Below are 53,761 nucleotides of genomic sequence, written 5' to 3'. Positions count from 1 at the left end.
TTGGGACCCTTGCGGGTGCGGGCGTTGGTGTGAGTGCGCTGGCCGTGCACCGGCAGGCCACGGCGGTGCCGGATCCCCTGATAGGAACCGATCTCCATCTTGCGCTTGATGTCCTGAGAGACGTCCCGGCGCAGATCACCTTCGACCTTCAGGTTGGCGTCGATCCAGTTCCGCAGTCGGGCGACCTCTTCGTCTGTGAGGTCCCTCACGCGGGTCTCGGAGTCGATGCCAGTCGCCTCGCAGACCTTCGAGGCGGCCGTGGAGCCGACCCCGTAGATGTAGGTGAGCGAGGTACCGAGCTTCTTTTCCCGTGGGATGTCAACACCGGCGATGCGTGCCACTAGCTGCTACTCCCCTCTCAGCCCTGGCGCTGCTTGTGGCGCGGGTTGGTGCATATGACCATCACCCGGCCGTGACGGCGGATGACCTTGCAGTGCTCGCAGATCGGTTTGACACTGGGGCGAACTTTCACGACGACGCTTTCCTTGTGGTCTGGTGGGACCGGAGACCTCGACCGGCCCTGCCAGGAGCCGCGGTAAAGCGCTCGGGGGCCGGCCGACCATGCTACTACGCGCGGCCCGATAGCGTCCACCGGCGCCTCACTCCAGCGTCAGCACCTCGGGGCCGTCCTCGGTGATCGCGATCGTGTGCTCGAAATGCGCCGAGAGGCTCCCATCTGCAGTCACCACGCTCCAACCATCGTCGAGCAGCTTCGTCTCCGGTCCGCCCGCGTTGACCATCGGCTCGACGGCGAAGACCATTCCCGACCGCATCACCGGTCCCGGCCGCCCGGGCCAGTAGTTGGGTACCTGCGGCTCCTCGTGCATGGCGGTCCCGATGGCATGGCCCACGTACTCGCGCACCACCGAGAAACCGCCCTTCTCGGCGACGGCCTGGACGGCGCAGCCGATCTCGTGGAGACGGTTGCCGTCTTTCATCTGGGAGATCCCCGCCCACAGGCTCTCCTCTGTGACCTTCAGCAGGCGCTCGGCCTGCAGGCTGATCCTGCCTACCCCAGCGGTGTAGGCGGCGTCGCCGTGGTAGCCCTCGATGATCGCTCCGCAGTCGATCGAGATGATGTCGCCCTCTTCGAGGCGGTGGGAGCCGGGGATGCCGTGGACGATCATGTCGTTGGGAGACGTACAGATCACCGCGGGGAAACCGTGGTAGTTCAGAAAGTTCGACCGGGCGCCGCGCCGCTCGAGGACGTCCCGGGCTATGCGGTCGAGCTCGCCGGTCGTCACACCGGGCTTGATCGCGGCGCGCGTCGCCTCGTGCATCTCGGCGACCACCCCGCCGGCCCGGCGCATCTTGGCGATCTCCTCACTGCTCCGGCGCATCGGATCCGACCGCCGCCAGTCAGCCGGCTGCGCCGGCGGGCGGCTTCCGCTTGTCGATCATCGCAACCACCCGGGCGGTCACCTGGTCGGGGTTGCCAGTCCCGTCGACGATCGCGAGGAGACCCCGCTTCGAGTACCAGTCGATCAGGGGTGCCGTCTCGCGCTCGTACAGCTCGAGCCGCCGGCGGATGGCCGCCTCGGTGTCGTCGTCGCGCTGGACCACCTCGCCTCCGCACACGTCGCACATCCCCGGGATCCGGGGTGGATTCTCCCCGACGCTGTAGTTGGCGCCACAGTCCGAGCACACCCTCCGGCTTGCGAGCCTGGAGAGGACCTGGTCGGTGTGCACTTCGAGGTCGATGACAAGGTCCAGCCCCTTGGGTTGAAGCATCTCCGCGAGCGCCTCGGCCTGGTGAACGGTCCGCGGGAACCCGTCGAGAACGAAGCCGCGGTGCGTGGTGTCGCCACGGGTGAGTCGTTCGCGGACCATGCCGATGACGATCTCGTCGGGAACCAGTTCGCCCGAGTCGAGATAGCGCCGGGCTTTCGCGCCGAACTCGGAGCCGGACCGCACCGCGGCGCGGAAAGTGTCGCCGGTCGACACGTGCGGGACGACGTAGTGCCGCGACAAGCGCACCGCCTGTGTGCCCTTCCCGGCCCCTTGCTTGCCAAGGACGACCAGGCGGGCTCCCACGCTCACTTTCCCGCCCTCCGCGGAGATGCGGGCACTACTTCAGGAAGCCCTCGTAGTTGCGCAGCATCAACTGGCTGTCGACCTGCTTCATGGTCTCGAGGGCGACGCCGACCGCGATGAGCAGCGTCGTGCCGGCGAAGGGGTAGTTCTGGATGTTCCAGATCGCCAGCATGATGGATGGAAGCAGTGCGATGGCGGCGAGCCACAGCGCACCGGGAAGGGTGATCCGGTTGAGGATGTTCTGCAAGTGCCGCTCGGTCGGCGGCCCGGGCCGGATCCCCGGGATGTACCCGCCCTGCTTGCGAATCACGTCCGCCTGCTGGTGCGGGTCGAAGGTGATCGCCGCGTAGAAGTAGGCGAAGCCCATGATCATCAGGCCGTACAGGCCGATGTACCAGAGGTCGTTCGGCTGGGCGAGGTGGACGCTGATCCAGGTCTGCGCTGACTTCCAGAACCCGTGGCTGGGCAGCACGTTGGAGATCAGGATCGGGAAGTAGAGAACCGAGCTCGCGAAGATGATCGGCACGACACCGCCCGTGTTCACCTTCATCGGTATGTAGGTGCTCTGCCCGCCGTACATGCGTCGGCCGACCACCCGTTTCGCGAAGGTCACCGGTATGCGCCGCTGACCCTGCTCGATGAAGACGATCGCCACGAGCAGAGCTATGGAGATCGCCAGGATGGCGATGAACTTGGCTACGCCCGCCTCGACCTTCACGGACGCGCCGCCGGCGGGCATGGTCGCCACGACGTTGACGAAGATCAGCACCGACATCCCCTGACCCACGCCACGCTGGGTGATGAGCTCGCCGAGCCACATGACCACGACCGTGCCTGCGGTCATGGTCAGGACTATCAGGAGCACCCGCGGGATGGTGAACTTCGGGATCAGGTCGATGTTGAGGCCGAGGCCACCTCCGAGGAGTCCGCCGCCGCCATTGTGGAAGACGTACGCGAGGCCGGTCGACTGCATCACCGCGAGGGCGATGGTGAGGTAGCGGGTGACCTGGGTCAGCTTCTTCTGACCGACCGCGCCCTCGTCGCGCCACTGCTCGAACTTCGGGATCACCACGATCAGCAGCTGGATGATGATCGAGCTGGTGATGTAGGGCATGATCCCGAGGCCGAACACGGCGAAGCGGGTCAAGGCGCCGCCCGAGAAGAGATTCAGGAAGCTGACGACGCCGGCGTGCTGGGAGGACGCGACGAGCGACTGGACCTGGTTGAAGTCGATGCCGGGGCAGGGGATGTTCGCCCCGAGCCGGTAGACCACGATGATCATCAAGGTGAACAGGACCTTGTTGCGCAGGTCCGGCACCCTGAACATGTTCGCCAAGTTCGTGAAGGTGCTGCGCATCAGTCCTGTCTCCTGCCGGTCCACTGGCCGATCACGTCAGGGCAGGCTATATCCCGCCCGTCCTTGGGCACAGTCGTAGCCACGAATAATTGACGGTTACCGGACCAGCCGGACTACCGGTTGGTGAGAGCGTTCCCCTTGGCAGGCGGGCGCCCGTGGCCGAAGGGCGGCGGGAGCACCGACGTCGTCCCGCCCGCCGACTCGATCGCCGACACGGCGCTCTTGGAGAAGGCGTGCGCCGACACCGTCAGCTTCCGGGTCAGCTCGCCGCGGCCGAGAACCTTGACCAGCCCGTGCTTGTGCACCAGCCCGGCGGCGCGCAACGTCTCGGGGCTCACCGTGTCGCCCTGGAAGCCTTCGAGCGTATCGAGGTTGATCACGTTGTACTCCACGCGGAAGGGGTTCTTGAAGCCCTTCAGCTTGGGGATCCGCTGGGTGAGGGGGAGCTGACCGCCTTCGAAACCAGGCTTGACGGTGTCGCGGGCGCCCTGGCCCTTGGTGCCGCGGCCGGCGGTCTTGCCGCCTTTGCCGGCGATGCCGCGGCCGACCCGCCGGCGCCGGCGGGTGGACCCTGGTGCGGGTGCGAGGTCGTGAACCTTCATTGCTTCTCCTTCCCGCCCGAATCCCCGCCGGCGGCCGTCTCCTCGACGCTGATCAGGTGCGGGACCCGGGCGATCATGCCACGGATCTCCGGCCGGTCCGGGAGCGTGTTGGTGGTGCCGATCCCGTGAAGGCCGAGCGCCCGGAGGGTGCCGCGGTGCTTCGGCTTGCTGCCGATCGACGACTTCACCTGCGTGACAGTCAGGCCCGCGGCGGTGGCACCGCTAGTGGCCGTCTTCGAAGCGGGTGCCATCACGCCACCTCGTCAGGGACGTGAGGGCCGCGCTGGGTCTCTTTGTAGGCACGCCACAACCCAGCCGGCGTGATCTCCTCGGGGGACTTGCCGCGCAGCTTCGCGACCTCGTCGGGGCGCTTGAGGGCGCGCAGACCTGCGACGGTGGCCTGTGCGACGTTGATGCTGTTCGACGAACCCAACGATTTCGCCAGGATGTCGTGGATCCCCGCCATCTCGAGGATCGCCCGGGCCGCTCCGCCGGCGATGACCCCGGTGCCGGGAGCGGCGGGCTTCAACAGCACCCGCCCCGCGCCGGCCGCTCCGAGCACGGGATGCGTGATGGTGCCGCCTGCGAGGGGGACGGTGAAGAGGTTCTTCTTGGCCTCCTCGATGCCTTTCTGCACCGCGAGGCCGGCCTCCTTGGCCTTGCCGTAGCCGAGGCCGACGGTGCCGTTGCCGTCACCGATGACCATGAGCGCGGCGAACGAGAAACGACGGCCGCCTTTGACGACCTTCGCCACCCGGTTCACTTTGATCGTGCGGTCTTCGTACTGCTGGTCAGCGGGCATATCTGATCTAGAACTCCAGTCCGGCCTCGCGGGCCGCGTCTGCGACGGCGGCCACCCGGCCGTGGTATAGGAAACCGCCTCGGTCGAACACGACGGCCGTGACTCCCGCGGCCTTCGCACGCTCGGCGACGAGGCGGCCGACGGTGGTCGCTGCGGCCTTGTTGCCGGTGCCGGATGCGGACCCGCGCAGGTCCTTCTCGACGGTCGACGCAGCCGCGAGCGTGCGGCCGGACCGGTCGTCGATGACCTGGGCGGTGATGTGCTTGTTGGAACGGAACACAGCGAGGCGAGGGCGCTCGGCGGTGCCGGCCACCTTCTTGCGGACCCGGTAGTGCCGCCGTGCCCGTGCGGTCTGCTTGTCGTTGGTAGAAGTGCTCATTTGGCGGCCTTTCCGGCCTTGCGGATGACCCGCTCGCCGGCGTAACGGACACCCTTGCCCTTGTAGGGCTCGGGTTTGCGGATCTTGCGGATGTTCGCGGCCACCTGCCCGACGAGCTCCTTGTCGATTCCGCGCACCGTGATGCGGGTCGGCTGGGGCACCTCGAACGTGATGCCGTCAGGCGCGTCCACTACGACCGGGTGGCTGAATCCCAACGCCAGCTCGATCTGGTTCGCTCCGCGCGCGATGGCGCGGTAGCCGACGCCGACGATCTCGAGGTCCTTGTTGAACCCGTCGGTGACCCCGACGACCATGTTGTTGACCAAGCTGCGTGTCAGCCCGTGAAGGGCGCGGTTCTGGCGCTCGTCGTTGGGGCGCTCGACCAGGATCGTCGAGTCCTCCCGGCGGACGGTGATGTCGCCGGGGATCGACCTGGCGAGGCTGCCCTTGGGTCCCTTCACCGTCAGGTTCCGCTCCGCGATGGTGATCTCGACATCCGAAGGGACGGTTATCGGTGCACGTCCGATACGTGACATTCCTCGCTCCTCGCCCTTACCACACGTAGCAGAGGATCTCGCCGCCGACGCGGCGCTGGCGCGCCTCGCGGTCGGACATGAGCCCCTGGCTGGTCGAAAGGACTGCCACCCCCAGGCCGCCCAGGACGCGCGGCAGCTTGTCGGCCGCGGTGTAGACCCGAAGCCCAGGCTTGGAGATGCGCCGCACGCCCGAGATGGTCCGGGCACGGTCCTTGGTGTATTTCATCTGGATCTCGAGGATGCGGCCTGGCCGCTCCCCCGCCTCGGTCACGGAGAAGTCCTCGATGTAGCCCTCCTTGACGAGGACAGCGGCGAGGGCCTCCTTGAGCTTCGACGAGGGCATGCGCACCGTGTCGTGCATCGCCACGTTGGCGTTGCGGATGCGTGTGAGCATGTCGGCGATCGGGTCAGTCATGGTCATCGCGCCACCACCCCCTACCAGCTCGCCTTGGTCACGCCCGGAACCTCGCCGGCATGTACCAGCTCGCGAAGGCAGATGCGGCACAGGCCAAACTTGCGGAAGACCGAGTGCGGCCGTCCGCAACGCCCGCAGCGTGTGTACGCGCGGACCTTGAACTTCGGCTTGCGCTGCGCCTTGATGATGAGAGCCTTCTTGGCCATATGTGTCTGCTTGCCTTCTCTGCTAGTTGCCGTCTCGGCGGAACGGGAAGCCGAACGCGTCGAGCAATGCCTTGCCCTCCGCGTTGTCACGAGCGGTCGTGACGATCGTGATGTCCATGCCCCTGGGAATGTCGACCTTGTCGTAGTCGATCTCCGGGAAGATGAGCTGCTCGGTGACGCCGAACGTGTAGTTCCCGCGCCCGTCGAATCCCTTGGGAGAAAGACCACGGAAGTCGCGGATACGGGGGATCGCCAGGCTTACGAGCCTGTCGAAGAACTCCCACATGCGGTCGCCGCGCAGGGTGACCTTGCAACCGATGGCGTTGCCCTCCCGCAGCTTGAAGCCGGCGATGGACCTCTTCGCACGGGTGATCAGGGGCTTCTGCCCACTGATGATCGTGAGATCGCGAACCGCGCCTTCGAGGAGCGACGCCTGCTGTGTTGCCCGGCCGACGCCTATGTTGATCACGATCTTCTCCATGCGCGGCACGAGCATCACGTTCGGCAGCCCCAGATCGCGCTGAAGCTGGGCACGGATCTCGGTGTCGTAGCGGACCTTGAGCCGCGGCCGCTCGGCGGTGGCTGTCGCCATCAGAGCTCCCTCCCGCAGCGCTTGCAGACCCGCACCTTGGTGCCGTCGTCCTTGATCTGAGAGCCGGTGCGCACCGCCCCGTCCTTCGGGCACACGAGTGCCACGGCCGAGGTGTGGATCGGCATGTCCTTGTCGATGATGCCGCCCTTCACCCGCACCTGCGTCTGCCGCTGGTGCTTCTTGGCGACGTTGACACCCTCGACGATGACCTTGTCCTCCTTGGCGAGGACGCGCATGACCACACCGCGCTTGGTGCGGTCCTTGCCGGTCAACACCTCGACTTGGTCGCCTTTGCGGATGCGCATCACAGAACCTCCGGAGCGAGCGAGATGATCCTCATGAAGCGCTTGTCCCGGAGCTCGCGCCCGACGGGCCCGAAGATGCGGGTGCCGCGGGGCTGCTGCTGGTCGTTGATGAGCACGGCCGCGTTCTCGTCGAAGCGGATGTAGCTGCCGTCCGGGCGGCGCTTCTCCTTCTTGGTGCGCACGACGACGCACTTCACGACGTCGCCCTTCTTCACGTTGGCACCGGGGATGGCATCCTTGACCGCTGCGACGAACACGTCGCCGATGGAGGCGTAGCGCCGCCTCGAGCCTCCGAGGACCTTGATGCAGAGGACCTCTTTGGCGCCAGAGTTGTCCGCGACGCGGAGCCTGCTCTCTTGCTGGATCACTTGGCCCTCTCCAGGACTTCGATCACGCGCCAGCGCTTCAGCTTCGACAAAGGCCGCGTCTCCACGACTCGGACGCGGTCGCCGACGCGCAGATCGTTGGCCTCGTCGTGCGCGTACAGGCGCTTGGTGCGCTGAACCGTCTTCGCGTAACGGGGGTGGCGCACCCGCTCGATGACGCCGATCACGGCGGTCTTGTCCATGTTCACCGACTGGACGAGGCCCTCGCGAACCTTGCGGCGGTTGGCCCGGCCTTCGCCGGCTCCGGTGGTGTTTTCGGTTGCCATCAGTCCCTCACCTCGCCTGCGGCCTCGGCGGCCTCGGCCTCTTCGATCTCGCGCTCCCTGAGAATGGTGGCGATGCGGGCAAGTTCACGGCGAACCTGGCCGAGCCGCGCCGAGTTGTCCTGCTTCCCGGTCGCGAGCTGGAAACGCAGGTTGAAGAGCTCGTGCTTCGACTCGACGAGCTTCTGCTCGAGGTCACCCATGTTGAGCTCACGCAGTTCCTTGGCCTTGGTCATCCGACCTCAACCTCCTCCTGCTGGGCCCGCACGACGAAGCGTGCCTTGATCGGCAGCTTCTGTATCGCCCGCTCCATAGCGGCCCGGCCGAGCGCCTCGTTGACGCCGCCGAGCTCGAAGAGGATCCTGCCCGGCTTCACAACCGCTACCCAGAACTCTGGGTTGCCCTTGCCGGAACCCATGCGGGTCTCGGCAGGCTTGGCGGTCACCGGCTTGTCCGGGAAGACCCGGATCCAGACCTTCCCACCACGCTTGACGTGGCGGGTCATCGCGATACGGGCGGCCTCGATCTGGCGAGCGGTGATCCAACCCGGCTCGAGGGCCTGGATGCCGTAGTCGCCGAAGGTGACGACGGTGCCTCCCTTGGCCTGGCCGGTCATGCGACCACGCTGGACCTTGCGGTGCTTGACTTTGCGCGGCATCAGCATGGGCTCAAGCGTCCTTCGGGAAATGCGGTGTCTCGTGGTGCTCGCCCCGGGTGCGGCGCTCGATGTCCTCCTCCTCAGCGAGAAGGCGCTCGAGCTCGGGGTCGACCTCCACGATCGGTCGGTTCTCGTCGATCTCCTGCTCCGCTTGGGCGGTCTCGGCCACGCCGGGCACTCCACCCGAACCCGGCTCGCCCAGATCAGGACGGCGCCGGCCTCCGCCGGCGCTGATCACCCGGCGGGGACGGCTCTGGCCGGAGGTCTCGCCGACGGCCATGGCCGCCTCGCGCGAGATCTTCTCCTCGGCCGAGGTCTTGTAGGGGAGGATGTCGCCCTTGTAGATCCAGACCTTCACGCCGATGCGGCCGTATGTGGTGCGGGCCTCGCGGAACCCGTAGTCGATGTCCGCCCTCAACGTGTGCAGCGGGACGCGGCCCTCGCGGTAGAACTCGCGGCGCGACATCTCCGAGCCGCCGAGGCGGCCGGCGCACTGCACCCGGATCCCGAGCGCTCCCGCCTTCTGTACCGTCTGCACGGTGCGCTTCATCGCCCGGCGGAAGCTCACCCGCCCGGTCAGCTGGTCCGCGATCCCCTGCGCCATGAGAGCGGCGTCGAGCTCGGGCTGCTTGATCTCCTGGATGTTGAGTTGCACCTTGGGGTTCTTGGTGATCTCGGCGAGCTTGGTACGAAGCCGGTCGGCCTCGGCACCACGGCGCCCGATGACGATGCCCGGCCTCGCGGTGTGGACGTCGATCCGAAGCCGGTCCCGGGTGCGCTCGATCTCGATCCTGCTGACGGCAGCCCTTTCGAGCTGGCCCATCAGGTAATCGCGGATCTTCCAGTCTTCGAGGAGGTACTCCTTGTACTCACGGTCGTTGAACCAACGTGACTTCCAGTCGGTGGTGACGCCGAGACGGAAACCGTACGGATTTACTTTCTGGCCCATCTACTTCTTATCCTCATCATCAGCCTCAGCTTCATCCGTCGTGTCGGTCTCATCAGTCGTCGCGTCGGCGGCTTCTTCCGCCTCTTCCACCATCGCCTCAGTCGGTTCACCGACTTCCGCCTCACCTTCGACGTCCACAGCCGAGGGGCTGGAGTCCTCGGAGTCGGAGCCGGAGACCGCTTCGGCTGATCGTTGTCCGCCCTCGGCGGGACGATCGGTCGTGGCATCTGCGGATTCGACTTCGGAAATCGCTGCGGTGTCTGCGGATTCGACTTCCGATTCGGCTTCAAGCTCTTCCACCGACACCCCGGCACGCCGTTGCGCGCGGCTACGGGTGTCGCCCTCCGCCCGCCGTGCGCCGGCAACCCGTCGGGCGCGCTGCGCGAGCTGCTCCGCACGCCGGCGTGCCTGCAGCCTCTGCAACTCCCTTTCGGGGAGCCGGCTGACGATGACCGTGATGTGGCTGGTGCGCTTGCGGATGCGGGTGGCCCGGCCGCGGGCACGCGGGCGCCACCTCTTGATGGTCGTCCCCTCATCCGCGTAGCAGGCCGAGACGAAGAGCTCTTCTGGATCGAGCTCGTCGTTGTTCTCGGCGTTCGAGACCGCCGAGCGGAGAACCTTGCCCACGACGATGGCGGCGTCGCGGTCCGAGAAGCGGAGGATGTCCTCGGCCTCGTGCACCGGCTTGCCGCGCACGAGATCCAGGACCTCGCGAACCTTGTACGGAGATAGGCGGGCGTGGCGCAGAACCGCGCGGGTGCCTTCGCGCTCGTTGGTCTTGAGACCAGGCATCAGCGCCTCCCCTGCCTCTCTTGCCCCGCGTGGTAGCGGAACGTGCGGGTGGGGGCGAACTCGCCGAGCTTGTGGCCGACCATGGACTCGGTGATGTAGACGGGCACGTGCTTGCGGCCGTCGTGGACGGCGACGGTGTGGCCGACCATGTCCGGGATGATCGTCGAACGACGGGACCAGGTCTTGATCACCCGCTTCTCGTTGCGGGAGTTGAGGTCGTCCACCTTCTTCAGCAGGTGGTCGTCCACGAACGGACCCTTCTTCAGGCTACGCGGCATCTACGTCTACCTCCGGGCGCCGCGCGTGCGCCGGCGGCGGACGATGAGCTTCTCGGACGGCTTGGTGCGGTCGCGGGTACGACCTTCGGGCTTGCCCCACGGCGAAACGGGATGGCGGCCGCCGGAGCTCTTGCCCTCGCCACCACCGAGGGGGTGGTCGACAGGGTTCATGGCGACGCCGCGAGTCTGCGGCCGCACGCCCTTCCAGCGGTTGCGTCCAGCCTTGCCGATGCTCACCAGCTCGGCTTCTGCGTTGCCGACCTCGCCGAGCGTCGCCCTACAGTCGATCGGCACGCGGCGCATTTCGGTGGATGGGAGCCTGAGGGTCGCGTAGGCGCCCTCTTTTGCCACGAGCTGAACGCTCATGCCGGCGCCACGGGCGATCTTGCCGCCGCCGCCCGGCTTCAGTTCGACGTTGTGCACGACCGAACCCACGGGGATGTAACGCATCGGCAGGGCGTTGCCCGGGCGGATGTCAGCACCCTGCCCGCTCTGCAGGACGTCGCCGACGGTCACCTTCGACGGGGCGAGGATGTAGCGCTTCTCGCCGTCGTGGTAGTGGAGCAGCGCGATCCGTGCGTTGCGGTTGGGGTCGTATTCGATGGCCGCAACCGTCGCCGGCACACCGTCCTTGGTGCGCTTGAAGTCGATGATCCGGTACTGCTGCTTGTGACCGCCGCCGCGGTGGCGCGCCGTCTTGCGGCCGTAGGCATTGCGCCCTCCGGTGCCCGGCTTGGGGGCGAGGAGGCTCCTCTCCGGCTTTGTCTTGGTGATCTCCTGGAAGTCCGAAACCGTCTGGAAACGACGGCCCGCACTCGTCGGCTTGCGCTTGCGAAGAGGCATCAGCTGTTCCCCTCGAAGATCGGGATCGACTGCCCGGACGCCAGGGTCACGATTGCGCGCTTGGTGTCCGCGCGCCTGCCGAAGGTCTGCATCCGGCGGTTGCGCTTGCGCTTGCCGGGGCGGTTCAACGTGTTGACCTTGACCACGTTGACGCCGAAGATGCTCTCGACGGCGTGGCGAATCTCGATCTTGTTGGCATCCGGGCGGACGACGAACGTGTACACACCCTGGTCCAGCAGGGCGTACGACTTCTCCGAGACCACCGGTCTGATGATCACGTCGCGTGGGTCGCCGCTCATTCGCCGGCCTCCTCGCCGTCCTCGAGTTCGGCTTTGTCAGCCGCGGTGCTGGAAGGTGCGGGCGCGGGGGCGCTGGCGGAATCGGCCGGTCGTTGATCCGCTTCAGCGGATCCGCCGGTCAAGCCGGCGGCCGCACCGTCGGGCGAACCACCGGGCAGGGTCTCGCTGGTGAAAACGATCCAGTCGTTGCAGAGGATGTCGTACGCGTTGAGCTCCTCGTCGAGCATCAGCTGGATCCCCGGCAGGTTGCGGAACGACTTGTACGCCTCTTCGTCGCTGCGGGAGAGCACCAGGAGCACCCTGCCATCCAGACCGAGAGCGGCCAGCGCCGACTTGGCCTCCTTGGTGCTGGGTACGTCCCACGGCCACGACCCGACGACGACGACCTTCCCCTCCGACGCCCGGTCCGACAACGCAGACCGCAGCGCCAGCTGGACCATCTTCCTCGGCGTCCGCTGGCGGTAGCTGCGGGGCTTGGGCCCGAGGGCGACGCCACCGCCGGCGAAATGCGGGGCGCGCTCGGAACCCTGGCGGGCGCGACCGGTTCCCTTCTGCCTGAAGGGCTTCCGGCCGCCGCCGGAGACCTCGGCACGGGTCTTGGTGCTCTGCGTGCCGGACCGAGCTGCGGCGAGCTGCGCCGTCACGACCTGGTGCATGACGGGCACGTTCGGCTGGATGCCGAACAGCGTCTCGTCGAGGTTCACCGACCCGGTCGTCGAACCCGTGACGTCGCGCACATCGACAGTCAGCGCCATCAGTTGCCTCCCTTCACGGCGTCGCGGATGAGGACCATCCCGCCGCGGGGACCGGGGACGGAACCCTTGAGCAGCAGCAGGTTGCGGTCACCATCGGCCTGCACGACCTCCAGGTTCAGCGTCGTGACCTTCGCCGAGCCGTATTGGCCCGCCATCCGGGTGCCCTTGAACACTCTGGCGGGCGTGGCGCACGCGCCGATCGAGCCAGGCGCCCGGTGGTGCTTGTGGTTACCGTGGCTGGCGCCCTGTCCTTTGAAGTTGTGCCGCTTCATGCCGCCGGCGAAGCCCTTGCCCTTGCTGATCGCGGTGACGTCAACCTTGTCGCCGGCGGCCAACAGATCGACGGTCAGCTCCTGGCCGACGCTGTAATCGCTCGTGTCGGCGACGCGCAGCTCTACCAGGGACCTGCCCGGGTCGATGCCGTCGCCGGCCGCTGCGAAGTGCCCGGCTTCAGGCTTGTTGAGCGTGCGGGCCTTGCGGGTTCCGTAGGTCACCTGCACGGCCGAGTACCCGTCGCGGTCCGGTGTCTTTAGCTGCACGACACGAACCGGGGTCACGCGCACGACGGTCACCGCGACAGCGCGGTTCTGGTCGTCCCAGACCTGGGTCATGCCGACTTTCTCGCCGACGATCGCTTTCGATGGCACAGCTGGCTCTTTCCTGTGGGTCGTGGCGGAGGGGACCGTCGCTCCCGAAGAAGGGCGGCCGCCTCACACGCGGACGCTCCGCCCGGTCAAAACCGAGCGGAGCGCTCGTTAGTTTTCGCCGCGGGGTCTCCGGGAGGACGATCCGTCAAGGAAGGCCCTGCGGACACCCGCGGACATCGGTTCTGCGGACGGCTGGTCAGTATAGCCACTCGCCCGGCACGCTGCGCCAGCAGGGAACCAACCCGCGAGTAGCCAGCGGATCGGCCAGACTTGCGGCGTGCCCCAGGTTCTGTCGCCCAACCCCGTCATCGTCGACGGGCGCAGGGTGGTCGCGCCCGACGTCGAGCGGGTCGACGCGATGATCCGCTTCGACGTGGTGGAGCAGGTGGCGACCGTCGAGGCCTCGGTGGAGTTCCTGGCCGGCGAGGTGGCCGGGCACCCGGCGCTGGACCTACGCCAGGACGTGGAGTGGGTCCGTCTGGATGGGAAAGACCTCCCGTCGACGGCACTACCGGCCATGGATCTCGGAGGCGGCCCGGGTGCGGAGATGCGCGTCCTCGACGCGAGCCTCGAGGCGGGCAGCAAGCACAGGCTCGACCTGGGCTACCGGCTGAACACCCCTGCCGCCACGGGGGCGGAGCCGATCGGCTGGGCCGAAGGCGGTGTGCGGTTCGATTTTTGGATGTCGGACCTCGAGCCGGGACGGTACCTCGAGATGTGGCTGCCCGCCCCGCTGGTTCACGACCAGTTCACCCTCAATCTGACCATCGAGCTGTTGCGCAACGACCGCCCCCACTCGCTCGTCGCCAACACCGGCGGCGTGGACGCCAGCGGAGGCTCACGCTGGGAGCTTTCCTACCCGGCGCATTTCACCGCCCTATCCCCCATGCTCGTCCTGGCCCCGGCGGACGAGGTCGAGTTGCGACGAAGCGCCATCACCATCCCTGGCCGCACCCGGTCTTTGGGAATTGTCTGCGGCCGGTTCCGGGACGTCGACGCTGATATAGCGGCGTGCGAGGCGGACGTGAAGGCATGGTTGGCGTATATGGCTGCTCGTTATGGCCCGTGGGTGCATGGCGACACTTTTTGGGCGTTCTTGTGGGAGCCTGAGCGCGGGATGGAGTACGACGGCGCTACCACCGCGTCGGTCGGCGCTCTCGAGCACGAGGTGTTCCACAGCTGGTTCGGGCGGGGCGTCAAACCCGCCCGGGCGGCTGACGGCTGGATCGACGAGGCGTGGGCGACGTGGGCGACGTCCTCGAAACCCGACCGGCCCCGCTTCGGTGTCGAGGAGTTCGGGCTCGAGGAGGAGCCGGTCGAGCTGTATCCCTCGAGCCCCTGGGCTCGCTACACCCCCCGTGAGGCGTACACGGCTGGATACCGGCTCTTCGCCGGGCTGGCCCACTTGTTCGGCGGGCCCGAACGGCTCCGGTTGGCGATGGCCGAGTGGTACCGGGTGAACGCGGGCCGACCCGCCACCACCGACGGCCTGGGAGCGCACCTCACCGCCTGGTCGGGGATCGACATCAGCCCCTGGTGGGCCCGATACGTCCACGGCCGGGGGTGACCACCGGGGTCAGCCGGCTCCGTACATCCCGTCGATGAGCCCCGCGTAGCGCGAGTAGACGACGAACCGCTTGACCTTCATGGTCGGCGTCAGTTCTCCCGACGCCGCGGTGAGGTCCCGGGGCAGTATCCGGAACTTCCGCACCGACTCTGCCTGCGAGCGGCGAGCGTTGACACTGTCCACGACCTGCTGGACGTGGCCGATCAGATCCGGGTCCTCGGTCAGCGCCTCCAGGTCGTCGAGCTTGTTGCGACCCTGAGCCCAACGAGAGAGCTCCTCGCCGTCCAAGGTGACGAGGGCCGTCAGGTACTTCCTGCCCTCCCCGACCACGACGGCCTCTGAGATGAGAGCGTCGTTGCAGAGATCGCTCTCGATCTCCTGCGGTGCGACGTTCTTGCCCGAAGCCGTGATGATGAGGTCCTTCTTACGGCCCGTGATCCGCAGATCCCCGTCGTCGTCGAACTCGCCGACGTCTCCGGAGTGCATCCAACCGTCCTCGTCTATGAGTTCCGCCGTCGCCTTGGGGTCGTCCAGGTAGCCCAGGCAAACGTTGCCACCCTTGAGAAGGACCTCGCCGTCGGCTCCGACTCTCACTGTCATGCCCGGCAGGGCCGAACCGACGGTGCCGATGCGGTTGTGGTCGATCCGGTTGGCGGTGGTCGGACCGCAGCTCTCCGTCTGGCCGTAGATCTGAAGCATCGGCAACCCGACGGCGTGGAACCACTCGATCAGGTCGGAATGTATCGGCGCCGCAGCACTGACGACGATCCGGGCGTGATCGAGGCCCACGGTTCGGCGAATCTGTGCTCCCACAACTCCATCCAGTGCCCGGTAGGCGGCCATCACTGCGCCCGGAAGTCGATCACCCCGCTGGCGGGCCTTCACGACTCGCCGGCCCAGAGCGAGGTAGGCGGAGAACACGGTCCTGACCGGCGGCGGCTGCTTGCTGACTTGCTCCTCGATAGCGGAGCGCAGCTTCTGCCACACCCTCGGAACCGCGAGGAACACCGTCGGCCTGCAGGAGGGAAGGTCCTCGGCGAGCGTGGCGAGGCTGCGCGCGAACCACGTCTCTCCGACCACCGCGATCGGGGTGAAGTCGCTCATCATGCGCTCCGCGATGTGGCTGAGGGGAAGGAACGAGATGAAGCGCTCGCCTTCGGTCAGGCCGTATACCGGGGTGACCTGGCGGAGCGTCCACATGATGTTCTCGTGGGTGATCATGGCCCCCTTGGGCGGCCCGGTGGTCCCGCTCGTGTAGACGATCGTGGCGAGGTCCTCAGGCACGACGCCCTGCATCCGTCCGGTCACCTCGGAATGATTCTCCCCCAAGTGGTCGGCACCGATGGCCGTCAGCTCGGAGAAGCTCGTAACGAACGTGTCGGACTCGCGGCGGGCGTGGTCGGTGAGAACCAGGTATCTCAGGCTGGGGACTTCGTCCCGTACGAGGAGCACCTTCCCCACTTGGTCGTGCGTGTCGACGAAGCAGATCGACGCCCCCGAATGACGGAGTATGTAGCTGATCTGCGCTGGGGAGCTAGTCGGATAGATCGGCACCGTGACACAACGGTTGGCGAGGATTCCCAGGTCCGCGAAGTGCCACTCGGGGCAGTTCGACGCGAGGATCGCGACCCGGGCGCCCGGCTCGAGACCGAGTGCCGCGAGGCCGGCCGCCACTTGGCTGACCGTGGTCTCGTACTCCTTCCAGGTGATGGTGCTCCACGACCCGCCGGCGTCGCGGTAGCGCATCGCCGGACGGTCGGGTCTCAGCGTGGCGTTGGCCACTAGCGCTGAGACGATGGTTGGCGCCTTTCGGCTCGTCCCACCGGCGCGGTCCGCGCCGCCAGCGGGCGCTTCGATGGTTTGCATGGTCATGCCGCCTTCCTTGTCTGGGTCTTCGCCTCGACCGTCGCCTCGGCGGGCGTCGTGCGGGGCCGCGGCCGCCACGCGGCCGCGAGGATGAGTACCGCCAGCGCCAGCGCTCCGACCAAGGCGGGAAGCTGCCACTCAATCAGTGACATCAGCGCAGCTTGATGGTCAGCGATGCGATCGGCAGCCCGGATGGAGGCCGCGTCCTCGCTGTAGGACATCTGGAGCACGACCTGCGGTCGGCCCATGGCTGCGGCCGCCTTGGCCAAGGCTTGGACCTGCGGTAGCGAGGCATAGGGTGCCAGCACGGCTTCGGCAGGAGCGAGCGAGCTCAGGTCGGGGGTCGCGGCCACGCCTTCGCTGCTGCTACCCCCCTTGATGACCGCGCCGGTCGATGGCTGAACGGATACATATCCGTGCTGGAAGTACGAGTACGAGAGAGGGATCGACTTGGTGAAGGCGGCCTGCAAAGTCGCCATCTGAGATGCCGACAGGTGCGGAGCGACAGCTTGGAGAACCTGCTGGACGCTCACGCCTGACGCCTGGAGTTCCGCGGCCACGGTCGCGGCCGGGATCGAGGCCGGCATTCCTGTGCTCTTCAGGTACGCCAGGTAGTACGGAGCCACGGGGTGGTCGAGGTTCGTCGAGAAGGTGAGAAGCCGGTCACCCGAGACTGGCTCGCGCTGAGCCCCGCCTGCCGCCTTCACCTGGATCGTCGTGCCGGTCTCAGGAGCCCAGGCCTCGTAGGTCTTGCCTGCTGTCGTGCCGGTCGGGAAGTTGATCCGGTAGCTCCCACCGGTTGCCATGGACTGGGCCGGATCACCGAACGCATACGACTGCGGTCCGTCCACGAGCCGCATGTTCCGCCGGTTCATGTAGTACTGGTAGGTCTGCGTGCTGGAGTTGCCGGCGAAAGTCGCTGTGGTCTTCTCGCTGATCACGGCGTGCGAGAAGGTGCCGCTGACGACCTTGACCTGGCGGTCGATTGTGAGTGGAACGCGCAGCGGCTGCGCGAGCGGTAGCCCGGTTGCGGGATTCACGTAGACCGTGGCGGTCCCGTGGTAGTGCAGCGTCTGGTTGATGTTGAGGGGATACCTGACCAGAACAGGACCGCCCACGAACCGTAGCCCTACTGCGACTACGGCAAGGACTACCCCTAGCCCGATCAAACCTTTGGTCCTCGTGAGCATGGAGATTCTCCTTTCACGCGCGGTACAAGGCCGCGCCGGCATTGACACCTGCGGCCGCGCACAACAGCAGGGCGTTGGTCCCGCTGCGCAACCGACCGGCCCGCTGGACGCGGGCGAGAGCTGCGAACAACCCGACGGTGTGCCAGGGGCCGGGGTCTGTCACTACGGCCTCCTCTGGCTTCGCCAACTCCGAAGCGACCCTCTTGGCGAAGGAGGGCAGCGCCGGGCTTGCCACGATGAGATCGATGTCCTCGGGGGCAAGGTGGTTGTCTTCGAGCAGCTCGACAGCCGCAGCCACGGCGGCTTCCGCCGCCCGCTCCGCGAAGTCCGCTTCCTCCACGATGTGCAAGACGTTGCGGCCTCCCTCGAAGCCGACGGTTGCCCGGAAGGTGCTGCCCTCGTCGAAAGCGTTGTGCCACTTGAACGGGCCGATCCCCACTTCGTCCGCCGTCCACTGGCAGACGGCGGCAGCGCCCCCCGGTAGGTACGGGAACTCTGGCGCCAAGCGGCGTGAGGGAGACGCGTCGCTCGCCACCAGGAGAACCGTCTGAACCGTCCTGCTCCTCAAGAACCCGTCCGCGATCTCGAGGGCGTTCAGGAGGCCGCACGCACCGTTGGCGACGTCGAACGAGAAGGTGCCCGCAGTGCCCGGGTGCGGGTCCTCGGGGTTCGCCCCGATGTCGTCTTGGATCAGTGGGGCGAGAGCGGGTTCTCCGAGATTGCCGTCCCGGTAGAGGCCGGCGTTTATGAGAAGCCCGACGTCCTGTGGCGTCAGTTCGCACCGACCGAGAGCAGCGCGACACGCGTCGACCGAGAGCCTCAGCGCGCTGTGGCGCGACCTCCAGCCTCCTGTCACAAGGCTGAGCCCGTCAATCCGTGTCGCCATGGCTCCTCACCAGTCCTTCGCTCGCGCGGAACAGCACCACGCCGATCACCAGACCCGACGCGATAGCGACGAACGCCACTTGGTCCCCCGGTGCAATGCGCCCTCCCGACAGCTCGTCGATCAGCGCGACGGTGTGGGTGGTCGACGCTGTGTTCCCGTAGTGGTCGACGGTCACGACGGCGTCGTTGCGCGGTCCGGCGCCCAGGACTTCGCTGACGTGGGCCATCCCCTTCCGGATCGCCCGCGCCGATGTCTGGTGCGGGATCACGTGGTCCACCTGCGATATGTCAATCCCGGCGACGTCGAGGGCTTCCTGCAGCAGGACCGGGGTGTCCTTGATTGCGGCTCTCTGCAGGGCTTGAGAGCGGGTGAACATCCGTGCACCGGGCTCATGGACGGCTGGGTACGCGAGGCACAGCCGGGAGTGCTCGGCGACGGTGGTGAAACCGGCGACGCTGATGCCCGGGGAGCCATCCCGGCTGCGCTCGACGACCACCGCGGCTCCTGCGTCGCCCAGCGTCAGCGACGCGAGCTCCTTGCTCATGATGTTGCGGACGTGGTGAGCGGCATTGCGCCCGAGGCCCGAGATGGACTCCCCGCTCACCACCAGGCCTCTCCGGATCGCGCCACGGCGGATCCAGTTGTTCAGGACGAACACCCCGGTCAGCATCCCCGCACAGGCATTGGCGATGTCGAACGTGACGGCCCTCGTGGCTCCGATTCGATGGGCGACGGCGGAACTCATCGCCGGTTCGAGCCACTGGGTTGTACCGTCGCGGTACTTGGTGATGCTGCAGCTGACCAAAGCGTCCAGCTCGGGGGCCTCCACACCGCCGCGCTCCAGGCAATCGGCTGCCGCGGCGACGGCCAAGGTCAACGAGTCGTCGTCGGGGCTCACGACCCGCCGCTCCCGGATGCCGGTCAGTCGCTCCAGGTCGATTCCCGTGTGGTGTCGGGTGGAGGCAATCAAATCCTCGGATGACAGGTGCCGCACCGGCAATGAGCGACCCGCCGAGGTGATGTCTGCCACGTAGGGGGCGGACGCATCACCGGGGCTTCGCTCCGTCAACAGCCATGTGGGGGACGCCGGATACATCAAGGCCATGATGAGCGCGTCTCCCGGGCAAGCGAGAGAGGCGAACGGCTCTTATTCGGTTTGCGCGGTCACCTCGTCGAAGCCGTCTCGAAGGCAGGCCATGAGGAGATCCGGGTCTGGCACGGATGCTTCGTCCATGTTGACCCCGATGCAGGCGGTGCCAGCGTGCGATACGAGCGAGAAGTTGACGGCGGCTCCCGCCAACGGGGCGAACGCGAACTGGCGAAGGACCTCGGCGCCGGCGATGTAGCAGCGCTGGTCTATTCCCGGCACGTTGGTCGCGACGAAGTCCACGCCGTACATCATCGATCCGAGCAGGGCGGTCGTCGCCGGGCCGGGCAGCCGGCTCAACACGTCGGCGATCGCCTCGGTCATCGGCAGGGCGGGTTCTGCGCGCCACTGCCGGCAGAGGGTCCCGAGCTGCCGAACCCTCTCGCGGGGGTCCGGTTCGTCGACGGGCACGACGAACCTGACAGGCGTGAAGCGGTTGCCGCCCACCGGGTCTCCCGACTTGCGGAAGCTGACGGGGAGGTTGACGCGGAGGTACGTAATCTCGTGCCCCAGCTTGCTGTGGTAGCGGTAGAGACCTCCGGCGACCGAAGCCATGAAGACGTCGTTTACGGTCCCTCCTGCCGCCGCGGCCGCCCGCCGCAGCTCGGCCATGGGCAGCTCATAGGTGTCGAACAGCCACCTGTCGCTGTGGGCCTTGAAGACGGGCGAGAGACGTTTCGTACCCGGCGTGAGCAGCTTCACCAGCGATTCGCCGGTTGCCCACGTGGTCGCCAGAGAATCCAGTGGGCGCGCGGCCGATCGCAGAGCCGCCGCGGGCAGTCCGCTAACAGCGCGAGTCCCTGCTGACATCCGCCCGAGGAGCTGGCCGAGGAGCGAGCCTCTCGCCGGGGCCACGGGCGGCGGCTCGGACCGGATGTGGCCGCCGGGGTCGCGTGACCAGTCGAGAAGGGACAGCATGAGCTCCATCCCACCCACGCCGTCGGTCAGGGAGTGATGAAACTTCAGGATCACCGCGGCCGTGCCGCCTTCCATCTCGTCGACGACCATGATCTGCCAGAGCGGCGCCGTCCGCTCGATCGCATTGCGGGCGCTCTGCGCGGCGAGCGCGAGCACGCCTCTGGTGTCCGTCCCGCCGCCGTTGACCAGGTGGACGTGCGCGTCCAGGTCGAAATCAGTGGCGTCCACCCAACGCGGCAGGCCGAAGCCGAGGCTCGGTTCAGCGACCCGTTGGCGCAGGCGGGGGAAGGACTCGGTGCATTCCCTTACCCGCTGCCGCAGGTCGTCGAAGAGTGGTGGCCGGTCGAGCAGCACCACCACCGTCACCGTCGATCGCAGGTTTGGGTCCGCTTCTATGGCCCACAGGACCGCGTCTGATCCGTTCATGGTCGGGCTCGGTTGCTGGTTCGGTTGGTTCATGGCTTGACGGCTCCTTTGGCGGGCGCGCGGCCTCGAGGTCGTCGAAGCCCTGCCTTATCCCTTGGGCGAGCACATGCAGATCTGGGAAGCGGCGACGGTCTGTCCACAGGCCAATCGTCAGCTGATCGAGGTAGGAGAGGATCCCGATACTCAGCGTGAGGTTTCCCGCGAGCGGGACGATTGGAAACGCTTCTAGCATCTGGCTGCCCATCAGATAGAGCGGGCTGCTGGGCCCAGGGACATTCGTCACCACAAGATTGACTATGGGTTGGTGGTGAACGAGCTGGCTGATTCCCGCGATGAACGGCTCGGGGACGTGTTCGCAGAACTGCAGAAGAGTGCTGGTGAGCTCTCCCTCACCCGCACTTCTGGTCCAGCGAACCGAATCGTGGGTCGTCCGGAAGCGCTCGAGCGGCTCCATCGGTGCCACTGGGAGAGGCACGACCATGCCGGTGACCTTGTTGCCGAGGAGGTCGTGCTCGTCGTCTCCCCGCTGCGATATCGGCACGAGAACCCTCATCTTGTCGGCACCTTCCCCACGGGCAGCCAGAAGCGATCCGAGGCCGGCGGCGACGGCGGACAAGACCACGTCGGTGACGGTTCCGCCCAGGGCGTGGGCCAGTTCTTTGGTCCCTCCCAGCGGCCGCCGCACGACCTGGTAGGAACGTTCGTCGCCCACCCGTCCGTTTATGGATACGCGCGGGGCTCGGATGTCCCCGCCGCCGAGAGGGCGGGACACGGCTGAGAAGGCACTGACCATGCTCCGGGCGGATCGTGCCGCTCTCAGCGGATGCGTCAGGCTGCCGACGGTGCGCAACGCGAGCTCGGGTGACTCTCGCAGGGCCTCTGCTGCGGTGGCGGACAGGAGTCCGATGCGACTCGGAACGCGGGCGGCCACGACGGCGCCGTCGTTCGCAGGTCTCGCGGGGGACGGCTCGGAGTCCATCAGCATCACCGCGAGGTCCACGCCGCCAATGCCGTCCACAAGGGCGTGGTGAATCTTCTCGACCACAGCGACCCGGCCGTTCTCCAGCCCTTCGACGAACCACAGCTCCCACAACGGGTAGCGGCGGTCGAGGAGCGGCATGAGCATGTCCTCGGCGGCCGAGAGCAGCTGCTCCTCAGTGCCCGGAGCCGCCAGGCAGATTGACCGGACATGGCGGGAGATGTGGAAGTCGGGGTCGTCCACCCACCTCGGCCTGCCCGCCCGGCCAGCCGGCCATACCGGCCGTTGGCGGAGCCTCGGTATGCCGGTCAGGCGGTCCCGCGCGTACCGGCGCAGACGGGCCAGGTCCAGTTCGCCACGGCTGTCCCGCCACGGTTGCCCGTCGAAGATCGCAATGCTCCCCACGTGCATGGGGGTGGTCGGGCGTTCCATATAGAGGAAAGCCGCTTCCAGGGCTGACAAACGCATGGCGTTCAACCTCTCGCTAGGGCCCTGACCGCACTGTGTCCGAGCGGTCGGCCCAACTACCAGAGGCTTACGGCTCTTTGTGATCTACGAGGGCGCGGCAGCGGCAGCCCAAGGAGTCAGTTGGTCTGGATCTTGATCCCTGGAAGGGATTTACAACCGTAGTTGCACGCACCTCGTCCGCAACCTCGTTCGCCGTGGCGACGAGAGGGGACCGAGAACGTAGAGTCGCTATCTCCAAGACACGCGTGAGATCGCAAGGATCGAGCGCCAGAACGCTGCGAAGTTGCGGGATCTCGACAAGAGATTCGAGCACTCGAGACCAAGGGATGGCGACCCACCGCAGGGCCAGTCGCGAGCCGCGGTGTCCCTGAGTCTCGCCAAGGCCGGGGCAGCCTATCTGAGCTAGGCAGCTCGAGATGATCTGAAGCAGACAGCGGTGGGCTCATCGACGATCTCGACCAGGGGCACCACGACGAGGGCAGTACCCCCGTTAAGTGAGCCCGCTATCCTCACCGAAAGTTGCGGGGGAGTTGCCGGATCGGAGGGTCGAGATGCTTTTCCTTCACGAGGTGCACAAGGTCGTGGGACGCAAGGAGGAGGAGTTTGAAGCGGCGTACCGGGATTACTGGATGCCAACGATGGCCAAGAGCGACTACGCCCGGTTGCTGTGGTACACCAACCATGCCCTCGGAAGTGGCGTGTCCTACAACGTCGTAACGGTGACCGCCATCAAGGATGGTCAGGCCTGGGAGGACCTCGCCCGCCGGGTGCAGAAGGGCGATCTCCAGTCGTGGATGCGAGAGGTCGACACGTTCCGCCACGACGTGGTCGGCAAGGTCCTGGTCCCGCTGGAGTGGTCGCCCGTGCAGGAATTCGATCTCGATGCCATCCCCAGTGACGGGCGCCGCCACGACCTGACTCTGTACATGGAAGACACCATGTGGCCGTACGCGGGCAAGCTGCAGGAGTACATCGAGATGTCGGGTTCGATCTACTCCAAGAACCTCGGCTTCGCGCGGTCCGTACCGTTTCTCTCCATCGAGATCGCCCTGCAGCCGGCGTTCGGAACCCACGTTCGCGGCGAGGTCGTGCTGATGCAGAAGATCCACGACCTCGATCGCCTGGAGCGTCTCCTCGCCCGGGAAGCTTCACCGAAGAGCCGGGAACCCGGGACGTGGATGCACGACGCCCTGGCGGTGCGCGATCAGTGGGAGAGCAGGATCCTGCGGACTTCGTCCTGGTCGCCGCTGTACTGATCGAGAGGAGATTGACGATGCTCTTTTTGCACGAGGTTCACAGGGTGCAAGGCGCCAAAGAGGGCGAATTCGAAGCCGCCTACCGTGATTACTGGATGCCGACGATGGCCAAGAGCGATTACGCCCGGTTGCTGTGGTACACGAATCATGCCCTCGGAAGCGGCGTGTCCTACAACGTGGTGACGATCACCGCGGTCGAAGATGGCCGGGCCTGGGAGGACCTGATCCAGCGCGTGCAGAAGGGCGACCTCAAGTCGTGGATGCTGGAGGTCGACAACCTCCGCCACGACGTGGTCGGGAAGGTGCTCGTCCCCGTCCACTGGTCGCCGCTGCAAGAAGTCGACTTGGGGTCCGTGCCAGTGGACGGGAGGCTGCACGAACCGAGTCTCTTCATGGAGGACACGGGATGGCCCTATGCACCGCTGGACGTCTACATCCAGGGCTGGTACGACATCTACTACGCGCCGATGGAAAAGACGTCCCCCGGGCAGCAGCTGCTCGACATTCAGGCGTGCTTCCAGCCGGCGCATGGCACCCATCAGCGCCGCGAGGCGATGCTGTGGCAGAAGATTCTCAGACCGGCGGCGCTCACGAAATTGTTGAGCAGGGAGGCCCGGCCGGAACAGCGGGCCCCGGGTACGTATATGCACGAGGCCCTAGCTCTTCGGGACCAGTGGGAGAGCAAGCTGCTCCGGACGAGCAGCTGGTCGCCCCTCTTCTGAGCCTGTCCGCCGGCTGATCTACAATCGTTGCACTCTCTTCCGCAATCGGAAGGAGTTGCAGATGGCTGAGAAGTTCGAAGGATAGGGCGGGCAAGTCGTTTCCGGCTCAAGGCGGCCAACGGCGAAATCGTCGCTTGAGGCGAAGAACCCCACGTGCCCGAACAGCGCCGTCAACCCCGCCCGGTACTGGTAGGACGTCTTCGGGTTGGTGTAGCGGCTGGCGAACCAGGCGGGCAGCTCCCAGAGAGTCAACCACTCACCGCGGTCACCCGCTACATGTAGCGTTAATTGGTCTGTATCTTGATCCCCTGAAAAGGGGATATACAACCGTAGTTGCACGAGCTTCGTCCTCGACCCCATGGCCGGCGCTCATGCGACCTGGACCTTGGTAGAGGCAACGGCCGTCGGAGCGGGCACCGGTTCGCCCTGCTCCCGCATGGACTCGATGTGCAACGGGATCGCATCGGCGATCAGACGCTCCACCTCATCACGGCTCTTCCCAACAGCGACGCAGCCAGGGAGGTCCGGCACGTAGGCACCCCAGGCGCCGTCCTCATGCTCGATGACCACGACATATTCAGCCACGGCGCTTCCCTTCCGACAGACCGGCTTGCCGCCAGATCGAGTTCAGCGTACCCCGACGCACCTCGTCACTGAGCTTCCCTGCGACCGTGACGGTCCCCAAACGATCGGGGTGATGGAACTGGCGATGTGAGCCGGTCTGGCGGACCAGTCGCCAACCGCCCCGTTCCAGGATCTGGATCACCTCTCGTACCTTCACGAACTGAGGCTACGAACGCCATGTGACGGCCTCCGGAGCCATCGACGCTGTTCAAACTCGTCCCGAGTCAAGCGGCCGCCTCCAGGCGGCCGTGCGAAGCGCCGCCGAAGGCGGCGGAACTACCGGGCGTGCCGCCGATCAGCCCAAAGAAATCAGAGACTTGTCTGGTTTTCTTATTAGCACATTAGCTAAATTGCGTTTATGGCTGATGACACCGGCGTCTTTCGAGCACTTGCCGACCCAACCCGACGCCAGATCCTCCAGGACCTCCGAGACGGGGAGTTGAGCGCCGGCGACATTGCGAGCCGCTTCACCATCAGCGCCCCGTCAATCTCCCGTCACCTCACGGTCCTGAAGTCGGCCGGGCTGGTCAACGAACGGAGAGAAGCCAACCGAATCTTCTACTCCCTGGTCGAGGAGCGCCTTGCCGTTTGCGTGGGCCAGTTCCTCTCCACAGTCTGCCCAGAACAGGTGGTGCTTCGTCACAGACGCAAGCGTCGAGCCACATCCGAATCAGCCGAGAACGAGGAGGTTCGAGCATGACTAGCCAGACGATCAACTGCACGATCGAACGACGTCTGTTGGTCAACTACCGCATCGATCCTGAACTGGTGTCCAAGCAGCTGCCGTCGCCCTTGCGCCCTCAACTGGTACGCGGCTGGGCGGTCGGGGGTGTCTGCTTCATCCGATTGGCCAACACCCGCCCTGCCTACCTGCCCAGGATCCTTGGCATCCGGAGCGAAAACGTGGCCCACCGCTACGCAGTTGAATGGGACGACCACGATGAGACCAGGACAGGCGTGTACGTCCCACGACGGGACACGGACTCTCTACTCACATCTATCGCAGGAGGCCGGCTCTTCCCAGGCCGGTATCATCTCGCGCAGTTCTCGGTCGCTGAGGAACACTCCGGCCTCGACATCTCAGTCGACAGCCGCGATGGACAGACTCAACTCCACGTCAGAGCCAATTCGAGTGAAGAACTCGGGGGGCGACTGTTCGACTGGGTACAGGACGCGACAACGTTCTTCTGCTTGGGCAGTCTCGGTTACTCACCATCGACACGCTCCGATCATCTCGATGCCGTCGCTCTGTCGAGTGACAGCTGGGCTGCCCGACCCGTCCAAGTCGCAGAGATGTGCTCAAGCGTCTTCGATGACCGACAGCTCTTTCCAGCCGGCTCGTGCACACTCGACTCAGCTCTACTGATGGAGAACCTCCAAGTGGACTGGACCACCCAGCAACCGCTGACCACGACTTGTCCATCGGTTCCAGTCGGAGCGGATCGGGCTGCACTGTGATCTCCGACCGACCTGATCGACCCGAAGGCCGTCACTGATGCCAGACTCCGCTACCCCGAAACCGAGGTCGCCCGGGATGGGATCCGGCGAGCGGATGGCATACGCGATGGACCGGATCTACAACCGGATGCGACATCCGGCCGCATTCAACGTGCGCCGAGATGATGCCGCAACCGGGTCCTTCGACCAGCTGCGACGACACAAGTACGGCCTTCTCGTCACCTTCAGAGGTAACGGCGACCCAGTCCCATCACCAGTGTGGATGGCCTTGGACTCGGAGGGCCGGGCGTACGTGCAAACAGGCGCGAAGAGCTGGAAGGTCAAGCGCCTCCGGAACGATCCGACAGTGCTGATCTCAGCGTCCACCGTGCGAGGGAAGCCGACGGGTCCAGTTCTGCTCGGTAGCGCGCGGATTCTGCCGGCTGACGAGATGGCTCACGCTGAAACCACGTTGGCTGCCGCGTTCGGTCTTGGCCGCAAGCTGTACATGAAGATCTTCCCGATGAACGAGGACGTCGTCGCCTACATCGAGGTCACTCCTCCAGAGGTGGGTCCTTGTAGTTCTGCGAGACGGTCGACCGTTAGTCAGCGCTGGTAACCGTTCGTCAGTCAGGGGGTGTGACTCGACAAGCAGGTGCTCCCCCTGGAAGTCGATATCGATATCTGACGATCAGCGGATAGACGGCAGCGGCGACCCACGAAAGGGGCGGATTGCTAATCATGATGCCGACGGCTTTCTTCGGCCCTCTGCAGGCCCTCAAGCTCTTGGCGACGGCTCGATGCCCTCTGAACAGATGCCCCATGCCATCGACCCACCAGGCCGCTTGCTGCGCCTGGGCCGGGCTCAGCCCCACCGCCGCTAGGCCATCGGCTCCCAGATGCTGCCAGGCAACCGCTCGCGGCCCAGGGGGCCAGCTCCGGGCAACCCACTCGGCAGAGAAGGTACAGAATCCGCAGTCGCCGTCGAAGACCAACAGCTCGGAGCGGACGACTCCCACAAGACCAGGTTACGACCTGACGTACAGGTTTCCGTGCTAGCAATTCGACATGTTCCACCTTCGTCGACCTTCGGACGAAGAATGCGATCGACTCTTGACCGGCGCGTCAAGTGCGGCCTTCTCATATTCCGAGGTGGGCGCGACGCGTTCGGGGCAGCTTCCCAGCGGGTACCGCCACGATCGTCGCTCGCTTACCATCGGCCCGGCGTCGCTCTTCGACGCCAAAGCCGAATCGCTCCTCCGATGGCAAGCCCACCTCGGAGCGGGAGTCAACGTCTTACCTGGCGATTCGATCACCACGAGCGGCTCCAACCACCTCGTAGTGATCAAGCTCGCGGTCGTATGGATCGTCGCCCCGGTTCGAATCCGGCGGGGTGTCAACGTGCGCACCGTCTTCTACGCCAAAGACGACGGCGTGGCCACTGGCATGCGACCTTCTGCGATCGCCGCCTACATGGCCGGCGAAGCTGCCAAGGCAGGCCAGAAGGTCCCACCGGATGGCTTCGGCACCGTCGGTCGATATTTCGGGACGTTCGGCTACCGGGCCGGGTTCAAACCAACCATCGAGCTGCTCGAGGTCGAACAGGACGTCTGGCACCAGCTGAACCAACGCCTCACGCTTCTCGACGCTATGCGTAAGCGGGCAAGAGGGAGGCCGGTGAGCAACGACGCCAAGAAGAGCAAACACTGGCAGGGCCTCACCGTGGGCGGTGTCGGCCCCGACGAGTACGGGAAGCTCTACGCCCGCTCGTACGAAGCTGCGATCCGCAAGCGGGCACGAGCGGCAGCAACGAGGGCCGTCGCATCTGGAGCGATCTACGGTGACCACGACCGGATGCTGGCGGCCGGCCGCCCGCAGGGCGGTGAGGCCGCCCCGTCAGTTAGTCCAGGACCTGGGCCGCCCGGCGGATCACCCCGTTATCGAGAGGATCGATGTAGCTGCGCATGGTCGTCGCCGGGTTGGCGTGCCCAAGCACCTTCTGTATGTCGAGCAGATCGAAGTAGTGGGCTCCGTCCTCGGAGACCGCCCGGTGCAGGATCCCGGCTGCTGTCCGGCGCAGATCGTGGGGGCTCATGTGGCCGAGCCCCGCTTCCTCGGCGCGCAGACGCACCAGTTTGGCGACGCTCGCCGGAGTCTTGAACGGGCGACCCCAAGAGATCAGTCCGACTCCCCCGCCGGTCTTCTGCCGGCATACCACGGGACAGTGGTCGGCCAACCGCAGCGGAGTAGCGCTCCAGGTAGTCGGAGAGCAGATCGGCCATGGTCGGACCGACGGCCACCTTGCGAGGACGCTTCCTCTTCCCGATCCACTTAATGGTCGGCTCCGGGCCTAGGTGCAGGTCACCGATTGTCAGGCGGATGATCTCCGCAACCCGCATGCCGGCCGCAGGAACGTGCACACCCGGACGAGGCGGTTGCGCCTCGTGTTGTTGGCCCGGGACTTGGCCACCCAGTGGTTGACCATGGCGTCGGTCAGGGCCCGCGGATGCGATGCTCCGCAATGGGCGAACAGGGCGCTCAGCTCAGCCCGGTATTGACGGGCGGTGTCCGGATTCGTGTAGCGGGAGCAGAAACGCTGGATCAGCCACTGAGCGCGGTTACCCGACGCTGGGAGCGTTAATTCTGTTGTATCTTGATCTCGATGTCCACGCCGGCGGGCAGCTCGATCCGTTGCAGCGAGTCGACCGTCTTGGGCGTGTGCTCGACGATGTCCAGAAGCCGCTTGTGAACCCGCATCTCGAAGTGCTCGCGGCTGTCCTTGTACTTGTGCGGTGAGCGGATGACCGTGAACCGGTTGCGCTCGGTGGGCAGCGGGACCGGTCCACGCACCTTGGCCTGGGTGCGCAGCACGGTCTCGACGATCTTCTTCGTCGACTGGTCGAGGATCTCGTGGTCGTAGGCCTTGAGGCGGATGCGAATGCGCTGCTTGTTGCCGTCAGCCACGGCTATCACCTCTCGAGTTGCGGGTTGTCAAGATGCGTTAACGGGACAAGAAGAGGGACCGCCTTGCGACGGTCCCTCTTTTCACTACTTCAGGATCTTCGTGACGCTACCGGCGCCGACGGTTCGGCCGCCCTCACGGATGGCGAAGCGCAGACCCTCGTCCATCGCGATCGGCTTCTGCAGCTCCACGGTCATCGTGGTGTTGTCGCCGGGCATGACCATCTCGGTCCCCTCTGCGAGGGTGATCGAACCGGTCACGTCGGTGGTGCGGAAGTAGAACTGAGGCCGGTAGTTGTTGAAGAACGGCTTGTGGCGGCCGCCTTCCTCCTTGGTCAGGACGTACACCTGCGCCTCGAACTGGGTGTGCGGGGTGATCGAGCCGGGCTTGCAGAGAACCTGGCCGCGCTCGACCTCTTCCTTCTTGATCCCGCGCAGGAGGGCACCGATGTTGTCGCCGGCCCGGCCCTCGTCGAGGAGCTTGTTGAACATCTCGACGCCGGTGCAGACCGTCTTCTGGGTCGGTCGCAGACCGACGATCTCGATTTCCTCGCCCACCTTCACCTGGCCCTGCTCCACCTTGCCGGTGACCACGGTGCCGCGACCGGAGATGGTGAACACGTCCTCGATCGGCATGAGGAACGGCCGGTCGACCGCGCGCTCCGGCTCCGGGACGAAGTCGTCGACCGCCTGCATCAGCTCGACGATCTTCTCCTCCCACTCCTTGTCGCCCTCGAGCGCCTTGAGCGCGGAGACTCGCACGACGGGGGTGTCGTCGCCGGGGAACTCGTACTCGTTGAGGAGCTCGCGGACCTCCATCTCGACGAGCTCGAGCAGCTCCTCGTCGTCGACGGCGTCCGCCTTGTTGAGAGCGACAACGATCGAGGGAACGCCGACCTGGCGGGCGAGCAGCACGTGCTCACGGGTCTGGGGCATCGGGCCGTCGGTCGCGGCGACCACCAGGATTGCGCCGTCGACCTGCGCGGCGCCGGTGATCATGTTCTTGATGTAGTCGGCGTGGCCGGGCATGTCCACGTGCGCGTAGTGACGGTTCGGCGTCTGGTACTCGACGTGGGAGATGTTGATCGTGATGCCCCGCTGTTTCTCCTCGGGGGCCTTGTCGATCTCGTCGAACGCCTTGAACTTGGTCCCACTCGGGTCGCGCTCGGCGAGGACCTTGGTGATCGCCGCGGTGAGCGTGGTCTTACCGTGGTCGATGTGGCCCATCGTCCCGATGTTCAGGTGGGGCTTCGTGCGCTCGAACTTCTGCTTTGCCATTGGAAGGATCGCTCCTCATGCGATTCCGGCCGGTGCCGGGTCTTGGACGCGGTCGTAAACGATAGTGGTTGTCCGGCTGCCCGCGCTCCGGGCAGCCCTGGAGCCGGCGGGAGCCGGCGTTATTCGCCCCGGACCCGGGCGACGATCTCCTTGGAGACCGACTCGGGGACTTCCTGGTACGAGTTGAACTGCATGCTGTAGGTCGCCCGCCCCTGGGTGCGCGACCGGAGGTCGGTAGCGTACCCGAACATCTCGGCTAGCGGGACCTGGGCACGGACGACCTGCGAGTTGCCCCGCTGCTCCATGCCCTCGACCTTGCCCCTCCTCGAGGAGAGGTTCCCGATGACGTCACCCATGTAATCCTCCGGGGTGACCACCTCGACCGACATGATCGGCTCGAGCAGGACCGGGTGCGCCTTGCGGCAGGCCTCCTTGAAGCACATCGAGCCGGCGATCTTGAAGGCCATTTCCGAGGAGTCGACATCGTGGTAGGACCCGAACACCAGGGTGGCCCGGATGTCGACGACTGGGTAGCCGGCGAGCACACCGGAGTTCATGGCGTCCTGGATGCCCGCGTCGACCGACGGGATGTACTCCTTGGGGATGATCCCACCGGTGATCTTGTCGACGAACTCGTAGCCGCCGCCGGGGCCGGTCGGCTCCAGGTTGAGCACGACGTGGCCGTACTGGCCGCGGCCGCCGGTCTGGCGGACGTAGCGGGTCTCGACCTTCTGGACGGCGTTCTTGATCGTCTCCCGGTAGGCAACCTGTGGCTTGCCGACGTTGGCATCGACCTTGAACTCGCGCAGCATCCGGTCGACGAGCACCTCGAGATGCAGCTCGCCCATGCCGCCGATGACGGTCTGGCCGGTTTCCTCGTCCGAGTGGACCTGGAACGTCGGATCCTCCTCGGAAAGAGCCTGCAGCGCGCGGGAGAGCTTGTCCTGGTCGTTCTTGGTCTTCGGCTCCACCGCGACGTGGATCACCGGCTCGGGGAAGTCGAGCGACTCCAAGACGATGGGTGAGTTGGGGTCGCAAAGGGTGTCGCCCGTCGTTGTCTGCTTCAGGCCGACCAGCGCGACGATGTCACCGGCGAAGCACGCCTCGCGGTCCTCGCGATGGTTGGCGTGCATCTGGAGGATGCGCCCGACCCGCTCCTTGCGGTCCTTGGAGGAGTTGACGATCTGGCTACCCGCCTTCAGGTGGCCGGAGTAAACCCGGGCATACGTCAACTTGCCGAGATGCGGGTCGGTCATGATCTTGAACGCGAGGGCGGCGAACGGCTCGCTGTCGTCAGCCTTGCGCTCGAGCTCCTCGACCCCCTTCACGTCCATGCCCTGCGTCGGGGGGATGTCGACCGGGGACGGCAGGTAGGCAACGACGGCGTCCAGCATCGGCTGAACACCCTTGTTCTTGAACGCGCTGCCGCACAGGACGGGAACCACCTGTCCGGCGATGGTGGCCGCCCGCAGGGCCTTCTCGAGGTCCGCCGCGGTGATCTCCTCCTCGCCCAGGAACTTCTCCGTGATCGTGTCGTCGAAGTTCGACAGCGTGTCGATGAGGATGTGCCGGTAGTTCTCGGCCTCGTCGACCATGTGTGCCGGGATGTCTACCAGGTCGAACTTCTCGCCCTTGGCCGCCTCGTCATTCCACACCATGGCGTTCATGGCGAGCAGGTCGACGCAGCCCTTGAACTCGCTCTCCGAGCCGATAGGGAGCTGCACGACGGCGATGGTGGCGTCGAGGCGATCCTTGATCATGTCGACGCAGCGGTAGAAGTCGGCGCCGATGCGGTCCATCTTGTTGACGAAACACATGCGCGGGACGCCGTACTTGTCGGCCTGGCGCCAGACCGTCTCGGTCTGGGGTTCCACTCCGGCGACCGCGTCGAACACCGCTACAGCGCCGTCGAGAACACGCAGGCTGCGCTCTACCTCGACCGTGAAGTCGACGTGGCCGGGGGTGTCGATGATGTTGATGCGCGTGCCGTTCCACTCGCAGGTAGTGGCAGCCGACGTGATGGTGATGCCGCGCTCCTGCTCCTGGGGCATCCAGTCCATCGTGGCCGCGCCCTCGTGGACCTCACCGATCTTGTAGTTGATCCCGGTGTAGAAGAGGATCCGTTCGGTCGTGGTGGTCTTGCCCGCGTCGATGTGGGCCATGATCCCGATGTTGCGGACCTGGGCCAGCGGCTTCGTTCGAGTTGAGGTTGCTTCAGGCATAGCGATGCTTCTCTTGTGGGGGGTTCGGTTGACGCAACTGGCGCCGGCGGTGCGGCGCCATCGGGAGCGCCGGTCGGCGCGGGATTACCAGCGGTAGTGGGCGAAGGCCTTGTTCGACTCGGCCATCTTGTGCATGTCCTCACGGCGCTTGACCGCGGCGCCAACGCCGTTGGACGCGTCGAGCAACTCGGCGGCCAGCTTCTGCGCCATCGTCTTCTCGCGACGCTGGCGGGAGTAGCCAACCAGCCAGCGGATGGACAGGGTGGCCGCACGGCGGGGCCGGACCTCGACAGGAACCTGGTAGGTGGCACCACCGACGCGGCGGCTCTTGACCTCGAGCTGCGGCTTGGTGTTGTCGATGGCCCGCTTTAGCACGCCGATGGTGTCGCCGTCCGAGCGGTCCTTGATGATGTCGAGAGCCTCGTAGACGATCCGCTCGGCAAGGCTGCGCTTGCCGCGCTCCAGCACCTTGTTGACGACCTGGGTGACCAAAACCGACCTGTAGATGGGGTCGGGAAGCAGGTCACGGCGGGGGGCGGGTCCCTTCCTGGGCATCGCTGTCAGCCCTTCTTGGCGCCGTAGCGGCTACGGGCCTGCTTGCGGTCACGTACACCGGAGGTGTCGAGCGTGCCCCTGATGATCTTGTAGCGAACCCCGGGAAGGTCCTTCACGCGGCCCCCGCGGACGAGGACGATCGAGTGCTCCTGAAGGTTGTGGCCGACGCCGGGGATGTAGGCGGTCACTTCCACGCCGCTGGTGAGGCGGACACGGGCGACCTTGCGAAGCGCCGAGTTCGGCTTCTTGGGAGTGGTGGTGTACACGCGCGTGCAGACGCCGCGGCGCTGGGGGGCACCCTTCAGGGCCGGCGTCTTGGTCTTGGACGTCTTCTGCTCACGGCCCTTACGGACCAGCTGCGCGATTGTGGGCAACCTAACCTCTTCGTTGTTGGAACTCGCCGGCGCTGCCCGTCGGGTGCATGGTGCGCGAAAGGACCGGCCGGGTGGCCGTTGTCCATGGTAGCGCGTCTGGTGGGGGCGCCGGCGGCCGCCGTCCCGAGCCCACCCGGGAGGCACACAAGTCGCTCTGGGTAGCCTAAATATGCTGAGAGACCACTTAGGTTACCCACTGCCCCGGAGGCGCCCGAGGCTGACCGAGGCTGCGGGCCCGGCGCCCGAGACTGACCGAGGCTGCGGGCCCGGCGCCCGAGGCTGACCGAGGCTGCGGGCCGGCCCGAGGCTTCGGGCGGCGCCCGACCAGGCTGCCACCCAAAAACACCGGCGAGACCTGACGGTTTCGGCGAAACTGGCGCATGCGCCAGCGCACCTTTGAAGAGCTCCTCCCTGGTCTCGACTGGATCAGAGAGGCGCCGGCGGATGCCGGCCGCGTGGAGCTGATCGTCCGCCGTCCCGCCGTCGACGAGCGGGAACTGCTCCCTGAGGGGAGGTTGGACGAGGTGGAAGGCCTCGCCGGCGACAATTGGCTTCAGCGTGGGAGCAGCTCCACTCCTGACGGGTCGGCCAACCCGCTGGGGCAGGTCACGATCACCAGCTGGCGGTCGCTGTGCCTGCTCGCGGATTCGCCGGAGGAGCGTGCGCTCGCCGGCGACCAGATCTACGCCGACCTCGACTTGAGCGAGGAGAACCTGCCTGCGGGCACGCTTCTCGCGCTGGGCAGCGCGGTCCTCGAGGTGACAGACAAGCCGCACACGGGGTGCGCCAAGTTCAGGGAGCGATTCGGCGGCGGAGCGCTGCGCTTCGTCAACACCGGCGCCGGCGGCGAACTTCGCCTCAGGGGCATCAACGCGAGGGTCGTCCAAGCCGGCGTCGTCGCCGTGGGCGACGACGTGGTGGTCAAGCGCTCCGGCTAGGGCACCTCCCCTTCGCCCTTCACGTTGGCTCCCCGCTCGGCCATGTCCTCGAAGTTCTCCGCCACGCCTTCTTTCAGGTCGGCACGACCCGGCGCCACCTTCTCTTCGTCCGCCGTAGGCGCCCGGTCGGGGGTGTGCTCGGCGCGGGCTTCCCGGCGTTCCGCTTCGCGGGTCGCTTCGCTGGGTTGAGAGGTCTTTTTGTTGTCACCCATGGCCGTAACAATTCCCGCCGCGGGCGAGCACGAAACCGAAGCGGCACCTAAAGAGGTTCGCAGAACTGCCTGAGTAGCAGAGCGCTGCTGAGCAGCGTGGTTCTGCTCCACCAATGGCGCGAACCTCTCTAAGTTGAGCTCGGATAAGCCGGCGATACGGAAGGAAGAGGCCCGTGCCACTGGATAAATGGTCCGCCGTCGACGACTACATCAACGCGTCGGTGGTTCGCCCCGACGAGGCACTGGAAGCCGCACTTCGAGCTACTGCCGAAGCAGGCATGCCTCCCATCGCGGTTTCTGCCGCCCAGGGGAAGCTCTTGGCGATTCTCGCCCGCATGATCGGGGCCACCAGAGTCCTCGAGATCGGCACTCTCGGCGCGTACAGCACGATCTGGCTGGCTCGCGCGCTGCCGGCTGCGTCCGCCGGCGGCAAGCTCATCAGCCTGGAGATCGACCCGAAACACGCGGACGTCGCGCGCAAGAACCTGGCCAACGCCGGAGTCGACGCCGCGGCGGAAGTACGTGTCGGACCCGCCCTCGAGACCCTGCCGGCCCTGCAATCCGAAGGGCCGTTCGACATGACTTTCATCGACGCGGACAAGGTGAACATCCCCGCGTACTTCGACTGGGCGGTGAAGCTCGGCCGCCCGGGATCGATCATCGTTGTCGACAACGTGGTGCGCGATGGCAAGCTGATCGACGAGTCGACGACCGACCCCAACGTCGAAGGCGTCCGTCGCCTGCACGAAGCCCTTTCGTCCGACGGGCGCGTCACGGCCACCACCATCCAGACCGTCGGATCGAAGGGCTACGACGGCTTCACCGTCGCGCTCGTGAACCCAGCGGGGAACCCGGCGGGCTAGCCGGCTGCGCCGCCCAGCCCGGACTCAGCAGCCGCCGCGGCGACCGCATCGAGGCTGTCGTACTCCTCGGAAGTGTCGACGTTGTTCTCGAACTGGATGATCCCGAGCTCCGTGAACCGCTCGCGCAGCCAACCGTCGCCGGCGTCGAGAAGACCGAGCTTCTTGACGTTCGGCACGATCTTGGAGAAGAGCATCGTCTGGAACATCTCCTCCATCGGATCCGGGTGGGTCTGCAAGAAGCGCACGACCTCCTTGGGGTTCACGCCCATCTTCTCCCACACATCCTGTGCGAAGAACCGGTTGCGCAGACGCACGGCTGCGTCGTAGGCGAACTCCTGGCGCTCCCGAAGCTCGGCCTCGCTCAAGCTCGAGTAGAGCTCCTGCAACGACAGGACCCCGAAGGCCACATGCCTTGCCTCGTCGCTCATCACGTAGCGCAGCAACTTCTTGAGCAGCGGCTCGTTGGTCAGCATGTGCAGGAAACCGAACGCCGCCAATGCCAGGCCTTCGACCATGATCTGCATGCCCAGGTACGTGATGTCCCAGCGGCTGTCCTTGATGATGTCGTCGAGAAGGCTCTTCAGCTGCGGGTTGACCGGATACGCCCCGCCCATCTTCTCGTCCACATAACGACCGAATACCTCGACGTGCCGGGCTTCGTCCATCACCTGCGTCGCCGCGTAGTACTTGGCGTCGATCCACGGCACCGTAGAGGTGATCAGCCCGGTGCAAATGAGCGCCCCCTGCTCTCCGTGGAGGAACTGCGACAGCGTCCACGTCTGGTTCTCTGTCGCGAACTGCGTCCATTCCTTGTCACCCCATTTGGCCGTGGGTGCATCGGAGACGTCGTGCATCGTGTCGAAACGGGCGATGGTCTGCATGAAGTCGGCCGCCAGCCTGTCGTTGTCGACCTCGGTCGACCACTCCAGGTCGGTCGAGGCGTTCCACTGCGACTTCTTTGCCTTCTCGTAGAGCTTGACCAGAGCCGGCCGGCTGCGCTCGTAGTCCCAGGTGAACAGGACGTCCTGCTCCTGGTGGATCGTGTGGATCACCTCGTCGACGTCGCTGCGCTCGATGATGATGTTGTCGACGTCGTTGGCGTCGGTAACGGTGCGCCCCGGTACTTCGGTCGTGGACATTGACGCCTCCAGATGGCTAGCCGGCAGGTCTCGATTCAGATAATAACCACTATTCTGAAAATGTGAACAACCCGGACCCCGGTGGGCCCAAGGCTACGATCGGCGCGTGAGCGGACCAGCGCAGACCGCGCCTGCAACGGCGGTGGAGCCGCTCCCGGACCTCTCCACCAGCGACCGGCTCCTCGACGCGGCGGCGCAGGTGTTCTGCGAGCGCGGCTACGACGGCACCACGGTGGCTGAGGTCGCCCGCCGTGCCAGCCTGACGACGGGTGCGATCTATGCCAACTTCCGCGACAAGGCGGAACTCCTGCTGAAGACCATCGAACGGGGATCGTCAGCCGCGGTAGTGGATATGGAGGCCGCGAGGGCTGCGGGGGCGTCCGCGGCGGACCGGCTGCTGCTGATGGCACGCCGTATGGTCGCCGAGCCTGACAGCACCGAGCGCCTGTTGTTCGTAGAGATGTTCTCGGCCGCGAGGAGGCATCCCGACGTCGGTCGCCGGGTGGCTGAAGCACTGTCGGCGATGGAGGCGGAGCTCGCCAAGTTGATGGACAGGGCCCGCGACGACGGGGACGTCGACCCGGTTTGGGAGCCCGCGGTGCTCGCGCGCTTCTGCCTCGCGCTCGGCGTCGGTTTCACCCAATTGGCGGTGGCCGGACTACCCGACCCGGACGCGGCCGAATGGGTCGCGCTGGCGGAGCGGATTATCTCGGCCGTCCGCCCTCTCTCCTAACGCTCCCGCTTGCAACCCACCGACCCGCCCGATACCCCCGCGGTGCGGGGATGGCGCCGGCTCCTGGTCGAGCCTCGCCGGCCTGAGGCGATCCGCAACTCGCCGAGAGCGCCCTGGCTGGTCGTCGCCGCCGTTTGCGTGGGGGCGTTCATGGGACAGCTCGACGCGTCGGTGGTCACGCTGGCGTTCCCCACGTTGCGCCACGCGTTCGGCGCGTCGCTGGCGTCGGTCCAGTGGGTCGGCCAGGCGTACCTGCTGGTGCTAATCGGGTTTCTCACCGCCGTCGGTCGTTATGCCGACATGGTGGGCCGGAAGCTCCTGTACACCTACGGATTCGTCGTGTTCATCGTCGGGTCGGCCGCCTGCGGCCTGGCGCCGAGTCTCGGGGCGCTCGTCGCGTTTCGCGTCGTGCAGGGCATGGGGGCAGCCATGCTGCAGGCCAACAGCGTCGCCATCGTCGCCGGAGCTGCGCCGAAGAATCAGCTCGGCCGCGCGATCGGGATCCAGGGAGCAGCACAGGCGCTGGGGCTTGCCCTCGGGCCGGCGATTGGAGGGCTGCTGATCAGCCTGGGCGGGTGGCGTCTGATCTTCTTCATCAACGTCCCCATCGGAATCGCCGCCACCGTCCTCGCATGGTTGCTCATCCCCCGCAGCCGTCACCTCGCGGAGCGTGCCGCCCACGACTGGATGGGGCTTGCCATATTCGTCCCTGCCATCGCGGTGCTCATCCTGTCCATCTCGTACGGCAACAAGGCGGGGTGGTCCTCGCCCGGCATCCTGGCAGGCCTCGTCGGCGGTACGGCTCTGCTCGCGGCTTTCGTCGCCCGCGAACGCCGCGCCCGCCACCCGATGCTCGATCTCACGCTCCTGGCGCGCCCGGCCTTCAGCGCAGGCATAACGACCGGCCTCCTCTCCTACATGGTCCTCTTCGGTACCCTCACGGTCGCGCCGTTCCTTCTCGAGATCGCCCACCACGAGGGATCGGGCGCCGCGGGCGCGGAGATGTTCCTGCTTCCCCTCGGCGTAGGCGTCGCTGCGCCGATCGCCGGCCGCTGGTCCGACCGGATCGGTGCCCGGCCGCTCACCGCGGGGGGGATGGCCGCCGCCGGGGCGGCCCTCGCCGTCACCGCCGCGTTCCACGACAACCTCGCCGCCTTCCTCCCGCTGCTTGCCGTCACGGGCCTGGGCATCGGCACCTTCACCCCGCCCAACAACGCCGCCATCATGGGCGCCGCCCCGCCCCACCAGTCCGGCATGGCGTCCGGCGTGCTGAACATGACCCGGGGGCTCGGCACCTCGATCGGTCTCGCGCTCGCGGGTCTCGCGTACACCGCCGGCGCCGGCGCGCATTCACACCCGAGCGCGGCCCAAGCCGGCGCCGGCTACAGCGACGCTGCCTGGCTGCTCGCGGCCGCCGCCATCGCGGCCGCGGTCATCTCAGCGGCGAGAGGGCACGCGGAGCTCAACAAGGACCCGACCCTCACCGCAGAGTGATCGTCAGGTCGTGACGATGGGTTCCAGCGTCCAGTCCGGGTGGTCCGACTCGACGCGCGCCAGCCAGTAGGGGCTCTGGAACACCGCCAGAAGCACGCCGTCGCCGCGAACTAGGACGTCCACACCCGACATCGACCGCAGTTCGGCGGCCGTCGCCTCATCAGTCCTTCGCACCGTCCGCTCGTAGGGGCCGGACAGCTCGATCGCAGCTCCGAACTCGTGAGCCATCCTGTGGGCGAGGACCTCGAACTGCATCGCACCGACCGCTGCCAGCACGGGCGTCGCGTCGTCCACCGAACGACGGAGCAGCTGCACGACACCCTCTTGCTCCAACTGGGCCAACCCGCGCTTGAACTGCTTACTGCGCGACAGGTCACGCGGGTGGGCCGAGGCGATGAGCTCAGGGGGAAATGACGGGATCGCCGGAAACTCCACCGGCGGACCCTCGTACAGGCTGTCGCCGACACGGAGCCCCGAAGCGTTCACCAGCCCGACCACGTCGCCGGGCCACGCGTCGTCGATGGTGTCGCGCTCGGAACCGAACACCGACGCCGCGTACTTGGTCGCGAACGGTCTCCCCGTCGGGCCGTGCACCAGGGTCATGCCGCGCTCGAAATGCCCTGAGCAGATCCTTACGAACGCGACGTGGTCGCGGTGCGCGGGGTTCATGTTCGCCTGCACCTTGAACACGAATCCCGAAAACGGCTCGTCGAGCGAATGCAGGGATCCCGACGAATCCGCTACCGGTGAGGGACCGGGCGCGAGGTCGATGACCGCGTCGAGCAGATGCCGAACGCCGAAGTTGGTCAGAGCGGACCCGACGAAAAGAGGGCTGGTCACCCCGGCCAGGAAGGTTGCGACATCCAGCGAGGCACCGACCTCGTCGAGCAGCGCGCACTCCTCCGCCGCCCGGCGCCAATCGTCGCCGTAAATCGCGGCCGCCTCGTCCGCCGAGAGCCTGACCTCCTCCGCCGCTTCCGCCCCACCCTTGGAGGCACGTGAGAAGCCGACGAATCCGTTGTCCCGGCGGTCGATCACCCCGTGGAACACGCCCGGTTCGCCGACCGGCCAAGTAACAGGCGTTGCGACGAGCCCGATCTGCTCCTCGATCTCGTCGAGCAGCTCGAGCGGCGCACGACCCGGCCGGTCGCACTTGTTCACGAACGTCAGCACGGGCATACGGCGCGCGTGGCATACCTCGAAAAGCTTGAGCGTCTGCGGCTCGATGCCCTTGGCGACGTCGAGCACCATGACGGCGGCGTCGGCGGCGGTGAGCACGCGGTACGTGTCCTCGGAGAAGTCGCGGTGCCCGGGGGTGTCGAGCAGGTTGACGGTGCAACCGCGGTACGGAAACTGCAGGACAGCGGAGCTGATCGAGATGCCCCGCTCCTGTTCGAGCGCCATCCAGTCAGATGTGGCGCGCCGGCGCCCAGCGCGCGCCCGGACGGCGCCTGCCTCCTGGACGGCGCCGGCGTAGAGGAGAAACTTCTCGGTGAGCGTGGTCTTGCCCGCGTCCGGGTGGCTGATGATGGCGAAGGTCCGCCGGCGGGCGGCTTCCACCGACGGCGCGGGTAGTGAGGTGGCTGCGGCTGTCATGGATTCGGGGGGAAAAGAGCGGCCGTCGCGTGAGGCCGGCTCTCAATACTACGGGCCGAGGCGCTCCACGGCTCGATCGGCGAGGCGGCTGACACCCGCTGCATCGGGCACTCCGGCGGAGCCGTATGCCAGCAAGACCACGCCCGTCCCCTTCTGCGCCACGACGAAGTCGACGCCCGCCGTCTCCGATCCGCCATTCGTCCCGGAAGCGAATGGCGTCGTGACCAGCGCGGCCGCCGACCTGTCGGCGGTCACCGCGAGGTCTGCCGGAACCAATCCCGTGCACCCATCCAGCGTGCGCTCGACCGACGCGTACCCCGCTGCCGCCTCGGAGCTCGTCGCGTACCTCGCAACGATCTCGTCGACTTGGGGGAGGCCGCCAGGCCCGGTGAGCACGATACCGACGAGCGAGCGCGGGCCGCTCGCGATCATCGAGGCGCGGGGATGAAAGCAACCGGCCGGCTCCGCCACGAGCGCGCCCGAGTGGGTGGCGGTCCATCCCGCACCGGCGTCGCTGGCCCTGAGAAGACCGGGCACGCTGACCGCCGGGTTCGTGGCCGGCCGCGTCGCCGCGGCACCGCCGCCCGCAAGCCCGAATACCACCATCAAAAGTACCGCCGCGATAACAGGGGCGACCGCAAGCACCCACCGGCCCGCCTTGACGTGACCCGCCGCCACGCTCGCCAACATCTTCGGCCCCCTTCCCCCGGAACCCCCGCGCGAAAGTTACGTCCGCCGGCGCCACCATTGGTGGATGCCGCGCCCGCCATGGTGGACGACTGCCGTGCAATCCTTGGGGCGTGCGCATTCTCGTTGTCGAAGACGATGACGGGATCGCCGAACCTCTGATGGAAGGCCTGGGCCGGGAGGGGTTCCAAGCGGAGCGGGTGTCCACCGGGGCGGAGGCGCTGGACGCGCCGCTACCCGATCTCGTGATCCTCGATCTGGGCCTTCCGGACATCGACGGCTATACGGTTTGCCAGCAGTTGAGGGCCAAGTCGACCGTGCCGATCCTCGTAGTGACCGCCCGCGGTGCGGAGGTCGACCGGGTGGTCGGTCTGGAGCTCGGGGCCGACGACTACATCGTCAAGCCGTTCGGTTTCAGGGAACTGGTCGCCCGCATAAGGGCGGTGATGCGTCGTGTCGGGGAAGTGCCGGGGGCCGACGCGCCCCAAGTGATCGGCGAGCTGACGGTGGACCGCAGGACCCGGCGGGTCTTCGTCGCGGGCCACGAGGTCACGCTCTCCCCCAAGGAGTTCGACCTCCTGGCGCTGCTCGCGGAGGATCCGGGAGCGGTTGTGAACCGCCAGACCATCCTCGAGGAGGTCTGGGATCCCCACTGGTACGGCCCGACCAAGACCGTCGACGTCCACGTCGCCTCCCTGCGCCGCAAGCTCGGCAACCCGGAGTGGATCGAGACCGTGCGAAGGGTTGGCTTGCGCCTCGGTGACACCACCGTGGCGTCACCGCCGCCGGAACCCGAATGACCCGACGCCTCGTCCTCTCCTACCTCGCGCTGGCACTTCTCATCCTGCTGATGCTCGAGATCCCTCTAGCCATCCTCGCGCAGCGCCACGAACGCGACCTGAGCGCCAACCAGGCCGCACGCGAAGCCGCCGGCATCGCGGGTCTCGCCACCGAGGACATGGAGCACGAGCGGACCACCGACCTTCAGACGCTGGCCACCACCTATCGCGCGAGCACCGGCGGAGAGGTCCTGATCGTCGGCAAGAACGCAACCATTCTCGCCAGCTCGAGCCAGGACGCGGACAACGACGCAATCAGCGATTGGCACGACCTCATCCGTTTGGCGCTGGCCGGCACGGCGGCCAGCTCTTTTTCCACAGACGAAGGGCAACCGTGGGCGGCGGCAGCCACCCCTTTAACGGCGGACGGCACGACTGCCGGCGCCGTGCTGCTGGCGATACCGGCGTCCGCCACCGACAAGCGGATCCATGACATCTGGCTGGGTCTGGCCTTGTTCGCGGCCGGTGTGCTCGTCGTCACGGGGGTCGTGGGCATGATCCTTGCGAGGTCGTTGTCCAGGCCCCTCGGGCGGCTCGGAGCGGCGGTCGGCGCGCTCGGGGCGGGCGACCTGGCAGCGCGCGCGTCCGAGAACCGCGGCCCACCTCAGATCCGGATGCTCGCACGGGAGTTCAACCACATGGCGACCAGGCTCAGCGAGGTCCTCAGCGCCCAGTCGCGGTTCGTCGCCGACGCCTCGCACCAGTTGCGATCGCCCTTGACCGCGCTGCGCCTGCGTCTCGAGAACCTCGAAGCCGAATCATCGCCCGATGCAGCGGACGGCATCGCTGCGGCGGGACGTGAGGTTCAGCGGCTGTCACGCATCGTCGACGGCCTGCTCACTCTCAGCCGTGCAGGCGGAGACGAACCGAGCCGCGAGCGATTGGACGTCCGTTCCGTCATCGCCGAGCGCTGCGAAGCCTGGTCGGCTCTGGCAGACGACAAGCGGGTCCGGCTGGTGGATCCAGGCGATATGCAACCGCCGGTGTCAGCCGACCTTGTCCCCGGAGATCTGGATCAGATCCTCGACAACCTGCTCGCCAACGCTCTCGAGGCGACCCCGGACGGCACGACCATCACGGTCCGCCTCGACCCGGCACACGATGGGCGCGTGCGTATCCACGTGATCGACGAGGGTCCCGGGATGACCGACGCGGACCGGGCGCGGGCCTTCGACCGCTTCTGGAGAGGCAGCAGGGCTGGAGGGGGCCGAAGCGGGCTCGGCCTGGCCATCGTGGAGCAGCTTGCCTCGCGCAACGACGCGACCGTCCAACTCCTCCCAGCCGATCCGCACGGCCTCGACGCGGTGGTGACCGTAGCAGTGGCTCTTGCTCCGTCTGTTACGGCACGTACACCATGAAGAAGTCCCGCGACTCGCGAGTCGGCCCGAGATAGCGGTCAGCCGGTCGCTGCATGCCGGGGTAGAGCTTCGACGGCACCACCGTCGAGGAGCCGATCCCGCCGGGGTGGCTGTAGAAGTTGAACGTCACCCACTCCGGGTTGATGTCGAGGGTCATCGCCCGCACCGCCCCCGCTCGCTGCAACGACTCGGCGAGGCTCTTGGCTGTGAGCGCGCGACCTGCCACGTACACCAGCGCCCCGTCGGCGGTGACACCCAGACCGGATCGTGCCACGACCGTGTTTCCACCTAGCGTGGAGCCCCAGATTCGATGGTCGGTGTATGTCGCGTCGGGAGCCAGCTGTCCGTTGTCGACCAGGAGCACCACGTTCTGGAGGACCGCCGTGACATCGGGGGTCATCGACACGTCACTGCCCCAAGACCCGATGTCGATCCGGCCGTCGCCGTAGATGACCATCGATGCTGCACCATTACGCAGCGGAACCGCCTCGCGCCCGTCGAGGTAGAACCCGCCGCGAGAATCCTGCATCCGGAACCCGCCGTTGAATGCGGCGACGGCGTAGGGAAGCTGCGCGCTGTTGACGTACGGGGTCTGCGCCCACACCCCTCCCGGCTCGTACGCGCCGGGCACCAGCGCCACGCGCAGAAGCGTCGGATCGATCCACACCGCGGATGTGATCTGGCTCGTGTACACGTTGTCGGCCCGGAACTGCGCCTCGTACATCGCCGGCGCCCCGTCGACCGTCGGGCCGACCGGGGTCCAGACACCCTCGCCGGGCAGCGCCGGCGACACGACGAGTGGCACCTGTGAAGGGGGCGGAAGGTGGTGCCTCCCTGCTGTGGTCTTAGGGGCGATCGGATCGCGGCCCGAGGGAGACGGAAGGCTGTTGAGGCCTCGAGGGACGCCGCCCTTGGCCGGAGCGTTGTGGGTGTAGTAGTAGGTCTCCAGGGAATTGGCCAGGAACGCGGCATCGTGGCCGCGCAACCAGTCCGCCCACTTGGCCTGGAAACTCTGGTTACCCGGGGTCGCCAGCGCCCCAGCCAGTGAAACCACGAGCAGCAAACACACCGCCGCGACGAATGCGACGGGCGCGATGAGCAATCTGCGCCGCCGGTGGCGCCGGGACCGAGGTCTAACGGCCAAGACCCGCAGTATCGGCCCCCCAGGTCAAGGGGGCGGCCAGACACACGTTAAGGAACGGCAAAATGTGTCCTTCCTGCACCTGACGCTGCCGGCACGGCGCCGTAACTTCGCTACGTGCACGAGCCTACGACCGCGCAGAGCGCTAACGAGACAGCTGTCGAAGCGAACTCGAGGCTCACGGCAGGGGCAGGAGCGCTGCTGTTCGTGCTCCTGGCAGCGGAGGGCGTGACCATCCTGCAAGTCCGCGGTCTGCTCAGCGCTCACGTGTTCATAGGGATGCTTCTCATCCCGCCGGTGATCGTGAAGCTGGGCTCGACGGGTTGGAGGTTCGCCCGCTACTACTCGGGCACCCCGGCTTACGTGCAGAAAGGGGCGCCGCCGCCGTTGCTCAGGCTGCTCGGGCCCGCGGTGGTGGTCCTGACGATCGCGGTGCTCGCCTCTGGAGTGGCCCTGGTCCTGACCCCGGAGTCGGTTCACGGGACCCTGCTCCAGATACACAAGGCCAGTTTCGTGCTGTGGCTCGCGGTTACCGCTGTCCATGTCCTCGGGCATCTCCTCGAAACCGCCCGCCTCGCGCCGGCGGACTGGTTGCGCCGTAGCCGCCGGCAGATTGGTGGCGCTGGCACGAGGCAGTGGCTCCTCGTCGGCAGCCTGGTCGCCGGGGCCGTCCTGGGGGCGGTGATGCTCGGCCCCGCCGCGAAATACCGGCCGCAGCACCTCTTCCACGAGGGCGCTCCCGCTCCCGTCGCCCGGACGGCTCCCGGCGTTTTATCCGAAACTTAGCCTTGCTCTCATGCTGGGCTCATAGGCCGGCAGGAATACTTATAGGTATGCCATCGGGCGCGTCACGAGACCTGGGTCTGGAGAGAATCGGCCGCACCACCCGCTACCTGGCGGTCGGTGGGCTGATCGCGGGGGGCGTCCTCACTGGAGCGGTGGCGAAGGCACTTCCGGGTCATTCGCCCAACCATCGAGCTTCGACGGTGTCGCCACCCGCTGCATCCTCTGACACGACCCCGCCGAGCGCCGGGTCGTCGGGCGATTCCGGCAGCCAGACGCAGAACGTCAGCCCGCCGACCCAGCCGCCTCAGCCAACGTACTCCGCGCCGGTCGCCTCCTCGGGCGGCTCGTGAGCCTTCCCGTCACCGGGACCATGGCCAATTCGACTTCCTTCCCCGCACTCGGGACCACAGCCCAACTGGTCGTCACCGACGGTGACGCGCTGCCCGAAGCCGCTGCGATCCTGCGACAAGAGATCGCCGCGATGGATCTGGCCGCGAGCCGGTTCCGTGCGGACAGCGAGCTCATCGCACTCAATGCCGCAGCTGGATCCACAGTCCCGTTCTCGGTGTCCAGCCTCCTCTTCGAAGCGATCGAAGTCGCACTCCGCGCGGCGCGCCTCACCGGCGGCTTGGTCGACCCCACAGTCGGTAGGGCGCTGGAGCTGCTCGGCTACGACAGGGATTTCGCCCGGGTCGAGCCGGACGGACCTCCCCTCGTGCTGCGGGCCCAACCGGTCCCGGGTTGGACCGCGGTCGGAGTGGACCCCCGCTCTCAGACGGTTACCATCCCACGGGGACTGGTACTCGACCTCGGCGCGACGGCGAAGGCGCTGTGCGCCGACCGCTCAGCAGAGCGCGCCGCCTCCGTTACCAGCTGCGGGGTGCTCGTCAGCCTGGGCGGAGATGTGGCAGTTGCCGGCCCGGCGCCGGAAGGTGGCTGGCCCATCCGGATCACCGACGACCACGAGCACCCGATGGTCGCTGTCGGTCCCGTCGTGTCGGTAGCCGCCGGCGGTCTCGCGACCTCGAGCACCACAGTCCGGCGCTGGATCCGAGGCGGCGAGCCGGTCCACCACGTGATCGACCCTGCTACCAGCCTGCCCGCTGCCGAGCATTGGCGGGCCGTCACGGTAGCTGCGGGATCGAGCGTCGACGCCAACATCGCCTCCTGCGCGTCGATCCTCCTCGGTGCTGCCGCCCCCGACTGGCTGACCGAGCGGGATCTTCCAGCCCGTCTCGTAGACACGTCCGGGCGCGTGGTAACGGTGGCAGGCTGGCCTGAGGAGAAGACGGTCGTCGAACAGCTGGCGGCACTGCCATGACGGGCGCGCTCGGCACCAACTCCCAGGCGTTGTGGTACATGACGCGCGGCTTCGGTCTGTTGGACCTCGTCCTGCTGACGGCGACGATGGTCATGGGACTGACCCAGGTCGTTCGGTACGCACGGCCGGGCTGGCCCCGGTTCGTGGTGTCAGCCCTTCACAAGAACATCTCCCTGCTGGCCGTTGTCTTCTTGGGGGTCCACGTGGCGACAGCGGTGCTCGACACGTTCGCGCCGATCTCGATCGCGAGCGTGTTCATCCCGTTCGTCGGTAAATACCGGCCGCTTTGGCTCGGCCTCGGTGCGCTCTCGCTCGACCTTCTCGTGGCGCTGGTCGTCACCAGTCTCGTCCGCGAGCGAATGGGCCAGCGCGCGTGGAGGTTGCTCCACTGGGCCGCGTACCTGTGCTGGCCGGTGGCAATCGTTCACGGACTCGGGACCGGTACCGATACCAAACTTGGTTGGGTGCTCGCTATCAACGCTGCTTGTGTGGCCGCCGGCGTGGGCGCCATCTGGTGGAGACTGGCGGAGCGGTGGCGCACCGCTGCCGAGCGGACCCCGGCCGGCGCGACCAAGCGCCTCGTCGCCGCCGGTAGCACCCTGGCCGTCCCCTTGATCGTCGGGGTCTGGACGCTGCAGGGACCCCTCCAACCCGGGTGGGCCCGCCGTGCGGGAACCCCAACTGCACTGCTCGGCCCGTCGGTGGCGTCGGCTTCGTCGCAGTCATCCCAGGGTGCGGCGTCATCCCAATCCCAGGCTACGGCGCCGTCGCTACCCGTCCCGTTCCAATCGAGCTTCAGAGCGGTCGAGCGGCGTGAGGGTTCCGACTCGAGCGGCCAGATCACCCTGGTCTTCGACGGAACTTTCTCCGCCGGGACGTTCACGGTCACTCTCACAGGGACGCCGGCCGACGGGGGCATCCAACTCACGTCGGGAAAGGTCGCAGTCGGGCCTTCGGGCTCACCCGGCCTGTACCAGGGTGCGGTGACGCAGTTGCAGGGCGACACGATCGGCGCCGGCGTGTCGGGCGGCGGCCGATCTATGAACGTCACGATCCAACTGACCGGCCGGGACGGCAGCATCATCTCGGGCACCATTGAGGCGAGCGCATGACACGGTCGGCAAAGCTCTCTCGGCGGGACGTCCCGGACGCGCCACCGGCGACGCTGCTGCCGCGGCTCTTGGCCACAGCAGCCGACCCGGGCTTCGACGCCCACTTCCGCCAGTGGGGTCAGATGCCCGGAGGGGGGCCGCTCCTCATCGAGGAGATCGACAGAGCAGGCTTGCGCGGGAGGGGTGGGGCATCATTTCCGACGGGCAAGAAGCTCGCCGCGGTGGCGGCCGGGAATCGCCCGGTCGTGGTCGCCAACGGCACCGAGGCCGAGCCCCTGAGCCACAAGGACAAGACGCTTCTCGCGTCGGCGCCACACCTCGTGTTGGACGGGGTGAGCATCGCGGCTGAGACCGTGGGTGCGGATCAGGCGGTGGTGTGTGTCGAGCGCGGCGGTTCGGCTGCCGCGAGGGCGCTTAGCGCAGCTCTGGCGGAGCGGCGCTCGGTGGAAGCCGACGCCGTCGACATCCGGCTCGAGGAAGTACCGCGGCGCTATGTCGCAGGCGAGGAGTCTGCTCTCGTCCACTGGCTCAACGGTGGCGAGGCGAAACCCACGTTCGTGCCGCCGCGCCCCTTCGAGCGTGGGGTCGGGGGCAGGGCGACCCTGGTCAACAACGTGGAAACCCTCGCGAACGTGGCGTTGATAGCCCGGTTCGGAGCCGGGTGGTTCCGTTCCCTCGGAACGGCTGAGGACCCCGGCAGCGCGCTCGTCACGATCCTGGGCGACGTGGAGCGCGCGGGCGTCTACGAGTTCGCGCTCGGATCGTCGGTCGAGACCGCTCTTCGTTCGGCGGGCGTGGGCCCGTCGGCGCACGCGGTTCTGTCGGGCGCCTTCGCGGGGACATGGCTGCCGGTCGCTCGAGCTCGCTCGCTTACCGTCGATCGGGCTTCGTTCGCCGCAGCGAGCGCTTCTCTCGGGTGTGGGTCCCTATTCGTCCATGGGAGTCAGTACTGCGGTCTCGCCACGACGGCGCGGATCGCTGGTTGGATGGCTTCACAAAGCGCCGGGCAGTGTGGACCCTGCTTGCACGGGCTGCCGGCGGTGGCCGACGCGTTGGACGCCCTCGCTGCAGGGGATCCTCGCGGGCGCTGGGAGGCCCAGCTGCGAAGGTGGCTCGACATGCTTCCGGGACGCGGGGCGTGCCACCATCCCGACGGCACGGTCCGGATGATCCGCTCTGCACTGACCGTCTTCGCCGACGACATCGCGGTCCATCGCAAGCGGCGGTCGTGCGGCCTTCCGCCGGCTCCTGTACCCGTTCCTGCGCCGGGGGCGACGTCGTGGCGGTAAGGACCAGGGTCGGCACCAAGAAGCTCATCGTCAACCCGATCGCCTGTGACCGGCACGGGCTCTGCGCCGAGCTGCTACCTGAGCTGATCCGCCTCGACGACTGGGGCTACCCGATCATCGACCCGGACCCGGTGCCTCCGCACCTGGAGGAGCACATGCGCCGCGCCGTGGCGGCCTGCCCCACGCTCGCCCTTCTCGTGAGGCCGGCCACGAAGGGCTGATGCCTGCGCCGGTCGCCCTCCTCGTGTAGCGACCCGTAGCCGGCCGTTGCTCCTCTCCTACGTGAGCCTCTTCGTAGCCGCGGCAGCCGTGGCCGCCTGGGGCCCCGTCCCCGTCCGTCTTCGCCGGATCGCTCATCGTCGAAGGCCTCTGCACAAGCCTGATGCTGATAGGGCACAGGCGCTCTGCGAACGCTTGTAAGCGTCGGGTCTAGGCCGTGACCAGCTTCTCGATGCGCTCGAGGGTCGCCGTCATGTTCTTTGTCGTCGTGGCGGCGGCCATGCGGACCATCGGCTTGCTCAGGGCATTCTCGTGGGTTATGTCCCAGCTCTCCTTGACGAGGGTGCCGCTTTCGACAGGCTCGAGCTCGTAGCGCCAGATCCTTCCGCCGAACATGCGCACGATCCCGGTCCCCCGGGTCTGCCAGGCGATCCGGCGCGGCTCGTCGAACTCGACGACCTCGTTCTCGGTCCCGTAGGGGAAGCCCAGCCGCATGGACATCCCGAAGAGGCTGCCCAAGGCCAGCTTCTGCGATCCGCCCCGTGCTCCTTTTACCGTCCCGGACCCGTCGATCTCGCTGTGTCGGTTCGGGTCGGAGAGGAGGTCGAAGATCGCCTGAGGCGATGCGTTGATTGTCCGCTCGACGGTTACTACGTCCTTTGTGGCCATTGGCCCGGATCGTAGCCGCGCACCGGGGGAACGCCCGAATGTGTGGGGCGGGACCACGGGGTGGTCGGCGGCCGACTCACCGGCACCTGCCGAGGTTATACCGGGTGGCGGAACCACGAGGCCACGATGCGCAAGATCGGACCATCGGTAGTGTCTTGCCCGTGAATCCGAACCGCATTCGGGACCGATTGGACCGCTGGGGAGTGATGATCGGCGACGCCAGTTCCCGGCGTCTCTGGCCCGATTTTCCGTATGCAATTCGCCTCGACCATCCTGCGACGGCTGAACTGCGCCCGCGCTACGGCTTTGGCCGACCGCCTCATGGCAGACTGATGTCGCTCATCCAATCGAAGACGCCGGCCTATGCGGAGCAGCTGCGGCTGTTCACCCGGTTCTTCGATGAACTCGCCGGTATCCCTCTGAGCGGGGAGGAGTCGCTCGAGCCGTGCTGGGTCAACCCCTGGCTGATCGGCCTGGACACCGTGTCGCTGTACGCATACACACGATTGCGGCGACCGGCGCATTACGTCGAAATCGGGAGCGGGCAATCGACGAAAGTCGTCGCGCGGGCCCGACGTGACGGTGGGAGCCCTACGGTAATCACATCGATCGACCCCCACCCCAGAAGCGAGATCGACCGGCTTTGCGACGACGTCGTCCGAAGCCCACTCGAACAGGCTGACCTCGAACGCTGCTTCGGCGCACTCGGGCCGGGTGACATCGTCTTCTTCGATGGTTCCCACAGAGTCCTGCCGAACTCCGACTGCGTCGCATTCTTTCTCGATGTCCTACCAGCGCTTCCCGACGGGGTACTGGTGGGCATCCATGACGTCTACCTGCCGGAGGACTACCCGCAGGGCTTCTTGGAAATGTGGTGGTCGGAACAGTACGTCTTGGGTGCGCTTCTGCTGGCCGATGCACCCCGGTTGGAAGTCGTGTTACCGACCTATTACGTCACAGGCGTCCCTGAAGTGGCGCAACTCCTGGAACCGCTCTTCGGGCGGTCGAACCTCAAAGAAGTCAATCCCCGCGGCAGCCTCTTCTGGATCGAGACGACTTCGAATACCGCCCGCTGACGGCCCGGTGCCGATTGGCTCCGGCACCGCAGGGGTGAAGACTGGGTTGCTGTATCGCCACCTGGGCCTGACCGGTGACGGGCTCTCAATCAGCGTCGGCGCTGGGTGAACGAGCGTCGCACACGATCCTGCAGCGCATCGGCAGTCGCTCGCAGTGTCATCGACCAGGCCTGGCGCACGCTGAGTCTGATCGGTCCGAGGTCGATCCGGAGGTCCTCACCCCAGTGGGCTGAACGTGCAGCGGTCTCCGGGAACGTCTCGGGGGTGATCTCGACGTCCCAGGACTTGACGCCGACACCGAAGACCGTCTCTGGCATCAGGTCCCAACCGAGGGTCATGACGAGAGAACTGGGGAATGGCGCCAACAGCTGGGCGAACCCCTCGGGAGTGAATCGCCAGAAGTCCCAGGGATGAGCGTGGATCGGGAAGAACATGACCGAGCTGAGAAGTACAACGCCGTCCGGTCGCAGCACCCGATACATCTCCTGCACCGCCCTGATGGGGTCGCGGACGTGCTCGAGGGTGTCGAGCGCCAGCAACGTGCCCACCGAACCGTCGTCGAAGGTGAGTGCGTGGACATCCTCGATGCGGTCCACTCGCGGCCCGGGCTGTATGTCGCAACCTATGAACTCCTGCGCCGGGAAGAGCTCCCGCAACTCGATCGAGCTCTCCTGGCCTTCGGCGGGGCGGGCACCGATCTCCACGACGGGTCCGGACATGTTCAGGACCTTTGTCGCCTCCACCACGAAATCGGCTACGTGTGGTCTCACGAAGACCCCGCGGGGCGCTCGGCCCGGAAGATGAACTGGAGCGTTCCGAGGTCGCCCAGCATGGGGGCGAGCCTGTCCCAACTGCTCTGGTTGGGAAGGAGACGGTAGCTGCGCCGAAGTTCGGCGATCGCGAAGCCGGTTCCTACCAGCAGCTCGTCGAGGTTGTTGAACGCGAACCACCGCAGATGCGTTCGGTCGAACAGACCCACGTCCCGGTAGGGCCATCGCCTCCTCACGGCCATGGACCAGAAAAGGTGGATGTGCCGGATGTTCGGCACCGAGATGACCATGGATCCCCCGTCGCCCACGAGTCCCGACGCCCACCGAACCACGCTCCAGGGATCACGCAGGTGCTCGAGGACGTCGGCCATGATCACACAGTCGAACGGCCCTCCGGGATCCGAGTTGCGCCGGGCGAGATCTTCGACGTCTTCCTCGATGACGCGGGACAGCCGTTGGCGTGCTCCTTCGGCCAGAGCGGGGAAGGACTCGATTCCGGTGACCTCACACCCGCTTCGCTCGAGCGCCTCGCCCATGATGCCGACACTGCAGCCGACGTCAAGGATCCTCTTGGCCTGCTCGGGGACGAGGAGCGTGACCTCTTCCCGAGGGTTGGCATAGGCCTCATCGATCTTGCCGTCCCTAATCGGAGGGGAAAGGTCCATGGCGGGCGGGAAGTATAGTTTGGTCCTTATGGACGGGCGGGTTGCTGCGACACCGGATGGCCAGTTGACGTCGGTTCCGGTTCTCGAGATCACCAGCCGCCCGGACAGCCTGCGGAGTTGGTGGTTGGAGGTCTACCGGCACCTCGATGTGCTGATAGTCCTCGCCCGAAAGGACTTCCACACGCGGTACAAGCGCGCATCACTTGGTCTGACTTGGGCGGTGGCGGTCCCGGTTCTGCAGGCCTCGATCATGGCGGTCGTGTTCTCCCGGGTGGTCAGGACGGGAGGAGGCCGGGGTTTCGGCATCTACGTCATGAGTGGGATCATCGCCTACTCGTACTTCTCGACCGTGCTCAACAGCGGTGTCACTTCCCTCGTGGACGGATCGTCGCTGACCGAGAAGGTGTGGTTTCCGCGGATACTCCTGGCGGTGGTTCCCGTCCTCTCGAACGTCGTGGGGCTCGTAGTGACGTCCGCCGTCCTGTTGGTGGTCATGCCGGTGCTCGGCGTGGGTTACAAGCCGCAGCTCGTGCTGCTTCTACCGGGCATCCTTCTGCTCGCAGCGTTCGTGACGGGTCTCTCCCTGTGCGTGTCGGCCCTGAACGTCTACTTCCGCGACGTCAAGTTCCTCGTGCTGGCTGCACTGCTCGTATGGATGTACGTAACCCCGATCGTCTACCCGATGAGCGTGCTGGGTGGGTTGAAGTTCATAGCCGAAGCCAACCCGTTGACCGGAGTCGTCTCGTTGTTCCACATGGCGACGGTCGGAAGCCGGGGGCCCTGGGTGGTACCTCTAATCGTCTCGCTCTGCACCACGTTCTTCCTCTTGGTCGTCGGGACAGAGGCCCACCGACGCCACGACCGTCTGTTTGTCGACCTG

Annotated in this window: 64 protein-coding genes and 2 pseudogenes (1 of these 66 cut by a window edge); 19 read left to right on the top strand and 47 right to left on the bottom strand. The window is 66.6% G+C overall.

Translation table 11 applies throughout. The features are described from left to right. From rpsM to rplC, 25 genes and pseudogenes are all read right to left on the bottom strand, one after another. A protein-coding gene (gene rpsM / locus VNF71_11815) for a 30S ribosomal protein S13 (GenBank protein ID HVA75237.1) crosses the window boundary here: on the bottom strand, positions 1 to 341 show its 5' portion. 40 nt of this gene lie to the left of the window's left edge; only the first 341 of its 381 coding nucleotides appear in the window; its start codon is at positions 339 to 341; its stop codon lies off the left edge, out of view. Positions 342 to 358: 17 nt separating this feature from the next. Next, a complete protein-coding gene (gene rpmJ, locus VNF71_11810; GenBank protein HVA75236.1) occupies positions 359 to 472 on the bottom strand; it encodes a 50S ribosomal protein L36 in 114 nt (37 codons plus the stop codon). Positions 473 to 599: 127 nt separating this feature from the next. Then, positions 600 to 1,340, bottom strand: a complete 741-nt coding sequence (gene map / locus VNF71_11805) for a type I methionyl aminopeptidase (protein HVA75235.1) — start codon at positions 1,338 to 1,340, stop codon at positions 600 to 602. Between the two features lie 19 nt (positions 1,341 to 1,359). Continuing rightward, positions 1,360 to 2,040: an adenylate kinase gene (locus VNF71_11800; protein ID HVA75234.1), complete on the bottom strand. Its 681-nt coding sequence runs from the start codon at positions 2,038 to 2,040 to the stop codon at positions 1,360 to 1,362. A gap of 28 nt (positions 2,041 to 2,068) precedes the next feature. Then, entirely contained in the window at positions 2,069 to 3,391 is a 1,323-nt protein-coding gene (gene secY, locus VNF71_11795; GenBank protein ID HVA75233.1) for a preprotein translocase subunit SecY, read from the bottom strand. A gap of 113 nt (positions 3,392 to 3,504) precedes the next feature. Further along, positions 3,505 to 3,993, bottom strand: a complete 489-nt coding sequence (gene rplO / locus VNF71_11790; protein ID HVA75232.1) for a 50S ribosomal protein L15 — start codon at positions 3,991 to 3,993, stop codon at positions 3,505 to 3,507. Continuing rightward, complete coding sequence (gene rpmD, locus VNF71_11785) at positions 3,990 to 4,244, bottom strand: 50S ribosomal protein L30 (protein ID HVA75231.1); 255 nt, start codon at positions 4,242 to 4,244, stop codon at positions 3,990 to 3,992. The genes rplO and rpmD overlap by 4 nt, the downstream gene beginning before the upstream one ends. Then, entirely contained in the window at positions 4,244 to 4,795 is a 552-nt protein-coding gene (gene rpsE / locus VNF71_11780; GenBank protein ID HVA75230.1) for a 30S ribosomal protein S5, read from the bottom strand. The genes rpmD and rpsE overlap by 1 nt, the downstream gene beginning before the upstream one ends. A gap of 7 nt (positions 4,796 to 4,802) precedes the next feature. After that, positions 4,803 to 5,174 (bottom strand): 50S ribosomal protein L18, encoded by a 372-nt coding sequence (rplR, locus tag VNF71_11775; GenBank protein HVA75229.1) that lies wholly within the window; start codon positions 5,172 to 5,174, stop codon positions 4,803 to 4,805. After that, entirely contained in the window at positions 5,171 to 5,710 is a 540-nt protein-coding gene (rplF, locus tag VNF71_11770; protein ID HVA75228.1) for a 50S ribosomal protein L6, read from the bottom strand. Before rplF ends, rplR begins: the two co-directional genes overlap by 4 nt. 16 nt (positions 5,711 to 5,726) lie before the next feature. After that, the gene (gene rpsH / locus VNF71_11765) at positions 5,727 to 6,131 is read right to left on the bottom strand and encodes a 30S ribosomal protein S8 (GenBank protein HVA75227.1); all 405 of its coding nucleotides are present in this window, start codon (positions 6,129 to 6,131) and stop codon (positions 5,727 to 5,729) included. Positions 6,132 to 6,145: 14 nt separating this feature from the next. Continuing rightward, positions 6,146 to 6,331, bottom strand: a complete 186-nt coding sequence (locus tag VNF71_11760) for a type Z 30S ribosomal protein S14 (GenBank protein ID HVA75226.1) — start codon at positions 6,329 to 6,331, stop codon at positions 6,146 to 6,148. Positions 6,332 to 6,353: 22 nt separating this feature from the next. Further along, complete coding sequence (rplE, locus tag VNF71_11755) at positions 6,354 to 6,923, bottom strand: 50S ribosomal protein L5 (protein ID HVA75225.1); 570 nt, start codon at positions 6,921 to 6,923, stop codon at positions 6,354 to 6,356. Continuing rightward, positions 6,923 to 7,228, bottom strand: coding sequence for a 50S ribosomal protein L24 (rplX, locus tag VNF71_11750; GenBank protein ID HVA75224.1), 306 nt, complete (start codon positions 7,226 to 7,228; stop codon positions 6,923 to 6,925). The genes rplE and rplX overlap by 1 nt, the downstream gene beginning before the upstream one ends. Beyond that, the gene (gene rplN, locus VNF71_11745; GenBank protein HVA75223.1) at positions 7,228 to 7,596 is read right to left on the bottom strand and encodes a 50S ribosomal protein L14; all 369 of its coding nucleotides are present in this window, start codon (positions 7,594 to 7,596) and stop codon (positions 7,228 to 7,230) included. The genes rplX and rplN overlap by 1 nt, the downstream gene beginning before the upstream one ends. Further along, on the bottom strand, positions 7,593 to 7,880 hold the full coding sequence (gene rpsQ / locus VNF71_11740) for a 30S ribosomal protein S17 (GenBank protein ID HVA75222.1): 288 nt from the start codon (positions 7,878 to 7,880) through the stop codon (positions 7,593 to 7,595). The genes rplN and rpsQ overlap by 4 nt, the downstream gene beginning before the upstream one ends. Further along, the gene (gene rpmC / locus VNF71_11735; GenBank protein HVA75221.1) at positions 7,880 to 8,113 is read right to left on the bottom strand and encodes a 50S ribosomal protein L29; all 234 of its coding nucleotides are present in this window, start codon (positions 8,111 to 8,113) and stop codon (positions 7,880 to 7,882) included. Before rpmC ends, rpsQ begins: the two co-directional genes overlap by 1 nt. Continuing rightward, positions 8,110 to 8,541 (bottom strand): 50S ribosomal protein L16, encoded by a 432-nt coding sequence (gene rplP / locus VNF71_11730; protein HVA75220.1) that lies wholly within the window; start codon positions 8,539 to 8,541, stop codon positions 8,110 to 8,112. Before rplP ends, rpmC begins: the two co-directional genes overlap by 4 nt. A 298-nt stretch (positions 8,542 to 8,839) precedes the next feature. After that, positions 8,840 to 9,484 (bottom strand): annotated as a pseudogene (gene rpsC / locus VNF71_11725) (30S ribosomal protein S3). 441 nt (positions 9,485 to 9,925) lie between these two features. Next, positions 9,926 to 10,276: pseudogene (rplV, locus tag VNF71_11720) on the bottom strand (50S ribosomal protein L22). Further along, a complete protein-coding gene (gene rpsS / locus VNF71_11715; protein ID HVA75219.1) occupies positions 10,276 to 10,554 on the bottom strand; it encodes a 30S ribosomal protein S19 in 279 nt (92 codons plus the stop codon). Before rpsS ends, rplV begins: the two are co-directional and overlap by 1 nt. A 6-nt stretch (positions 10,555 to 10,560) precedes the next feature. Beyond that, positions 10,561 to 11,397 (bottom strand): 50S ribosomal protein L2, encoded by an 837-nt coding sequence (gene rplB, locus VNF71_11710; protein ID HVA75218.1) that lies wholly within the window; start codon positions 11,395 to 11,397, stop codon positions 10,561 to 10,563. Next, entirely contained in the window at positions 11,397 to 11,696 is a 300-nt protein-coding gene (gene rplW, locus VNF71_11705) for a 50S ribosomal protein L23 (protein HVA75217.1), read from the bottom strand. The genes rplB and rplW overlap by 1 nt, the downstream gene beginning before the upstream one ends. Then, complete coding sequence (gene rplD / locus VNF71_11700) at positions 11,693 to 12,451, bottom strand: 50S ribosomal protein L4 (GenBank protein HVA75216.1); 759 nt, start codon at positions 12,449 to 12,451, stop codon at positions 11,693 to 11,695. Before rplD ends, rplW begins: the two co-directional genes overlap by 4 nt. Beyond that, positions 12,451 to 13,083 carry a 50S ribosomal protein L3 gene (rplC, locus tag VNF71_11695; GenBank protein ID HVA75215.1) on the bottom strand — a complete coding sequence of 211 codons (633 nt, stop codon included), beginning with the start codon at positions 13,081 to 13,083 and terminating at the stop codon, positions 12,451 to 12,453. The genes rplD and rplC overlap by 1 nt, the downstream gene beginning before the upstream one ends. A gap of 292 nt (positions 13,084 to 13,375) precedes the next feature. On the opposite strand from rplC, the gene VNF71_11690 reads away from it, so the two are divergent. Further along, positions 13,376 to 14,665: a hypothetical protein gene (locus tag VNF71_11690; GenBank protein HVA75214.1), complete on the top strand. Its 1,290-nt coding sequence runs from the start codon at positions 13,376 to 13,378 to the stop codon at positions 14,663 to 14,665. A gap of 9 nt (positions 14,666 to 14,674) precedes the next feature. Here VNF71_11690 and VNF71_11685 read toward each other — a convergent pair whose 3' ends face one another. Genes VNF71_11685 through VNF71_11660 form a run of 6 tightly spaced genes read right to left on the bottom strand, consistent with a single transcriptional unit; the run spans position 14,675 to position 22,545 of the window. Beyond that, positions 14,675 to 16,537 carry a long-chain fatty acid--CoA ligase gene (locus tag VNF71_11685; GenBank protein ID HVA75213.1) on the bottom strand — a complete coding sequence of 621 codons (1,863 nt, stop codon included), beginning with the start codon at positions 16,535 to 16,537 and terminating at the stop codon, positions 14,675 to 14,677. Continuing rightward, the gene (locus VNF71_11680) at positions 16,534 to 17,721 is read right to left on the bottom strand and encodes a porin PorA family protein (protein ID HVA75212.1); all 1,188 of its coding nucleotides are present in this window, start codon (positions 17,719 to 17,721) and stop codon (positions 16,534 to 16,536) included. The genes VNF71_11685 and VNF71_11680 overlap by 4 nt, the downstream gene beginning before the upstream one ends. 13 nt (positions 17,722 to 17,734) lie before the next feature. Further along, positions 17,735 to 18,607, bottom strand: a complete 873-nt coding sequence (locus tag VNF71_11675; protein ID HVA75211.1) for a 3-oxoacyl-[acyl-carrier-protein] synthase III C-terminal domain-containing protein — start codon at positions 18,605 to 18,607, stop codon at positions 17,735 to 17,737. Beyond that, on the bottom strand, positions 18,591 to 19,703 hold the full coding sequence (locus tag VNF71_11670) for a 3-oxoacyl-[acyl-carrier-protein] synthase III C-terminal domain-containing protein (protein ID HVA75210.1): 1,113 nt from the start codon (positions 19,701 to 19,703) through the stop codon (positions 18,591 to 18,593). The genes VNF71_11675 and VNF71_11670 overlap by 17 nt, the downstream gene beginning before the upstream one ends. 51 nt (positions 19,704 to 19,754) lie before the next feature. Further along, the gene (locus VNF71_11665; GenBank protein ID HVA75209.1) at positions 19,755 to 21,038 is read right to left on the bottom strand and encodes a wax ester/triacylglycerol synthase domain-containing protein; all 1,284 of its coding nucleotides are present in this window, start codon (positions 21,036 to 21,038) and stop codon (positions 19,755 to 19,757) included. Next, positions 20,932 to 22,545 (bottom strand): wax ester/triacylglycerol synthase family O-acyltransferase, encoded by a 1,614-nt coding sequence (locus VNF71_11660; protein HVA75208.1) that lies wholly within the window; start codon positions 22,543 to 22,545, stop codon positions 20,932 to 20,934. Before VNF71_11660 ends, VNF71_11665 begins: the two co-directional genes overlap by 107 nt. A 551-nt stretch (positions 22,546 to 23,096) precedes the next feature. Here VNF71_11660 and VNF71_11655 point away from each other — a divergent pair. After that, positions 23,097 to 23,801 (top strand): hypothetical protein, encoded by a 705-nt coding sequence (locus tag VNF71_11655; protein HVA75207.1) that lies wholly within the window; start codon positions 23,097 to 23,099, stop codon positions 23,799 to 23,801. A 17-nt stretch (positions 23,802 to 23,818) separates the two neighbouring features. After that, the gene (locus VNF71_11650; GenBank protein HVA75206.1) at positions 23,819 to 24,523 is read left to right on the top strand and encodes a hypothetical protein; all 705 of its coding nucleotides are present in this window, start codon (positions 23,819 to 23,821) and stop codon (positions 24,521 to 24,523) included. A gap of 369 nt (positions 24,524 to 24,892) precedes the next feature. Here the strand turns inward: VNF71_11650 and VNF71_11645 are convergent, their stop codons facing one another. Continuing rightward, positions 24,893 to 25,108, bottom strand: a complete 216-nt coding sequence (locus tag VNF71_11645; protein HVA75205.1) for a type II toxin-antitoxin system HicB family antitoxin — start codon at positions 25,106 to 25,108, stop codon at positions 24,893 to 24,895. Continuing rightward, positions 25,101 to 25,304 (bottom strand): type II toxin-antitoxin system HicA family toxin, encoded by a 204-nt coding sequence (locus VNF71_11640; protein HVA75204.1) that lies wholly within the window; start codon positions 25,302 to 25,304, stop codon positions 25,101 to 25,103. The genes VNF71_11645 and VNF71_11640 overlap by 8 nt, the downstream gene beginning before the upstream one ends. A gap of 201 nt (positions 25,305 to 25,505) precedes the next feature. Here VNF71_11640 and VNF71_11635 point away from each other — a divergent pair, with 201 nt between their 5' ends. The 3 genes from VNF71_11635 to VNF71_11625 are packed head-to-tail and all read left to right on the top strand — an operon-like array spanning position 25,506 to position 27,203. Further along, positions 25,506 to 25,847, top strand: coding sequence for a metalloregulator ArsR/SmtB family transcription factor (locus tag VNF71_11635; GenBank protein ID HVA75203.1), 342 nt, complete (start codon positions 25,506 to 25,508; stop codon positions 25,845 to 25,847). Beyond that, positions 25,844 to 26,605 carry a DUF2071 domain-containing protein gene (locus VNF71_11630; protein HVA75202.1) on the top strand — a complete coding sequence of 254 codons (762 nt, stop codon included), beginning with the start codon at positions 25,844 to 25,846 and terminating at the stop codon, positions 26,603 to 26,605. The genes VNF71_11635 and VNF71_11630 overlap by 4 nt, the downstream gene beginning before the upstream one ends. A 37-nt stretch (positions 26,606 to 26,642) precedes the next feature. Further along, the gene (locus VNF71_11625; GenBank protein ID HVA75201.1) at positions 26,643 to 27,203 is read left to right on the top strand and encodes a PPOX class F420-dependent oxidoreductase; all 561 of its coding nucleotides are present in this window, start codon (positions 26,643 to 26,645) and stop codon (positions 27,201 to 27,203) included. A 1,281-nt stretch (positions 27,204 to 28,484) separates the two neighbouring features. Here the strand turns inward: VNF71_11625 and VNF71_11620 are convergent. The 6 genes from VNF71_11620 to rpsL all read right to left on the bottom strand — a co-directional run bounded on the left by VNF71_11620 (position 28,485) and on the right by rpsL (position 33,974). Further along, positions 28,485 to 28,820, bottom strand: a complete 336-nt coding sequence (locus VNF71_11620; protein HVA75200.1) for a tyrosine-type recombinase/integrase — start codon at positions 28,818 to 28,820, stop codon at positions 28,485 to 28,487. Between the two features lie 401 nt (positions 28,821 to 29,221). After that, positions 29,222 to 29,548 carry a 30S ribosomal protein S10 gene (rpsJ, locus tag VNF71_11615; GenBank protein ID HVA75199.1) on the bottom strand — a complete coding sequence of 109 codons (327 nt, stop codon included), beginning with the start codon at positions 29,546 to 29,548 and terminating at the stop codon, positions 29,222 to 29,224. An 84-nt stretch (positions 29,549 to 29,632) separates the two neighbouring features. Next, the gene (gene tuf / locus VNF71_11610; GenBank protein HVA75198.1) at positions 29,633 to 30,823 is read right to left on the bottom strand and encodes an elongation factor Tu; all 1,191 of its coding nucleotides are present in this window, start codon (positions 30,821 to 30,823) and stop codon (positions 29,633 to 29,635) included. Between the two features lie 119 nt (positions 30,824 to 30,942). Continuing rightward, the gene (fusA, locus tag VNF71_11605) at positions 30,943 to 33,045 is read right to left on the bottom strand and encodes an elongation factor G (protein HVA75197.1); all 2,103 of its coding nucleotides are present in this window, start codon (positions 33,043 to 33,045) and stop codon (positions 30,943 to 30,945) included. A gap of 84 nt (positions 33,046 to 33,129) precedes the next feature. After that, positions 33,130 to 33,600, bottom strand: a complete 471-nt coding sequence (rpsG, locus tag VNF71_11600) for a 30S ribosomal protein S7 (protein HVA75196.1) — start codon at positions 33,598 to 33,600, stop codon at positions 33,130 to 33,132. A 5-nt stretch (positions 33,601 to 33,605) separates the two neighbouring features. Next, on the bottom strand, positions 33,606 to 33,974 hold the full coding sequence (rpsL, locus tag VNF71_11595; protein ID HVA75195.1) for a 30S ribosomal protein S12: 369 nt from the start codon (positions 33,972 to 33,974) through the stop codon (positions 33,606 to 33,608). Between the two features lie 380 nt (positions 33,975 to 34,354). Here rpsL and VNF71_11590 point away from each other — a divergent pair, with 380 nt between their 5' ends. After that, the gene (locus tag VNF71_11590) at positions 34,355 to 34,912 is read left to right on the top strand and encodes an MOSC domain-containing protein (GenBank protein HVA75194.1); all 558 of its coding nucleotides are present in this window, start codon (positions 34,355 to 34,357) and stop codon (positions 34,910 to 34,912) included. On the opposite strand, the gene VNF71_11585 is transcribed toward VNF71_11590, so the two are convergent. After that, positions 34,909 to 35,124, bottom strand: a complete 216-nt coding sequence (locus VNF71_11585) for a hypothetical protein (protein HVA75193.1) — start codon at positions 35,122 to 35,124, stop codon at positions 34,909 to 34,911. The genes VNF71_11590 and VNF71_11585 overlap by 4 nt on opposite strands. Before the next feature lie 173 nt (positions 35,125 to 35,297). Between VNF71_11585 and VNF71_11580 the strand changes: the two genes are divergently transcribed. Then, positions 35,298 to 35,987: an O-methyltransferase gene (locus VNF71_11580; GenBank protein ID HVA75192.1), complete on the top strand. Its 690-nt coding sequence runs from the start codon at positions 35,298 to 35,300 to the stop codon at positions 35,985 to 35,987. Here VNF71_11580 and VNF71_11575 read toward each other — a convergent pair. Further along, positions 35,984 to 37,126: a ferritin-like domain-containing protein gene (locus tag VNF71_11575; protein ID HVA75191.1), complete on the bottom strand. Its 1,143-nt coding sequence runs from the start codon at positions 37,124 to 37,126 to the stop codon at positions 35,984 to 35,986. The genes VNF71_11580 and VNF71_11575 overlap by 4 nt on opposite strands. Before the next feature lie 106 nt (positions 37,127 to 37,232). On the opposite strand from VNF71_11575, the gene VNF71_11570 reads away from it, so the two are divergent. Continuing rightward, positions 37,233 to 37,859, top strand: a complete 627-nt coding sequence (locus tag VNF71_11570; GenBank protein ID HVA75190.1) for a helix-turn-helix domain-containing protein — start codon at positions 37,233 to 37,235, stop codon at positions 37,857 to 37,859. A gap of 9 nt (positions 37,860 to 37,868) precedes the next feature. Further along, positions 37,869 to 39,353: a DHA2 family efflux MFS transporter permease subunit gene (locus VNF71_11565; protein HVA75189.1), complete on the top strand. Its 1,485-nt coding sequence runs from the start codon at positions 37,869 to 37,871 to the stop codon at positions 39,351 to 39,353. A 3-nt stretch (positions 39,354 to 39,356) separates the two neighbouring features. Here the strand turns inward: VNF71_11565 and VNF71_11560 are convergent, their stop codons facing one another. Then, a complete protein-coding gene (locus VNF71_11560) occupies positions 39,357 to 40,949 on the bottom strand; it encodes a peptide chain release factor 3 (protein ID HVA75188.1) in 1,593 nt (530 codons plus the stop codon). 48 nt (positions 40,950 to 40,997) lie between these two features. Then, the gene (locus VNF71_11555; GenBank protein ID HVA75187.1) at positions 40,998 to 41,639 is read right to left on the bottom strand and encodes a hypothetical protein; all 642 of its coding nucleotides are present in this window, start codon (positions 41,637 to 41,639) and stop codon (positions 40,998 to 41,000) included. A gap of 110 nt (positions 41,640 to 41,749) precedes the next feature. On the opposite strand from VNF71_11555, the gene VNF71_11550 reads away from it, so the two are divergent. Together VNF71_11550 and VNF71_11545 are read left to right on the top strand one after the other, a co-directional pair. Then, on the top strand, positions 41,750 to 42,436 hold the full coding sequence (locus VNF71_11550) for a response regulator transcription factor (protein HVA75186.1): 687 nt from the start codon (positions 41,750 to 41,752) through the stop codon (positions 42,434 to 42,436). Then, positions 42,433 to 43,833, top strand: a complete 1,401-nt coding sequence (locus VNF71_11545) for a HAMP domain-containing sensor histidine kinase (GenBank protein ID HVA75185.1) — start codon at positions 42,433 to 42,435, stop codon at positions 43,831 to 43,833. Before VNF71_11550 ends, VNF71_11545 begins: the two co-directional genes overlap by 4 nt. Here the strand turns inward: VNF71_11545 and VNF71_11540 are convergent. After that, positions 43,814 to 44,977, bottom strand: a complete 1,164-nt coding sequence (locus VNF71_11540; GenBank protein ID HVA75184.1) for a phosphodiester glycosidase family protein — start codon at positions 44,975 to 44,977, stop codon at positions 43,814 to 43,816. The genes VNF71_11545 and VNF71_11540 overlap by 20 nt on opposite strands. A 114-nt stretch (positions 44,978 to 45,091) precedes the next feature. Between VNF71_11540 and VNF71_11535 the strand changes: the two genes are divergently transcribed. The 5 genes from VNF71_11535 to VNF71_11515 all read left to right on the top strand — a co-directional run bounded on the left by VNF71_11535 (position 45,092) and on the right by VNF71_11515 (position 49,703). Next, a complete protein-coding gene (locus VNF71_11535) occupies positions 45,092 to 45,760 on the top strand; it encodes a hypothetical protein (GenBank protein HVA75183.1) in 669 nt (222 codons plus the stop codon). Between the two features lie 370 nt (positions 45,761 to 46,130). Next, positions 46,131 to 47,081, top strand: coding sequence for an FAD:protein FMN transferase (locus VNF71_11530; GenBank protein ID HVA75182.1), 951 nt, complete (start codon positions 46,131 to 46,133; stop codon positions 47,079 to 47,081). Continuing rightward, positions 47,078 to 48,193: a ferric reductase-like transmembrane domain-containing protein gene (locus VNF71_11525; GenBank protein ID HVA75181.1), complete on the top strand. Its 1,116-nt coding sequence runs from the start codon at positions 47,078 to 47,080 to the stop codon at positions 48,191 to 48,193. The genes VNF71_11530 and VNF71_11525 overlap by 4 nt, the downstream gene beginning before the upstream one ends. Continuing rightward, a complete protein-coding gene (locus tag VNF71_11520; GenBank protein ID HVA75180.1) occupies positions 48,190 to 49,482 on the top strand; it encodes an NADH-ubiquinone oxidoreductase-F iron-sulfur binding region domain-containing protein in 1,293 nt (430 codons plus the stop codon). Before VNF71_11525 ends, VNF71_11520 begins: the two co-directional genes overlap by 4 nt. After that, a complete protein-coding gene (locus VNF71_11515; GenBank protein HVA75179.1) occupies positions 49,473 to 49,703 on the top strand; it encodes a ferredoxin in 231 nt (76 codons plus the stop codon). Before VNF71_11520 ends, VNF71_11515 begins: the two co-directional genes overlap by 10 nt. A 208-nt stretch (positions 49,704 to 49,911) precedes the next feature. Here VNF71_11515 and VNF71_11510 read toward each other — a convergent pair whose 3' ends face one another. After that, the gene (locus tag VNF71_11510) at positions 49,912 to 50,370 is read right to left on the bottom strand and encodes an SRPBCC family protein (GenBank protein ID HVA75178.1); all 459 of its coding nucleotides are present in this window, start codon (positions 50,368 to 50,370) and stop codon (positions 49,912 to 49,914) included. 332 nt (positions 50,371 to 50,702) lie between these two features. Here VNF71_11510 and VNF71_11505 point away from each other — a divergent pair, with 332 nt between their 5' ends. After that, positions 50,703 to 51,446 (top strand): class I SAM-dependent methyltransferase, encoded by a 744-nt coding sequence (locus VNF71_11505; protein ID HVA75177.1) that lies wholly within the window; start codon positions 50,703 to 50,705, stop codon positions 51,444 to 51,446. A gap of 89 nt (positions 51,447 to 51,535) precedes the next feature. On the opposite strand, the gene VNF71_11500 is transcribed toward VNF71_11505, so the two are convergent. Together VNF71_11500 and VNF71_11495 are read right to left on the bottom strand one after the other, a co-directional pair. Further along, the gene (locus VNF71_11500; GenBank protein HVA75176.1) at positions 51,536 to 52,216 is read right to left on the bottom strand and encodes a class I SAM-dependent methyltransferase; all 681 of its coding nucleotides are present in this window, start codon (positions 52,214 to 52,216) and stop codon (positions 51,536 to 51,538) included. Continuing rightward, complete coding sequence (locus VNF71_11495) at positions 52,213 to 52,881, bottom strand: class I SAM-dependent methyltransferase (GenBank protein ID HVA75175.1); 669 nt, start codon at positions 52,879 to 52,881, stop codon at positions 52,213 to 52,215. Before VNF71_11495 ends, VNF71_11500 begins: the two co-directional genes overlap by 4 nt. Positions 52,882 to 52,909: 28 nt before the next feature. Between VNF71_11495 and VNF71_11490 the strand changes: the two genes are divergently transcribed. Beyond that, positions 52,910 to 53,761 (top strand): ABC transporter permease (locus tag VNF71_11490; GenBank protein ID HVA75174.1); only part of this gene is annotated, 852 nt, incomplete at its 3' end.

The organism is Acidimicrobiales bacterium, assembly GCA_035533095.1.
Lineage (GTDB): Bacteria > Actinomycetota > Acidimicrobiia > Acidimicrobiales > Palsa-688 > DATLUM01.
The sequence above is the reverse complement of the archived record's forward strand: the minus strand, read 5'-3'. Positions and strand labels throughout refer to the sequence as shown.

What these genes read in the sequence shown, in the direction of transcription:
- VNF71_11630 (HVA75202.1), top strand. Translation starts at nt 25,844, where the DNA reads ATGACTAGCCAGACGATCAACTGCACGATCGAACGACGTCTGTTGGTC.
- VNF71_11625 (HVA75201.1), top strand. Translation starts at nt 26,643, where the DNA reads ATGCCAGACTCCGCTACCCCGAAACCGAGGTCGCCCGGGATGGGATCC.
- VNF71_11660 (HVA75208.1), bottom strand. Translation starts at nt 22,545, where the DNA reads ATGCGTTTGTCAGCCCTGGAAGCGGCTTTCCTCTATATGGAACGCCCG.
- rpsQ (HVA75222.1), bottom strand. Translation starts at nt 7,880, where the DNA reads ATGGCAACCGAAAACACCACCGGAGCCGGCGAAGGCCGGGCCAACCGC.
- VNF71_11590 (HVA75194.1), top strand. Translation starts at nt 34,355, where the DNA reads ATGCGCCAGCGCACCTTTGAAGAGCTCCTCCCTGGTCTCGACTGGATC.
- VNF71_11555 (HVA75187.1), bottom strand. Translation starts at nt 41,639, where the DNA reads ATGTTGGCGAGCGTGGCGGCGGGTCACGTCAAGGCGGGCCGGTGGGTG.
- rplW (HVA75217.1), bottom strand. Translation starts at nt 11,696, where the DNA reads ATGAGCGGCGACCCACGCGACGTGATCATCAGACCGGTGGTCTCGGAG.
- rplD (HVA75216.1), bottom strand. Translation starts at nt 12,451, where the DNA reads ATGGCGCTGACTGTCGATGTGCGCGACGTCACGGGTTCGACGACCGGG.
- VNF71_11510 (HVA75178.1), bottom strand. Translation starts at nt 50,370, where the DNA reads ATGGCCACAAAGGACGTAGTAACCGTCGAGCGGACAATCAACGCATCG.
- VNF71_11495 (HVA75175.1), bottom strand. Translation starts at nt 52,881, where the DNA reads ATGGACCTTTCCCCTCCGATTAGGGACGGCAAGATCGATGAGGCCTAT.
- fusA (HVA75197.1), bottom strand. Translation starts at nt 33,045, where the DNA reads ATGCCTGAAGCAACCTCAACTCGAACGAAGCCGCTGGCCCAGGTCCGC.
- VNF71_11530 (HVA75182.1), top strand. Translation starts at nt 46,131, where the DNA reads ATGGCCAATTCGACTTCCTTCCCCGCACTCGGGACCACAGCCCAACTG.
- VNF71_11675 (HVA75211.1), bottom strand. Translation starts at nt 18,607, where the DNA reads ATGGCGACACGGATTGACGGGCTCAGCCTTGTGACAGGAGGCTGGAGG.
- VNF71_11680 (HVA75212.1), bottom strand. Translation starts at nt 17,721, where the DNA reads ATGCTCACGAGGACCAAAGGTTTGATCGGGCTAGGGGTAGTCCTTGCC.
- VNF71_11520 (HVA75180.1), top strand. Translation starts at nt 48,190, where the DNA reads ATGACACGGTCGGCAAAGCTCTCTCGGCGGGACGTCCCGGACGCGCCA.
- rpsG (HVA75196.1), bottom strand. Translation starts at nt 33,600, where the DNA reads ATGCCCAGGAAGGGACCCGCCCCCCGCCGTGACCTGCTTCCCGACCCC.
- VNF71_11545 (HVA75185.1), top strand. Translation starts at nt 42,433, where the DNA reads ATGACCCGACGCCTCGTCCTCTCCTACCTCGCGCTGGCACTTCTCATC.
- rplX (HVA75224.1), bottom strand. Translation starts at nt 7,228, where the DNA reads ATGCGCATCCGCAAAGGCGACCAAGTCGAGGTGTTGACCGGCAAGGAC.
- rpsH (HVA75227.1), bottom strand. Translation starts at nt 6,131, where the DNA reads ATGACCATGACTGACCCGATCGCCGACATGCTCACACGCATCCGCAAC.
- map (HVA75235.1), bottom strand. Translation starts at nt 1,340, where the DNA reads ATGCGCCGGAGCAGTGAGGAGATCGCCAAGATGCGCCGGGCCGGCGGG.
- VNF71_11760 (HVA75226.1), bottom strand. Translation starts at nt 6,331, where the DNA reads ATGGCCAAGAAGGCTCTCATCATCAAGGCGCAGCGCAAGCCGAAGTTC.
- VNF71_11505 (HVA75177.1), top strand. Translation starts at nt 50,703, where the DNA reads ATGTCGCTCATCCAATCGAAGACGCCGGCCTATGCGGAGCAGCTGCGG.
- rplR (HVA75229.1), bottom strand. Translation starts at nt 5,174, where the DNA reads ATGAGCACTTCTACCAACGACAAGCAGACCGCACGGGCACGGCGGCAC.
- rplB (HVA75218.1), bottom strand. Translation starts at nt 11,397, where the DNA reads ATGCCTCTTCGCAAGCGCAAGCCGACGAGTGCGGGCCGTCGTTTCCAG.
- rplF (HVA75228.1), bottom strand. Translation starts at nt 5,710, where the DNA reads ATGTCACGTATCGGACGTGCACCGATAACCGTCCCTTCGGATGTCGAG.
- secY (HVA75233.1), bottom strand. Translation starts at nt 3,391, where the DNA reads ATGCGCAGCACCTTCACGAACTTGGCGAACATGTTCAGGGTGCCGGAC.
- rpsE (HVA75230.1), bottom strand. Translation starts at nt 4,795, where the DNA reads ATGCCCGCTGACCAGCAGTACGAAGACCGCACGATCAAAGTGAACCGG.
- rpmC (HVA75221.1), bottom strand. Translation starts at nt 8,113, where the DNA reads ATGACCAAGGCCAAGGAACTGCGTGAGCTCAACATGGGTGACCTCGAG.
- VNF71_11685 (HVA75213.1), bottom strand. Translation starts at nt 16,537, where the DNA reads ATGACCATGCAAACCATCGAAGCGCCCGCTGGCGGCGCGGACCGCGCC.
- rpmD (HVA75231.1), bottom strand. Translation starts at nt 4,244, where the DNA reads ATGGCACCCGCTTCGAAGACGGCCACTAGCGGTGCCACCGCCGCGGGC.
- VNF71_11560 (HVA75188.1), bottom strand. Translation starts at nt 40,949, where the DNA reads ATGACAGCCGCAGCCACCTCACTACCCGCGCCGTCGGTGGAAGCCGCC.
- rpsS (HVA75219.1), bottom strand. Translation starts at nt 10,554, where the DNA reads ATGCCGCGTAGCCTGAAGAAGGGTCCGTTCGTGGACGACCACCTGCTG.
- rplE (HVA75225.1), bottom strand. Translation starts at nt 6,923, where the DNA reads ATGGCGACAGCCACCGCCGAGCGGCCGCGGCTCAAGGTCCGCTACGAC.
- rplP (HVA75220.1), bottom strand. Translation starts at nt 8,541, where the DNA reads ATGCTGATGCCGCGCAAAGTCAAGCACCGCAAGGTCCAGCGTGGTCGC.
- rplO (HVA75232.1), bottom strand. Translation starts at nt 3,993, where the DNA reads ATGAAGGTTCACGACCTCGCACCCGCACCAGGGTCCACCCGCCGGCGC.
- VNF71_11650 (HVA75206.1), top strand. Translation starts at nt 23,819, where the DNA reads ATGCTCTTTTTGCACGAGGTTCACAGGGTGCAAGGCGCCAAAGAGGGC.
- VNF71_11575 (HVA75191.1), bottom strand. Translation starts at nt 37,126, where the DNA reads ATGTCCACGACCGAAGTACCGGGGCGCACCGTTACCGACGCCAACGAC.
- VNF71_11525 (HVA75181.1), top strand. Translation starts at nt 47,078, where the DNA reads ATGACGGGCGCGCTCGGCACCAACTCCCAGGCGTTGTGGTACATGACG.
- tuf (HVA75198.1), bottom strand. Translation starts at nt 30,823, where the DNA reads ATGGCAAAGCAGAAGTTCGAGCGCACGAAGCCCCACCTGAACATCGGG.
- VNF71_11670 (HVA75210.1), bottom strand. Translation starts at nt 19,703, where the DNA reads ATGTATCCGGCGTCCCCCACATGGCTGTTGACGGAGCGAAGCCCCGGT.
- VNF71_11635 (HVA75203.1), top strand. Translation starts at nt 25,506, where the DNA reads ATGGCTGATGACACCGGCGTCTTTCGAGCACTTGCCGACCCAACCCGA.
- VNF71_11585 (HVA75193.1), bottom strand. Translation starts at nt 35,124, where the DNA reads ATGGGTGACAACAAAAAGACCTCTCAACCCAGCGAAGCGACCCGCGAA.
- VNF71_11655 (HVA75207.1), top strand. Translation starts at nt 23,097, where the DNA reads ATGCTTTTCCTTCACGAGGTGCACAAGGTCGTGGGACGCAAGGAGGAG.